General features: G+C 63.1%; 63 protein-coding genes and 1 tRNA gene (1 of these 64 cut by a window edge). 21 read left to right on the top strand and 43 right to left on the bottom strand.

All coding sequences use genetic code 11. From position 1 onward, the window contains the following. On the bottom strand, positions 1–385 hold the 5' end (the start) of the coding sequence (locus NZ993_02120) for a HAMP domain-containing histidine kinase (GenBank protein ID MCS7154594.1). 1055 nt of this gene lie to the left of the window's left edge; the window shows 385 of its 1440 coding nt (coding positions 1–385); its start codon is at positions 383–385; the stop codon falls past the left edge of the window. A gap of 288 nt (positions 386–673) precedes the next feature. On the opposite strand from NZ993_02120, the gene NZ993_02115 reads away from it, so the two are divergent. The 19 genes from NZ993_02115 (at position 674) to NZ993_02025 (ending at position 24595) form a co-directional block, all read left to right on the top strand. After that, positions 674–1237 (top strand): UpxY family transcription antiterminator, encoded by a 564-nt coding sequence (locus tag NZ993_02115; protein ID MCS7154593.1) that lies wholly within the window; start codon positions 674–676, stop codon positions 1235–1237. Positions 1238–1313: 76 nt separating this feature from the next. Next, positions 1314–2183, top strand: a complete 870-nt coding sequence (locus NZ993_02110) for a YfiM family protein (protein MCS7154592.1) — start codon at positions 1314–1316, stop codon at positions 2181–2183. Positions 2184–2216: 33 nt separating this feature from the next. Next, positions 2217–3407 (top strand): class I SAM-dependent rRNA methyltransferase, encoded by a 1191-nt coding sequence (locus tag NZ993_02105; GenBank protein MCS7154591.1) that lies wholly within the window; start codon positions 2217–2219, stop codon positions 3405–3407. An 8-nt stretch (positions 3408–3415) separates the two neighbouring features. After that, positions 3416–5617 (top strand): UvrD-helicase domain-containing protein, encoded by a 2202-nt coding sequence (locus tag NZ993_02100; GenBank protein MCS7154590.1) that lies wholly within the window; start codon positions 3416–3418, stop codon positions 5615–5617. 11 nt (positions 5618–5628) lie between these two features. Continuing rightward, positions 5629–7737: a BatA domain-containing protein gene (locus NZ993_02095; protein MCS7154589.1), complete on the top strand. Its 2109-nt coding sequence runs from the start codon at positions 5629–5631 to the stop codon at positions 7735–7737. Positions 7738–7770: 33 nt separating this feature from the next. Next, positions 7771–8370, top strand: coding sequence for a hypothetical protein (locus NZ993_02090; protein MCS7154588.1), 600 nt, complete (start codon positions 7771–7773; stop codon positions 8368–8370). Positions 8371–8406: 36 nt separating this feature from the next. Then, positions 8407–9753, top strand: a complete 1347-nt coding sequence (gene hflX, locus NZ993_02085) for a GTPase HflX (GenBank protein ID MCS7154587.1) — start codon at positions 8407–8409, stop codon at positions 9751–9753. Between the two features lie 26 nt (positions 9754–9779). Further along, on the top strand, positions 9780–10499 hold the full coding sequence (locus tag NZ993_02080) for a hypothetical protein (protein ID MCS7154586.1): 720 nt from the start codon (positions 9780–9782) through the stop codon (positions 10497–10499). 76 nt (positions 10500–10575) lie between these two features. Beyond that, entirely contained in the window at positions 10576–12345 is a 1770-nt protein-coding gene (dnaX, locus tag NZ993_02075) for a DNA polymerase III subunit gamma/tau (GenBank protein ID MCS7154585.1), read from the top strand. 11 nt (positions 12346–12356) lie between these two features. After that, positions 12357–12680: a YbaB/EbfC family nucleoid-associated protein gene (locus tag NZ993_02070; protein MCS7154584.1), complete on the top strand. Its 324-nt coding sequence runs from the start codon at positions 12357–12359 to the stop codon at positions 12678–12680. After that, positions 12680–13297: a recombination mediator RecR gene (gene recR, locus NZ993_02065; protein MCS7154583.1), complete on the top strand. Its 618-nt coding sequence runs from the start codon at positions 12680–12682 to the stop codon at positions 13295–13297. The genes NZ993_02070 and recR overlap by 1 nt, the downstream gene beginning before the upstream one ends. 76 nt (positions 13298–13373) lie before the next feature. Further along, positions 13374–13447: transfer RNA gene (locus NZ993_02060), tRNA-Ala, on the top strand. Between the two features lie 150 nt (positions 13448–13597). Next, complete coding sequence (locus NZ993_02055) at positions 13598–16075, top strand: PP2C family protein-serine/threonine phosphatase (protein MCS7154582.1); 2478 nt, start codon at positions 13598–13600, stop codon at positions 16073–16075. Next, a complete protein-coding gene (locus NZ993_02050; protein ID MCS7154581.1) occupies positions 16072–16983 on the top strand; it encodes a tetratricopeptide repeat protein in 912 nt (303 codons plus the stop codon). The genes NZ993_02055 and NZ993_02050 overlap by 4 nt, the downstream gene beginning before the upstream one ends. Then, entirely contained in the window at positions 16968–19442 is a 2475-nt protein-coding gene (locus tag NZ993_02045; GenBank protein ID MCS7154580.1) for a penicillin acylase family protein, read from the top strand. The genes NZ993_02050 and NZ993_02045 overlap by 16 nt, the downstream gene beginning before the upstream one ends. Further along, entirely contained in the window at positions 19439–20338 is a 900-nt protein-coding gene (locus NZ993_02040; protein ID MCS7154579.1) for a hypothetical protein, read from the top strand. The genes NZ993_02045 and NZ993_02040 overlap by 4 nt, the downstream gene beginning before the upstream one ends. Beyond that, entirely contained in the window at positions 20335–23178 is a 2844-nt protein-coding gene (locus NZ993_02035) for a serine hydrolase (protein ID MCS7154578.1), read from the top strand. Before NZ993_02040 ends, NZ993_02035 begins: the two co-directional genes overlap by 4 nt. Beyond that, positions 23178–23642, top strand: coding sequence for a D-aminoacyl-tRNA deacylase (gene dtd, locus NZ993_02030; GenBank protein MCS7154577.1), 465 nt, complete (start codon positions 23178–23180; stop codon positions 23640–23642). Before NZ993_02035 ends, dtd begins: the two co-directional genes overlap by 1 nt. Positions 23643–23653: 11 nt before the next feature. After that, on the top strand, positions 23654–24595 hold the full coding sequence (locus NZ993_02025) for a peptidase (protein MCS7154576.1): 942 nt from the start codon (positions 23654–23656) through the stop codon (positions 24593–24595). Here the strand turns inward: NZ993_02025 and serA are convergent. From serA to rpsL, 38 genes are all read right to left on the bottom strand, one after another. After that, positions 24554–26137, bottom strand: a complete 1584-nt coding sequence (gene serA, locus NZ993_02020) for a phosphoglycerate dehydrogenase (protein ID MCS7154575.1) — start codon at positions 26135–26137, stop codon at positions 24554–24556. The genes NZ993_02025 and serA overlap by 42 nt on opposite strands. A 3-nt stretch (positions 26138–26140) precedes the next feature. Continuing rightward, positions 26141–27292, bottom strand: coding sequence for an alanine--glyoxylate aminotransferase family protein (locus NZ993_02015; GenBank protein MCS7154574.1), 1152 nt, complete (start codon positions 27290–27292; stop codon positions 26141–26143). 3 nt (positions 27293–27295) lie between these two features. Further along, positions 27296–27886 (bottom strand): ribosome biogenesis GTP-binding protein YihA/YsxC, encoded by a 591-nt coding sequence (yihA, locus tag NZ993_02010; protein MCS7154573.1) that lies wholly within the window; start codon positions 27884–27886, stop codon positions 27296–27298. 71 nt (positions 27887–27957) lie between these two features. Beyond that, positions 27958–28464, bottom strand: a complete 507-nt coding sequence (gene rplQ / locus NZ993_02005) for a 50S ribosomal protein L17 (GenBank protein MCS7154572.1) — start codon at positions 28462–28464, stop codon at positions 27958–27960. A gap of 15 nt (positions 28465–28479) precedes the next feature. Then, positions 28480–29508, bottom strand: coding sequence for a DNA-directed RNA polymerase subunit alpha (locus NZ993_02000; GenBank protein ID MCS7154571.1), 1029 nt, complete (start codon positions 29506–29508; stop codon positions 28480–28482). A 68-nt stretch (positions 29509–29576) separates the two neighbouring features. Then, positions 29577–30179: a 30S ribosomal protein S4 gene (rpsD, locus tag NZ993_01995; GenBank protein ID MCS7154570.1), complete on the bottom strand. Its 603-nt coding sequence runs from the start codon at positions 30177–30179 to the stop codon at positions 29577–29579. A 21-nt stretch (positions 30180–30200) separates the two neighbouring features. Further along, entirely contained in the window at positions 30201–30596 is a 396-nt protein-coding gene (gene rpsK, locus NZ993_01990) for a 30S ribosomal protein S11 (protein MCS7154569.1), read from the bottom strand. Positions 30597–30609: 13 nt separating this feature from the next. Further along, a complete protein-coding gene (gene rpsM / locus NZ993_01985) occupies positions 30610–30990 on the bottom strand; it encodes a 30S ribosomal protein S13 (GenBank protein MCS7154568.1) in 381 nt (126 codons plus the stop codon). A gap of 3 nt (positions 30991–30993) precedes the next feature. Continuing rightward, positions 30994–31110: a 50S ribosomal protein L36 gene (rpmJ, locus tag NZ993_01980; protein ID MCS7154567.1), complete on the bottom strand. Its 117-nt coding sequence runs from the start codon at positions 31108–31110 to the stop codon at positions 30994–30996. 10 nt (positions 31111–31120) lie between these two features. Beyond that, on the bottom strand, positions 31121–31339 hold the full coding sequence (gene infA / locus NZ993_01975) for a translation initiation factor IF-1 (protein ID MCS7154566.1): 219 nt from the start codon (positions 31337–31339) through the stop codon (positions 31121–31123). After that, positions 31317–32135 carry a type I methionyl aminopeptidase gene (map, locus tag NZ993_01970; GenBank protein MCS7154565.1) on the bottom strand — a complete coding sequence of 273 codons (819 nt, stop codon included), beginning with the start codon at positions 32133–32135 and terminating at the stop codon, positions 31317–31319. The genes infA and map overlap by 23 nt, the downstream gene beginning before the upstream one ends. 7 nt (positions 32136–32142) lie before the next feature. Further along, positions 32143–33459, bottom strand: coding sequence for a preprotein translocase subunit SecY (gene secY / locus NZ993_01965; GenBank protein MCS7154564.1), 1317 nt, complete (start codon positions 33457–33459; stop codon positions 32143–32145). A 15-nt stretch (positions 33460–33474) separates the two neighbouring features. Further along, positions 33475–33936 (bottom strand): 50S ribosomal protein L15, encoded by a 462-nt coding sequence (rplO, locus tag NZ993_01960; GenBank protein MCS7154563.1) that lies wholly within the window; start codon positions 33934–33936, stop codon positions 33475–33477. Further along, positions 33923–34135, bottom strand: a complete 213-nt coding sequence (gene rpmD, locus NZ993_01955) for a 50S ribosomal protein L30 (GenBank protein ID MCS7154562.1) — start codon at positions 34133–34135, stop codon at positions 33923–33925. Before rpmD ends, rplO begins: the two co-directional genes overlap by 14 nt. Before the next feature lie 16 nt (positions 34136–34151). Continuing rightward, the gene (gene rpsE / locus NZ993_01950) at positions 34152–34670 is read right to left on the bottom strand and encodes a 30S ribosomal protein S5 (protein MCS7154561.1); all 519 of its coding nucleotides are present in this window, start codon (positions 34668–34670) and stop codon (positions 34152–34154) included. A gap of 43 nt (positions 34671–34713) precedes the next feature. After that, positions 34714–35082, bottom strand: a complete 369-nt coding sequence (rplR, locus tag NZ993_01945) for a 50S ribosomal protein L18 (protein MCS7154560.1) — start codon at positions 35080–35082, stop codon at positions 34714–34716. A gap of 48 nt (positions 35083–35130) precedes the next feature. Next, complete coding sequence (rplF, locus tag NZ993_01940) at positions 35131–35685, bottom strand: 50S ribosomal protein L6 (protein MCS7154559.1); 555 nt, start codon at positions 35683–35685, stop codon at positions 35131–35133. 46 nt (positions 35686–35731) lie between these two features. After that, the gene (gene rpsH / locus NZ993_01935) at positions 35732–36124 is read right to left on the bottom strand and encodes a 30S ribosomal protein S8 (GenBank protein MCS7154558.1); all 393 of its coding nucleotides are present in this window, start codon (positions 36122–36124) and stop codon (positions 35732–35734) included. A 38-nt stretch (positions 36125–36162) separates the two neighbouring features. Continuing rightward, positions 36163–36348, bottom strand: a complete 186-nt coding sequence (locus NZ993_01930) for a type Z 30S ribosomal protein S14 (protein MCS7154557.1) — start codon at positions 36346–36348, stop codon at positions 36163–36165. 28 nt (positions 36349–36376) lie between these two features. Next, positions 36377–36949, bottom strand: coding sequence for a 50S ribosomal protein L5 (gene rplE, locus NZ993_01925; GenBank protein ID MCS7154556.1), 573 nt, complete (start codon positions 36947–36949; stop codon positions 36377–36379). Between the two features lie 6 nt (positions 36950–36955). Next, positions 36956–37309 carry a 50S ribosomal protein L24 gene (gene rplX, locus NZ993_01920; GenBank protein ID MCS7154555.1) on the bottom strand — a complete coding sequence of 118 codons (354 nt, stop codon included), beginning with the start codon at positions 37307–37309 and terminating at the stop codon, positions 36956–36958. Positions 37310–37325: 16 nt separating this feature from the next. After that, the gene (gene rplN, locus NZ993_01915) at positions 37326–37694 is read right to left on the bottom strand and encodes a 50S ribosomal protein L14 (protein ID MCS7154554.1); all 369 of its coding nucleotides are present in this window, start codon (positions 37692–37694) and stop codon (positions 37326–37328) included. A 27-nt stretch (positions 37695–37721) separates the two neighbouring features. Beyond that, positions 37722–37982 (bottom strand): 30S ribosomal protein S17, encoded by a 261-nt coding sequence (rpsQ, locus tag NZ993_01910; protein ID MCS7154553.1) that lies wholly within the window; start codon positions 37980–37982, stop codon positions 37722–37724. A gap of 3 nt (positions 37983–37985) precedes the next feature. Next, positions 37986–38204, bottom strand: a complete 219-nt coding sequence (gene rpmC / locus NZ993_01905; protein MCS7154552.1) for a 50S ribosomal protein L29 — start codon at positions 38202–38204, stop codon at positions 37986–37988. Between the two features lie 3 nt (positions 38205–38207). After that, positions 38208–38630, bottom strand: coding sequence for a 50S ribosomal protein L16 (gene rplP, locus NZ993_01900; GenBank protein MCS7154551.1), 423 nt, complete (start codon positions 38628–38630; stop codon positions 38208–38210). Between the two features lie 13 nt (positions 38631–38643). Beyond that, positions 38644–39438, bottom strand: coding sequence for a 30S ribosomal protein S3 (rpsC, locus tag NZ993_01895; GenBank protein MCS7154550.1), 795 nt, complete (start codon positions 39436–39438; stop codon positions 38644–38646). 13 nt (positions 39439–39451) lie between these two features. Continuing rightward, positions 39452–39811 (bottom strand): 50S ribosomal protein L22, encoded by a 360-nt coding sequence (gene rplV / locus NZ993_01890; protein MCS7154549.1) that lies wholly within the window; start codon positions 39809–39811, stop codon positions 39452–39454. 9 nt (positions 39812–39820) lie between these two features. Beyond that, complete coding sequence (rpsS, locus tag NZ993_01885; GenBank protein MCS7154548.1) at positions 39821–40108, bottom strand: 30S ribosomal protein S19; 288 nt, start codon at positions 40106–40108, stop codon at positions 39821–39823. A gap of 12 nt (positions 40109–40120) precedes the next feature. Next, on the bottom strand, positions 40121–40960 hold the full coding sequence (gene rplB / locus NZ993_01880; protein ID MCS7154547.1) for a 50S ribosomal protein L2: 840 nt from the start codon (positions 40958–40960) through the stop codon (positions 40121–40123). Positions 40961–40972: 12 nt separating this feature from the next. Beyond that, on the bottom strand, positions 40973–41278 hold the full coding sequence (gene rplW, locus NZ993_01875; GenBank protein MCS7154546.1) for a 50S ribosomal protein L23: 306 nt from the start codon (positions 41276–41278) through the stop codon (positions 40973–40975). An 11-nt stretch (positions 41279–41289) separates the two neighbouring features. Next, a complete protein-coding gene (rplD, locus tag NZ993_01870) occupies positions 41290–41949 on the bottom strand; it encodes a 50S ribosomal protein L4 (protein ID MCS7154545.1) in 660 nt (219 codons plus the stop codon). Between the two features lie 12 nt (positions 41950–41961). Continuing rightward, positions 41962–42585, bottom strand: coding sequence for a 50S ribosomal protein L3 (gene rplC, locus NZ993_01865; protein ID MCS7154544.1), 624 nt, complete (start codon positions 42583–42585; stop codon positions 41962–41964). A gap of 14 nt (positions 42586–42599) precedes the next feature. Next, positions 42600–43037 carry a hypothetical protein gene (locus tag NZ993_01860; protein MCS7154543.1) on the bottom strand — a complete coding sequence of 146 codons (438 nt, stop codon included), beginning with the start codon at positions 43035–43037 and terminating at the stop codon, positions 42600–42602. Then, complete coding sequence (rpsJ, locus tag NZ993_01855; GenBank protein ID MCS7154542.1) at positions 43037–43345, bottom strand: 30S ribosomal protein S10; 309 nt, start codon at positions 43343–43345, stop codon at positions 43037–43039. The genes NZ993_01860 and rpsJ overlap by 1 nt, the downstream gene beginning before the upstream one ends. A gap of 81 nt (positions 43346–43426) precedes the next feature. Beyond that, on the bottom strand, positions 43427–44617 hold the full coding sequence (gene tuf, locus NZ993_01850; GenBank protein MCS7154541.1) for an elongation factor Tu: 1191 nt from the start codon (positions 44615–44617) through the stop codon (positions 43427–43429). A gap of 24 nt (positions 44618–44641) precedes the next feature. Beyond that, on the bottom strand, positions 44642–46771 hold the full coding sequence (fusA, locus tag NZ993_01845) for an elongation factor G (GenBank protein ID MCS7154540.1): 2130 nt from the start codon (positions 46769–46771) through the stop codon (positions 44642–44644). 47 nt (positions 46772–46818) lie between these two features. Beyond that, positions 46819–47289: a 30S ribosomal protein S7 gene (rpsG, locus tag NZ993_01840; protein ID MCS7154539.1), complete on the bottom strand. Its 471-nt coding sequence runs from the start codon at positions 47287–47289 to the stop codon at positions 46819–46821. A gap of 18 nt (positions 47290–47307) precedes the next feature. Next, positions 47308–47682, bottom strand: a complete 375-nt coding sequence (gene rpsL, locus NZ993_01835) for a 30S ribosomal protein S12 (protein MCS7154538.1) — start codon at positions 47680–47682, stop codon at positions 47308–47310. A gap of 168 nt (positions 47683–47850) precedes the next feature. Between rpsL and NZ993_01830 the strand changes: the two genes are divergently transcribed. Continuing rightward, positions 47851–48741, top strand: a complete 891-nt coding sequence (locus NZ993_01830; GenBank protein MCS7154537.1) for a GntR family transcriptional regulator — start codon at positions 47851–47853, stop codon at positions 48739–48741. Here NZ993_01830 and rseP read toward each other — a convergent pair. The 4 genes from rseP to NZ993_01810 all read right to left on the bottom strand — a co-directional run bounded on the left by rseP (position 48738) and on the right by NZ993_01810 (position 53979). Further along, positions 48738–50066: an RIP metalloprotease RseP gene (gene rseP / locus NZ993_01825; GenBank protein MCS7154536.1), complete on the bottom strand. Its 1329-nt coding sequence runs from the start codon at positions 50064–50066 to the stop codon at positions 48738–48740. The two genes, NZ993_01830 and rseP, sit on opposite strands and share 4 nt — an antisense overlap. 21 nt (positions 50067–50087) lie before the next feature. Next, positions 50088–51260 (bottom strand): 1-deoxy-D-xylulose-5-phosphate reductoisomerase, encoded by a 1173-nt coding sequence (locus tag NZ993_01820; protein ID MCS7154535.1) that lies wholly within the window; start codon positions 51258–51260, stop codon positions 50088–50090. 188 nt (positions 51261–51448) lie between these two features. Further along, a complete protein-coding gene (locus NZ993_01815; protein ID MCS7154534.1) occupies positions 51449–52732 on the bottom strand; it encodes an SGNH/GDSL hydrolase family protein in 1284 nt (427 codons plus the stop codon). Positions 52733–52746: 14 nt separating this feature from the next. After that, complete coding sequence (locus NZ993_01810) at positions 52747–53979, bottom strand: outer membrane protein transport protein (protein MCS7154533.1); 1233 nt, start codon at positions 53977–53979, stop codon at positions 52747–52749. Positions 53980–54486: 507 nt separating this feature from the next. On the opposite strand from NZ993_01810, the gene NZ993_01805 reads away from it, so the two are divergent. Next, positions 54487–55663 (top strand): site-specific DNA-methyltransferase (locus NZ993_01805; GenBank protein MCS7154532.1); only part of this gene is annotated, 1177 nt, incomplete at its 3' end.

The raw sequence follows: 55663 nt of genomic DNA, 5'->3' as shown, positions 1-55663 counted from the left end.
TGAACAACCCCAACCCGCATAGCCCATCCCAGGCCCCTAGAAACCATCGTGCGCGTACGGGTCGATAGGCTAGCCGTATCTTGCGCCAAAGCCCCCACAACCCAGCTACATAGATCAGCGCAAGCGCCCACAAGAAGACCCCCTCTGGCCAGGTCAAAATTCCGCCTATGCTCAGTCCGCCCAGCCCCCCCAAAGCGCGCACCCGAAGCATCCGGCGCTCCAAACGTTTTAGACGCCCCGAAAGAAACAGATCCACATCGAAGCCGAGGCCCGGCTTGGGGGTGTTCAAGAAGAATCGTCGCGCATACTCCAAGGTCAGGCGGACAGGGTGGACCCGCGGCAGCTCCGCGTACCATTGCCGTATGGACCTGAGAGGTGCTCTCATACACGAGCCCGCTCTGTAAAAAGCATGCCCGGGGTCGTCTCCCCATTAAGCTCGAACTGTGTGACGAGTATTGTTTACGAGATCGACCTCTCAATGACGGGGTATTCCACCCTGAGGGTTCGTTTTTGCCGCCCTAGCGCATTCCGCAGCGCGCATCTTGCCTCATGGGCACGACTTAAAGCCGTAGGTCTTAGGCTTGCTAGTAAGTCCTTGAGGAAAACCGAAGCAAAGGGCGGCATGTAACCCAGTGCCCGCTTAAGGCGTCTTTAGGATGTCCATCGCATTATTGTGGAGGAGGTGTTGTCGGGCTCGGGCTCATCACTTCGGTGGTATGCCATCTACACACGAGCTAACGCGGAGAAGTGCGTTTTTGCGCGGCTCGTGGAGCGGCGTATTGAAGCCTATCTACCGCTGTTGCGGCAGCGACGCCAATGGAAAGACCGGAAGAAATGGGTAGACGTACCTGTCTTTCGCAACTACGTCTTTGTCCGCATCACGCTTCGGGAATGTCTGGCTGTGCTACAGGTAGAGGGGGTGGTGCAGTTTGTGCGCTTCGGAGGGGAGCCTACGCCGATTCCGGATCACGAAATCGAGGCCGTGCGCCGCATACTCACCTACGAACCCGAACGGGTTGAGGTACTCGGCGAGACCCTGGTTCCGGGGGATCCGGTCCGCGTCGTAGCCGGTCCCCTCAGAGGCATAGTGGGACGATACGTGATGCGCAAAGGTGGGGGCCGTCTGGTGGTCTACATCGAGCACCTCTGCCAGGGCTTGGCGATCGAAGTGCCGGCCGCACAGGTGGAGCGGTTGCCGATGGGTGCCCCCCTGTGCGCAGCAGGCGGCGTGCGTTAGCTTAGCCCATAAGCCGCCTCGTGTGCCCCAGCTGGCGAGCAAGATCCAAGGCTCTAGCCGATCGCCTACATTCTTGATGCGCATACGAATCGCTCTTGCGCTGGGCCTGCTGCTGGCGGGCATGCAAGCGAAAGCGGCCGCGCCGGATTCCAATCACCGGGCCACGCAGGTGCGCTTTGAGCGGCGCGCCCTATTGGGCCTCGGCACGGGTGTGGCCTTCCTGCTTAGCCACTTGTGGCATACGCAAGTTTGGTGGCCGGACTCCCTGCGCGGACCTTGGCAGATCCGCATCGAGGGCCCCTATGCCTTGCACCTGGACAAACTGGGGCATTTCTACGCGGCCTCGGTGCTCTCGGATACCTACTGGAGGGCGCTGCAATGGGCGGGGTTTTCGGCTGACCGTTCGGCCCTTTACAGCGCCGTTTTGGTTACGCTCTTTGCCGCCTACATCGAATTTTTCGATGGCTATGGGCGGACTTACGGGGCGGATCCCATAGACTGGCTCTTTGGCGCGCTCGGGGCGTGGTGGGCTGCGTTAAGGTCCCGTCATCCCGGCCTTCAGGCGGTGGCCCTGAAGTGGAGCTACTGGCCCTCAGCGGGATTTAAACACGCTTTCGTGGATGACTACGAGGGGCATAACTATTGGCTCGTCTTTTACCCGCATCGACTTGGGCTGGGCCCACCCTGGCCGCGGTGGCTCGGGATCGCCCTGGGCGTGGGAGGAAAGCATCTGCGCTCTGGGGACCGTCCGACACCGGAGGACCGCAGGCGCCGTTACCTGGAATGGATGTTCGCCCTGGACTATGATTTGGCTCATTTAGCTCGATCCCCATGGGGTTTTCTTTTGCGGCTTTTGGAGCCGATACACGGGCCCGCGCCAACCCTTCGCCTTCGGCCGGGGTTCCGACCTTGGGTGGGGCTGTTGTGGGTCTCGACGCGCCGATGAGCTTTAAAGCGCCCGAAGGCGTACTTTTGCGGCATGGCGCTAGCCCGTATCCGCCTCAAAAAGGGCGCCGAGTGGCGTCTGCTGCGAGGTCACTATTGGGTCTTTTCGAACGAGGTCGAATCCTGCGAGGGCCCACCGCCTCAGGCGGGCGCCGTAGTCGAGGTTCGGCGCGCCGACGGGCTTTACTTAGGTTGGGGCCTGTATAATCCGCACTCTCTTATCACGGTTCGCCTGCTTGGTCGGGGTAAACCAGAGCCAATCGATAAAAATTTCTTTCTCAAGCGACTTGAGACGGCCTGGAGCCTGCGACGTGCGCTGTTGGAGCCCCGCACAAACGCTTACCGGGTTTGTTTCGGGGAGAGCGACGGGCTACCCGGCCTGATCGTGGACCGTTTCGCCGATGTGCTGGCCGTGCAGACGCTCTCTATCGGCATGGCCCAGCGCGAGGCGGCTCTTTTGGACGCGCTGGAGGAACTGTTCTGCCCCCAGGCCATCGTATTGCGCAACGATTCCCCCCTGCGTCGCCATGAGGGGCTTTCGGAGCATCGCGCGGTGGCACGGGGTCGTCTGCCCCAGTCGATAGAGATCGAGGAGCACGGCTTGCGCTATGAGCTCGACGTGCTCCATGGACAGAAAACGGGCTTTTTTCTGGACCAACGCGACCATCGCCTGGCGGTCCGCCCCTTCGCCCGGGGCCGCAAGGTGCTCGACGTGTTCTGTAACGAGGGGGGCTTTACGCTCAACGCCCTGGCGGGAGGGGCAGACTCGGTATGGGCCGTGGACATATCCGCGTCGGCTCTGGAGCGCCTTCATCGGAACCTAGCCCGCAACGGCTTTGCCGCCTCCTCCGTGGAGCTTATGCGGGCCGAGGCGCTGGATTTTCTGGCCGGCCCCATGCCCGAGTACGGCCCCTTTGGGCTGATCATCCTTGATCCTCCAAGCTTTACGCGCAGCCGCAAAACCCTCGGGTCCGCCCGACGCGCTTATCGGCACTTGAACATGCGCGCCCTGCAGTGGTTGGAGCCCGGTGGCTTTCTGGCTACCGCCTCCTGTTCGCATCACCTTTACGAGGAGACGTTTCTGGAGATCCTACAGGAAAGCGCCATCGCGGTGGGCCGCACACTGCGCGTGCTGTATCGGGGTTATCAACCCGCGGATCACCCCGTGCTTTTGGCTATGCCGGAGACGCGTTACCTTAAGTTTTACATCCTACAGGCCTCATAGGAGCTCCCATGCATCGGCTCTGGCTATCCCGTGCCTCAGAGAGGCTGCTTTTCCTGGATGAACTCAACGACGCGCAGCGCCAAGCTGTCGAACATACCGAGGGGCCCGTGCTCATCATCGCGGGGCCGGGGTCGGGTAAAACGCGCGTGATTACATACCGGATCGCTTACCTGCTGGCTACGGGCCGAGCCTATCCGGAACAAATCCTGGCCTTGACTTTCACCAACAAGGCTGCTCGGGAGATGCAAGAGCGCATTGAGGCTTTGATCGGGCCCGAGGCGCGTGCGTTGTGGGTGGGCACCTTTCACGCCCTCTTTGCCCGCCTGCTGCGCCTGGAAATCGAGCACCTGGGCATCTGGACCCGCCAGTTTACGATCTACGACACCGAGGACCAAGAGCGCCTCCTACTGGGTCTGCTCCGGGAGGCGGGTTGGGATCCTAAGCTGCTTTCCCCCCGCGCGCTGCGGCATCGGATCAGCTTCTGGAAAAACCAGCTTATAGACCCAGAGGAGGCCCTTCGGCGAGCGGAAAACATCTTTGAAGAACGCGCAGCCGAATTGTACGCGATTTACCGGGAGCGGCTACAGCGCGCCAACGCGTTGGATTTCGACGATTTGTTGCTGGTGCCGCTATGGCTCTTTGATCGGTTTCCGGGGGTTTTGGCGCGGTATCAGGAACGGTTTCGGTACATCCTGATCGATGAATATCAAGACACCAATCGAGCCCAATACTTCGTCGCGCGCCTACTCGCCTCCGGACACCGCAACCTGTGCGCAGTAGGCGATGACGCGCAGGCAATCTATGCCTTCCGAGGGGCGGATATACGCAACATGCTGAGCTTTCAACGGGACTACCCAGAGGCGGCGATATTTCGGCTAGAACAAAACTACCGTTCCACGAAGGCCATCCTGCGCGCGGCGGACGCCGTGATCCGCTACAACCGGAATCAATTCCCCAAACGGCTCTGGACGGCTAATCCGGATGGGGAACCGGTCATGCTAGTACGTTGCGAATCCGAGCGCGAGGAGGGTCAGAAGATCGCCCAAAGCCTTAGCCTCTTGCGCCGGGAGGGTTATCGATATCGGGATATGGCCGTTTTGTATCGCACCAACGCCCAATCGCGCGCTATCGAAGACGGCCTGCGCACGTTCGCCATTCCGTACCAACTCGTAGGAGGGCTTTCCTTTTACAAGCGGCGGGAGATCAAGGACGTCCTGGCCTACCTTAGATTGCTTATCAACCCGCATGATGAAGAGGCCCTGTTGCGCGCCCTAAGCGTACCGCCGCGGGGCATCGGCGAGCGCACCATAGAGCGCTTGCGTCAGATGGCGGCCGAGCGCCATGAGTCGCTTTGGCAGGCTATCGAGCGAGCGCACGCATCGGGGCTTTCAGGCCGCGCCGTTGGCGTGCTGGATGCGTTTCGAACGCTTCTTGACCGCTATCGCGAGCTCGCCTTCAAAAGACCGCCCGCGGAATGGGTGCGGGATTACATCGCGGCCACGGGGCTTTTGGAGGCGCTGCTAGCCGAGCGCACCCCGGAGGCCGAGGCCCGTTGGGAGAACGTACAGGAACTGCTGAACGCCATTGCGGAGTACCAGAGTCTGCATCCAGAGGCCATGCTGGAAGCGTTCCTGCAGGAGGTTTCGTTGCTTACAGACGCCGACACCTACGAACCGCACGCCGACCGGGTGGTGCTCATGACCGTGCACGCGGCCAAGGGTCTTGAGTTTCCCGTGGTCTGGATTGCGGGACTAGAGGAGGGGCTTTTCCCGATTTTAGCCTCGGATACCGATCTGGAGGAGGAGCGTCGGCTTTTCTACGTGGGCCTTACCAGAGCCAAGGAACGGCTCTTTTTGTCCTACAGCCGGAGTCGATATCGGTTCGGGACGCTGCAGTACATGAAGCGCTCTCGGTTTCTGGAGGAGATCGATCCGGAAGTGTTAGTGGATGAGCAGGGACACCCGTTGGCCAGCACCCTGAGCCGCCCCCCCCTTGTGCCGCGTGCAGGGGATCGGGAGGCCATGTTGCAGGAGGAGCCCCTGGACTGGCGCGCGCTGCGTCCCGGCATGCGCGTAGAACATCCGCAGTTTGGAGAGGGTCGGGTGCTTGAGGTGCAAGGATCCGGTCCACAGGCGCGCGTGGTGGTGGATTTTGAGGCCTATGGACAAAAGAAGCTCGTCGTGCAGTACGCGCGGCTGCGGCGGGCTTGAGGTGAAGGGATATGTCGTTTCTCAACCCCTGGATGCTCTTGGCTTTGGCGGCAACGGCGATCCCACTGCTGATCCACTTATTGCACCTGCGACGCCCCAAGCGCATAGCTTTTAGCTCACTGCGGTTTCTTCGGGCCCTAGAGGCCTCGGCCATCCGTCGGTTTCGTGTGCAGCAATGGTGGCTGCTTCTGGTGCGCACGCTGGCCGTCGCTGCGCTGGTTTTGGCCTTCGCACAGCCGGTTCTCCGGGGGCCGCTAGCTCAGTGGGCTGGGGCTTCCGAGCGCGTCTCGGTGGCCCTTGTGGTGGACAACTCCCTGAGCATGACGCTTGCCGATGAGCGCGGCACCTACTGGCGACAAGCCCAAGAGGCGGCTCGGGCCTTGCTGCAGACCCTTCGGGGCGGAGACTGGATCTACGTGATCCCCACCGCGGGGTCTTGGCCGGAGAAGCCGGAAGCGCTTACCTCCCCCGAAGCGGCCCGCCAAAGGCTTGAAAGGCTTGGCCCTGAGGCTGCATCGCATTCGCTTGCGGAGGCCATCAAGGCTGCGGCCGAAGCTCTGCAGGAAAGCCCTTCGGGTGCGCGCGAGATCGTGATCCTGTCCGATTTTCAGCGCACCGCATTCGGCTCCGACACCCTGCCCCGCTTGCCCGGATCGGGCCTACTGCGAGCCCTAACTATCGGCCCCCGACCGCCGCACAACGTGGGGATCGTTTCAGCGGAACTTCCCAGCGTCCTCCTAGCAGCTGGACAACCGGCGCGGATACGGGCTGTAGTGGCCAACTACAGTCGAGCTCCGGTAGAGGGGGCGCTTCTTTCGGTGCACATCGAAGGACAGCGACTCGGGCAGAGCACCTTCTCGCTTCCCCCCGAGGGCCGCACAGAGGTTGAGGTGCTCTTCACGCCACCCCGAGCCGGATGGCTTTCGGGTGTGCTCGCGCTCGAGGAGGACCCCTTCCCTTATGACAATCAGCTGCTTTTCAGCCTGCATGTTCCGGACCGCTTCCGGGTGCTGCTGGTAAAGGGTCCGGGGGCGGACGCGGGATGGCTAGAGCTCGCCTTGAGCCCGGAGGTGCTGGGATCGGGCCAGATCGTCTGGAGCTCCGCTAGCCCGGATGGGTTAGAGGACATGGACCTGTCCGGCTTTGAGGCGATATGGCTTGTAGGGCTGGAGGCCCTCAGCCCGACCGCGCAGGAACGGCTGGTGCGTTTCGTGGAGCGGGGAGGCGGCATGTGCTTGTTTCCGGCTGAACGATCGGCCGAGCCGTATGGCCGGCTCGTGGCCGCGCTGGGTGGGGGATCCTGGGGACCGATGCGGCGCTTCGAACGCCCCGTGGGCTTAGGGGCGATTGAGCTGGATCATCCGCTCTTAAACGGTCTTTTTTTGCGCACCGCCGAACAAGCAACGCGGCCCGAATCCCCGGAGGTCTTTCGGCTGCTTCCGTACCAGGTGGGCCCCTCAGGGCGCGATCAGGTGATTATGAGCTTAGCCACGGGCGAGGCCTTCTTAAGCGAACTGCGCTCCTCGGGCGGCCCTGTACTGCTTTTCGGGCTAAGCCCCGATCCGGCTTGGTCGGATTGGCCGTTCCGAGGGCTTTTCGCCCCGTTGTTGTATCGGGCTCTGCTCTATACGGCCACACCAGACTGGAACCGCCCCATGGCCTTTTGGGTGGGGCAGAGCGCTTGGATACGGCTACCTGGCCCGCTTGCCGGTCCGGTGCGCTTGATCGGACCTGATGGGATTCCGCAACCGCTAGAGCCGACCTTTTTAGCCCATCAGATCGGGATCTCGTATACGGCCCAAGAGGCGGGCCTATACGAGATACGCAGCGAAGAAACGTTCCTGCGCTATGCGGCGTTTAATCTCTCGCCTCTGGAGGGCGATGTGCGCCGCATACCGCTGGGGGAGTTGGAACGGCGTTTGCGAGCATTCGGCTGGACCGTGCAGCTGCATCCCCTAGAGCAGCCCCCCACGCCGGAACGCGTTCGGGCGTGGCGATACGGGGCGGAAGCATGGGCTTATTTTCTGCTTGTGGCGATCCTGCTGCTGGTTGTGGAAGGGTGGCTAAGTCGCCGACCCCTGATCGCTACAGACGCCGTCCCAGCAAGCCACGCAGCTTGACAAGGTGCAACGCGGAGACCTTTTATTAAGTCGATGCCGGCACAGACGGTGCACACCGTGATCGCCTTCGCCCAGAGCTTCAGCCTCTGGATTCTGGTCGGATTATCGGCACTACTGGCCGTTCTGACCCTTTGGAACCGCCTGCGGATACGGCGCGTCCTGTTGTACTGGTCCGAAGGCCGGTTGATGGGCTATCCGCTGGCCCCCACGGTGTACCTGGGATCTGTGCTGGCCTGGGGGGTCTGGACCCTCTGGGAGGGCCGTTGGGATTATCTGGGAGAGCTCATACCGGCTCTGCTGCTGGGCGGGTTCTGGTTTGTGAGCGCCTACCTGCTCTGTCAACGCCTGGTAACGGACCACGGGCTTGTGCCGCACGTAAATGCCCCGCATCGGGCTATACCCTGGGAGGCAATTGTCGACTACTTCACCACCGAAACCCCTCGGTACGTATGCTACACCTTCCTCTACAGCCAAACCGGCTGGTCTAGCTGTTCTTGCCGACAACGAATCCGATTGCGGGTGCCCCGAACGCTCTTGCCCGCCTTTCGGCGAATTGTGCAGCTCAAAGTGGACCGCCGCTTCCAGTATCCGCTTGAGCGCGTCTATGGCCGCGAAGCGCTTAATAACGAATAAGCCGTCTCCTTTTCTTATTCGCCCTCTCGATCGCCCATGAGGCAGACTTGGCACACAGCCCCCCACCAGGCCGCGGGCTTAGAACCCTCGAGGCCGACTCGGGAGCGCGCCCTCCTGGTGGGCATCGTTACCCCTCAAGTGCCCCGACAGAAGGCACAAGAATACCTAGATGAGCTGGCCCTCTTGGCCGACACGGCCGGAGCTGAGGTCGTAGGGCGCCTCTGGCAGGAACGCCGCACGATAGATCCCGCCTTCTTTATTGGGCGCGGCAAAGTCGCACAGCTTCGGCAGTGGGTCTTGGAGTCCGGGGCCCATCTGGTGATCTTCGATGAGGATCTGTCTCCGGTTCAGAGCCGCAACCTGGAGCGGGAAATAGGCGTGAAGGTAATCGACCGCACGGGGCTTATTCTGGATATTTTCGCTTCGCGCGCCCGTACGGCCGAAGCCAAATTGCAGGTGGAGTTAGCGCAACTGGAGTACTTGTTACCGCGCCTTACCGGACAGTGGACGCACCTGGAGCGGCAAGCCGGCGGCATCGGCACTCGAGGCCCGGGGGAGACGCAGCTAGAGACCGACCGTCGGCTGGTCAAGCGGCGCATCGCCACACTGCGCCGCAAGCTAGCGGAAATCGAACAACAACGGCGCACCCAACGCAAGGGCCGATCCGAAGAGATTCGGATCTCGCTAGTAGGCTACACAAACGCGGGTAAGTCCACCCTCATGAACCTGCTCTCCGGCGCCCGCGTGTTGACGGAGGATCGGCTTTTCGCCACATTGGACACCACGGTGCGTCAGGTGTACTTGGCCCCTAATCGGCGCATCCTGCTCTCCGACACCGTTGGGTTTATCCGTAAACTGCCAGCCCATCTTGTGGCCTCCTTTAAGAGCACGTTGGACGAAGTCCGCGAGGCGGACATGCTGCTTCATGTGGCCGACGCTAGCCACCCGCAACTCGAAGAGCAGATTCGCGTCGTGGAAAAAACGCTCCAAGAGATCGGAGCCGCCGGTAAGCCTGTGGTGCTCGTGCTCAACAAGATCGACCGTATCGAGGATCGCAGCCGGGTGCTGGCCTTGCGCCGCGAGTTTCCAGACGCTGTCCTGCTTTCAGCCCTGCGGGGGATCGGCCTGATGGAGCTCCGCGGCCGGCTTCTAGGGCTGGTGGAATCCGGTTATGAGGAGCGGGAGGTGCGCATACCGGCCTCCGAGGCCCGCACGCTGGCGTACTTGCACAGAACAGCCGAGATATTAGAACAAAACGTAGAGGGACCCGATTGGATTCGGCTGCGGCTGCGCGTAGATCCCAAGCGAGCGGGCGCGCTTGAGCGCGCGCTGCGCTCCTGGAACGGTCGTGAGCCTATTTCTGTTGATTTTCTGCAGGCATAAAGTTTGTGTCCGGACGCTAAAAAGCCATGACGATCCAGGACGTCCTGAACCCCAACACGCCGGTCGCGTACTTAGAAGAACCCGTTCAGAGCGCCCTGGAACGCCTCCGCACGGCTGATCATCGGCAAGTGCCCGTCTTGGATGCCCAAGGACACTGGGTGGGGGCTTTGGAGCTGGAAGCTCTCCGAACGGCTTCACCGGATCAGCCGGTGGCCTCGGTATCCGGACCTCCCCCGGGAGAACCCGTAACGCTGGCGGACCACCCGTTCGAAGCCGCCCGACGTATGCAGAGCCATGGGTGGACACTCTGGCCCGTCGTAGACGCCACAGGACGCTACGTAGGCGCCGTCGAACGGGAAGCGCTCTACAGCCGGTTTGCCCACATGCTCTCCACTCACGAATACGGGGCGGTGTTGACCGTCGAGCTCGCCCCTCGGGACTATATGCTCTCGGAGATCGTGCGTCTGATCGAATCGCACGGGGTTAAGATCTTAAGCATCTCCACTGAACTTGTGCCCTTTAGCAGCCCACCGGTCGCACAAAAAGAGGGGTTCGAAACGGAGACGGAAACCCTCCAAGAGAACCGGCACCGCGTTACGATCAAACTCAATACGCTGAACGCCGAACCGATCGCCCGCACGCTGGAGCGCTTCGGCTACCCCACCACTGTATCAGCTCAAGGGCGACTTTCGGAGGAAGATCTGCAACACCGGCTTCGGGAGCTGCTGCGCTACCTGGAGGTGTAAAACCCCGGTCCCGGATGGGTTGTACCGGCCGCCCGATTCCGCGTACCTTAACAAACCCTGGCTAGCTCATAGCGCTATGAGCGCATATCAAGTCGCAGCCCGCAAGTATCGCCCTCAGCGGTTCCAGGAAGTCGTAGGGCAACCCCATGTGACCGCAATCCTTCGGAAAGCCGTCCAAAGCGGCCGTGTGGCGCACGCCTATCTGTTCAGCGGACCGCGTGGGGTGGGGAAAACAAGCGTGGCCCGCATCCTGGCCAAGGCCGTCAACTGCTCTCATCGGAGCCCGGAGGGGGAACCCTGCAACGCATGCCCTTCCTGCCTGGATGTAGTCTCGGGACGCAGCCTGAACATTATCGAAATCGATGCGGCCTCCAATAACTCCGTAGAAGACGTGCGCCTGTTGCGCGAACAAGTGCGCATCCCCCCCCAATACGGTCCCTACAAGGTTTACATCGTCGATGAAGTGCACATGCTTTCGAATGCGGCCTTTAACGCGCTGCTCAAAACGCTAGAAGAGCCGCCTCCGTATGTGCTGTTCATATTTGCGACAACCGAACCGCAGAAAGTGCTGCCCACGATTCTGTCGCGCTGTCAGCGCTTTGGTTTTCGCCGCATCGGCACGGCCGACATCGTGGACCATCTCAGGGCGGTATGCGCGCAAGAAGGCGTTGAGGCGGACGACAAAGTCCTGCACCTGATCGCACGCCGCAGCGAAGGCTCTCTGCGCGACGCTTTAAGTTTGCTCGATCAATCCATAAGCCTCTGCGGAGCCCAGTTGCAATACGACGAGCTAGTCCAGGCTCTGGGGGTGGTGCATGCGGAATACTTTTTCCGGGCCACCGATCTAGTGCGAAAGCGGGACGTGGCCGAGGCCTTTGGCCTGGTGGATGAGCTGTTTCAGCACGGTGTAGATCCGACGGAGTTCCTGCAGGGGCTAGCTGAACACCTGCGGCATGTGCTCGTAGCCCGCATAATGGGGGGAGATACGAGGCTTATTGAGGCCTCTGAGGCGGACCGGGCCCGTTATGCGGAGCTAGCCCGCGAGCTACGGGAGGCCGATCTATACCGGATGCTCCGCATCGTATCCGATACGGAGCAAACCCTCAAGGGCCATCCGCAGCCCCGGCTTAAACTGGAGTGGGCCCTGGTGCGGCTGGCCTCCCTAGAACGTACGGTGGAACTAGAAGAGCTCATCGCGCGCATAGACAAACTGGAACGGCGCCTAACCGGAACGCCGCGCGGAGCAGCCCCTTCTTCCTCGGATGCCTCTTCCCCCCTCCCTGCGCCGGAACCTCGCTCTACTCCTAAACCATCCGCTACGGCCCCGGATCCGGCGACGCCAGAACCCATTCGCCCTCCCTTCGGCCCTCCCGCCCTAGGTGCCAAGGCCTTTCCCTCCCCCCCTGATCCGCCCCCACCCATGGAGGGTAACGCAGCCCGCAAAATCGAGGCCCCAGCGACGCCGGCGCAGCCGAACGTGGAGGCGCTCCAGCAGGCCTGGAGTGATTTTGTGCGCCACGTGCGTTCGCATTCCGTGCGACTGGCCGCGTTACTGAGCGCCTGTCGCCCTTATCGTATCACAGAGCGACATTTGGAGGTGCTCACCCCAGATCCCTTTCATCAGAAAACGCTCTCCGAACAGCGCTTGTCGCTGCGCCGACATCTGGAGGCCTTTTTCGGATTGGCGTATGGCCTGCACTTTATTCTTCCTGAAAACGCCGAGACCGTTGACGTGCATCCGAGCGTTGTGCCGCCGGACCCCCTAGAGGAGTTTCGTCGACTGCAGGAACAATATCCCGCCCTGAGGCGCTTGCTAGAACGCTTCGGGGCGGAACCCATTTGGTAAAACGGAGGCTTATGCTGAACCTCGCTGACCTGTTCGGCAAACTCCAGGAGCTGCAACAACGCGTTGCCACGCTGGAGGCGGAATTAGAACGCAAAACCACCTCTGTCGAAGTCGGAGGTGGGCTTGTGCAGATCACGGCCTCCGCTTCGGGTCGGATCGTGCGCATCCAGATTGAGCCCAGCGCCCTGAACCTTGAAGAGCGAGAGGTGCTAGAGGACCTGCTCGTTGCCGGCGTAAACAAGGCCCTAGAGGAGGCCCGCCGGCTAGCACAAGAGGAAATGAGCCGGATTACGGCCGGCTTGTTGCCCCCTGGATTTAGGCTTCCTGGCTGGTGATGCAGTACACCGCAGCAGCCGTAGAACGGTTGATTCTGGAGCTAAGCCGTCTGCCCTCGATCGGCCGCAAAACGGCCCAGCGGCTCACCATGTATCTGCTCAGGCGCCCCCGGGAGGAGGTGGCGCGCCTGGCGGAAGCCCTGCTGGCCTTGAAAGACGAGGTCCGCTTCTGTCGAATCTGCCACAACGTAACCGATGAGGATCCGTGCGCGATCTGCACCCATCCCCGCCGCGATCGGCGCACGATCTGCGTCGTGGAAGAACCCAACGACGTGCTGGCGATCGAACGCACAAACGAATACCGGGGCTTGTATCACGTATTAGGAGGGGTGATCTCCCCCCTGCAGGGCGTAGGACCCGATGATCTCAAGATCCGACAACTGGTGGCGCGTATCCAGGAGGCCGCCTCTCAAGGGGAGCCCGTGCAGGAGGTCATTCTAGCCCTTAATCCCAACACCGAAGGCGATGCGACGGCCTATTATCTGGCGCAGCTACTCCGCCCGCTGGGGGTTCGGATCAGCCGAATTGCGCGCGGCCTGCCGATTGGCGGCGATCTGGAGTTCGCCGATGAGGCCACGCTGCTGCGCGCCCTAGAGGGTCGCATAGCCCTTCAGTAGGGCTGCGCCCGCCAAGAAGATGCCGAGCGCGTCTTGACTTGCCCTTCTTGATGCGGTTATCTTTGCCATCCCCAATGGGCCCGTAGCTCAGTTGGCTAGAGCGCGTGAATGGCATTCACGAGGTCAGGGGTTCGACTCCCCTCGGGTCCACAGCTGCTAGAAGTCCCCATCCGCTCTTGAGGCGGATGGGGTTTTTCGTTCCCTAAAGTCGGCTACAGTCTATCGCTCGTCCGCGTTAAGCCTAACGGGCTTCCCTTTTTTTGCACCCGTTGTATCTTGTCAACGTAAATCGGCGACCCTATGCGCCTCGTATCCCGAAGAGAGCTGGTTCTATGGCTAGCCGCCTGCCTGGGAGCGGTGGCGTTTTTTGTGTTTTTGCCCTATCAACATCCCGATCAGGCGGTGCGCTTTTACCTCGACAGAACGTCGGCTGTGCGGCTAGCGGAGCGTTTCGTGCGGGCTCAAGGCTATGACGTGGGGGGATTGACGGCACAGGCCGTATTCCGGCGCACCCCGGAACTGCTGGAGCTGCTCGGTCAGCAACACGGCCGCATGGGCCTTACGCGGCGTTTGCGTGAACACGGTGCGCACCTCCCGGCTTACTATTGGGAGGTCTCCTGGGAGCCTCAGGAGCGCGACACAAACTCGGCCCCGATGTCCCGGGCAGAGGGAGCTCGCGGATCGGCTTCCCTGCGCGTACGCCTGAACCCGGCCGGACTTCCGTGGTACTTAGAGCGGCACGGCCCCCCTCCGATCGAGCAAAGCGCTGACGGAGCGCTTGCGCGTGATTCCGCTTGGGCGCTAGCGCGCCTCCGGCTGGGGACCACATTGTGGGGCAGGCTGGGTTGGAGGCCCGACTCCGTTCGCCTCCTTCCGGCCCTGGGCTATGAGGTCTCGGGTATGGCGCAGCTGCCCCTGCTGGAGCGCCCCGTTCGGGTCGTAGCGCACATCGGATCGGACGGACGGCTATTGGCGTTGCGACCGCGCTGGGAGCCCCTCAAAAGGGCCGCGTTTGGGTCCGAGCTCGGCGACTTCATGCTGCGCTTAGGCACCTACCTACTCGTGGGTGTAGCCCTGCTGGTGGTGTTCCTAAGACGCCTGCACGCTCGTCTTGTTGACGTACCCTTCGCTTTATCTATAGCGGTAGGGGGAGCGGTACTAGCTACGATAGCGCTTGTTTTGCCCGTATCGAATCTGTCCGCACAAGATCCTCCGCAAGGGGATTTTTGGCTAGCCGTAATCCCGGTGGTCTTCACCTTTCTATTGGCTCTTCTGGGCGGGGCGGGGGTCTTTTTTGTATTGGGCGCCACGGCGGAGTCGCTAGCGCGACAGATCAGCCCGGATCGCTTTCGGGCCCTGGCCGCCCTTGCGCGGGGGGATCTACGCTCTCGCGCGCTGGCCCAGGCCTTACGGCGCGGAGGGCTGGGCGCGCTGGCCTTGGCGGGGCTTACGGCGCTTTTGATCGCGCTTATCCCTGAGGCTCCAGCCTCCTTCGACCAGCGGAGCCAAGACTGGACGCCTATGCTCATTCGGCCGTACGCCCTGTTTGTACTGGGGGCTTCGGGGTGGCTAGGAGGATTCCTTGTGCTTATGGGTCTGCTGGGAGGGGTGGCGCTCGTGTATCGGCGCTGGCCTCGGCCCTGGGTGTTCGGGCTGGGGCCTGCCCTGCTGTGGGTGGGCTTAGCGGGGGATCCGATGGGGTTTTCGCTGCACCCCTGGACGGCGCAAGCCCTTCCACAGGCCGCCTCGGGCCTGGTCATGGGCTGGTTGTTTTGGCGCTACGACGCGCTCACGGCTTGGCTCGCCTACTGGGGCGCAAGCGCCTGGTGGGGGCTGCGGGAGTTGGGGTCACCCCTGACGGGCTCGCTTACGGGCGATGGCGTGGCCCTGCTGGCGTTTCCGCTCCTGCTGCTTGCGGCCGGTTACGCGCTCGGCCTGCTTAAACCGAGCTCAGAGGAAGAGGGCCCGTATCTACCCGCCTACCTACAGGAGCTGACCCGCCGGCAGCGCTTGGAGCGGGAGCTTGAGATCGCCCGGCAAGTGCAGCTTTCCTTTCTGCCCCGGCGCACGCCCCAGCGGCCTGGACTGGAGATCGCCGCCCGCTGCGAACCGGCTCTGGAGGTCGGAGGCGACTACTACGACTTCTGCGAGCTCGACGCGCATCGGATTGGGGTGCTCATCGGAGACGTGAGCGGCAAGGGCATCCCCGCGGCCTTTTACATGACCCTGGTTAAAGGTCTTGTGCAACCCCTCAGCGAACAGGGGCTGCCGCCGGCTGAGGTGCTGTGCCGGCTCAACCGACTCTTTCATCGACACGCCCAGCGCGGGCTTTTCCTGTCTATGCTCTACGGTATCCTGGACCTCCGGGATCGAAGCTTTACCTTCGCCCGCGCCGGACACACTCCGCTGCTGCTGTGGCACCGCGGCCAAAAAGCGGTTGAGTCGCTGCGCCCTCCGGGCATGGCGATCGGCTTGGTGGCCGACTCTCGCTTCGAGGCCCATCTCGTTGAGGAGCGTATTCATCTGGAGCCCGGCGACGTGCTCGTGCTCTACACCGACGGCCTAAGCGAGGCCCGCAACGCCCAGCGGGAGCTTTTGGAGGAAAAAGTGCTCCTTACGCTGATCCAAGAACACGCCCACCAACCCGCTGAGGGCATTCTGGAGGAGCTGCTGCGGGCCGTGGAGCGGTTTGAAAACGGCGCCTCGCGAACGGATGATCGCACCTTGGTCGTGATCCGCCTGCATCCGCAAACCCATGAGCCAGGAGCAGATCCATGAGGCGATGGCTGTTTGCGCTTCTCTTGGGAGCCCCGGCCGCCTACGCTCAAGAGCCGGAGGCGCTTTCGCTTCTTGGTCGCCCTCTGTATCGCCCTCAGCTCGCCCCGGAAACCCGGGCCCGCTATGAGGCGCAATGGCAAGAGGCGCACACGCGGCTGCGGGCCGATTCGGGTAACGTCGAAAACTGGATCTGGCTGGGCCGCCGCACGGCCTATCTGGGCCGCTACCGGGAGGCCGTGGCCCTATACACGGAGGCGATAGCCCGCTTTCCGCAAGACCCCCGCCTGTATCGGCACCGAGGGCATCGGTATATCACGCTGCGCCAGTTTGACCGGGCCATCGAAGACCTGGAGCGGGCCGCTAGACTCACCCGCGGAAAGCCCGACGAAGTCGAACCCGACGGCCTGCCCAATCCGCACGGGATCCCCACGAGCACCCTGCAGGGTAACATCTACTACCATCTCGGGCTGGCCTATTACCTTAAAGGCGACTTCGCGCGCGCCCTTGCGGCCTACCGGGCTGCCCTGGAGCGGGCCACCACAGACGATATGCGCGTGGCCACTTTGGACTGGCTCTACATGAGCCTGCGCCGGCTTGGCCGTCATCAGGAGGCCCAAAGACTGCTCGATACCCTGCGCCTGGATCGGATGCGCATCCTGGAGAACCACGCCTACCTGAACCGGCTGCGCTTCTATCGCGGAGAGCTTTCGGCCGAGGCGTTGCTCGGTCCAGACGCCGATGAGCTGACTTATCTTACGCAAGGCTATGGGGTGGGCAACTATTACCTCTACACGGGCCATCCGGAGCGCGCACGCGCGCTCTTTGAGCGCTTGATCCAAAGCGCCAATTGGGCCGCCTTCGGATACATCGCTGCTGAAGCGGAGCTAGCCCGATGGCCCCGGCGATAGGAGGGCCGCTAAGGCGCTGGCTTTGGGGCCTGTTTTTCGCCCTGATAGGCTTTGCCGCCTTTGCAGGCCTTGTGGTCTGGTTTCTGGTCTACCGTCCCCTGCCCGAGTATCGAGGCCAAATCCGGCTCGATGGCCTCAGCAGGCCCGTTTTGATCCAATGGGACTCAAGCCGAGTGCCGCACATCTATGCGGAAACGGAAGAGGACCTGTTCTTCGCCTTGGGCTACGTGCACGCCTATGAACGCCGATGGCAGATGACGTTGCTGCAGCTTGCCACAGAGGGCCGGTTTGCCGAGTTCTTCGGCCCCGAGCTTGTGCCCTTGGATCGTCTGCTGCGCACGATCGGCATCTGGCAGATGGCCCAGGCGCTCTGGCGGGAGCTCACCCCGCAGGAGCGGGCTCGGCTTGAAGCCTATAGCGCCGGGGTGAACGCGGCCAGCCGTCGGCGTCCGCGTCCGGTAGAGCATGCCCTCGTCGGCTTCGATCCGCTTCCTTGGAGCCCCCTGCATTCGCTGGGACTGGTGCGGCTGATGGCTTGGGAGCTCAACTTCGCCTGGCGGATCGAGACCACTTTGGGGGTGCTGGCCGAGCGGCTGGATTCCGCGCGCTTTCGCGCCCTCTGGCCCATACCGTATCCAGAGCAGCAGGTCGCGCCCTCCAGCATAAGCAAAACCCTGCAGGCGCTTCAGCGCGTGCACGAGCTGCTAGCGGATTGGTTTGGCTCCCCTTCAGCGGCCGGGTCGAACGCATGGGTTGTCTCCGGCTTGCGCACGCGCTCCGGCAAACCCCTGCTGGCTAACGATCCGCACCTCATGTTGCAGGTTCCGCCCCGCTGGTACGAGGTCGCGCTACATGGGCCGGGCTGGCGCCTAGTGGGCGCCACACTACCCGGAGGTCCGGCCGTGGTGCTGGGGCACAACGAACGAATCGCCTGGGGTGTGACGAACGCCATGCTCGATGACTGCGACTTTTACCTAGAAGCCGTTGACCCCCGAAGACCGGGCTGGTACGTGCTTAGCGCCGAGCGCACGGATTCTGCAGGACGTCCCGCCGGGGCGATCACATACGCGCGTTTTCAGACCCGTACGGAGCGCATCCGCATCAAGGGCCGACCGGATAGCCTCATTGTGATCCGCTACACGGAGCGGGGGCCCGTCGTAACGGACCTTCTACCGGATTCGGCTCAGATCCGGGACCGGCTGATCGCGATGCGCTGGACAGGTCTGGAGCGCAGTCATGAGCTACGCGCCCTCTGGGGCGTCAACCGAGCCCGCAATTGGGGGGAGTTTCAAGAGGCCCTGCGCGACTTCGGTGTCCCGGCGCAGAACTTCGTGTACGCGGACGTAACGGGCCGTATCGGCTACCTGCTTGCGGGCCGCATCCCGATTCGACAAGGGGGTCGGCCGCAACCCCTGGCCCGAGGATGGGAGACGCGAGGGCGCTGGATCGGGTACGTGCCCTTTGAGGCCCAACCGCAGCTGTTTGATCCGCCATCGGGGTTCATCGCAACGGCCAACAATCCGCCTGCGCCGCCGGACTATCCCTACTACCTATCCGAGCTCTGGGAGCCCTCGGCTCGCATCGAACGCATCCGAGAGCTGCTGGAAAACCGAACAGACCTTACGGTGGCCGACATGATGCGCGCGCAGACGGACCTGCTCAGCCCCTTTGCGCGGCGCCTTGTGCCCTACATCCTGCGCGCCTTCGAAGGTCAAGGATCGCCCTCAGGACCTGTTCGAGAGGCTCTGGCGTATCTGCGCGCCTGGGATTACGGATACGGCCCGGAAAGCATAGCGGCCTCGATTTTTGAGTCCTGGTTTCTGGCCTTCTGCCGCCTGCTGTTTGCCGAGGCTATGGGGCCATCTTACGCGCACTGGCTCTTTATCGCCCTGGCCCCTGTGCGTACGGTGGAGGCGCTTATAGCGCAACCCGAAAGTCCCTGGTACGACGATCCCCGCACCGCCGAAATCGAGGGGCGCGAGCTGCGAATTCGGCAGGCCCTCGAAGAGGCCGTCCGGGACCTATCGGCCCGCCTGGGGCCAGAGAGCCATAATTGGCGCTGGGAGCATTTGCACACCCTGACCCTTGAGCCCCCGCTGCTGGGCGAGGCGGCCCGCCGCCCGAACGCGCATGGGCTGCTGCGCCTGCTCGTACGCGGCCTTTTCTGTCTGGGCCCCTACGGGGCTGCGGGAAGCTATACGACCATCCCCCAGGCCCAATATTGGCTCACCGAGCCGTATGCGATGCGCGTAGGGGCCTCGATCCGGCGCATCGTAGACCTGGCCGATCCCACAAGCAGCTACTCCAGCCTTCCGGGGGGGCAATCCGGACATCCCGTAAGCCGCCACTACGGCGATCAGCTGGCCGATTGGCTTGCGGGGCGCTACAAGCGCTTGCTTTGGGATAGCACGGGCGCCCGCATTCGGGGCCCTTCACTGCGCCTGGAGCCGTTGCGATGAAGATGTGGCGAGCCGGTCTAGACGCGGGGGCCACGAAGACGGAACTGCTCGTACTGGACCCGGAGGACCGTCTCGTTTTTGCGGCTGAGGCCCCGGGATCGTCCCTGAGCTTGCTGTCGGCGCAAGAGGTACTGGCCCGCTGGGAGGACCTACTGGAGCGCGCCCAAGCTGCCCTCGGGCGGATTCCGGATCGCCTGGCCGTCGGCGCCGCGGGGGCAAGCGATCCGACTCTGCAACGAACGCTGCGCTATGCGCTGGAGGCGCGTTTTCCGGGGCTAGATGTGCGCATCGGCCACGATGGGCTCATCGCCCATCTGGGAGCCCTGGGAGGTCAGCCGGGGTTGCTTGTGCTCTGCGGCACGGGGTCTCTTGTGCTCGGGCGCTCCGGACAAAACGCCTGGATACGCGCCGGCGGATGGGGATATCTGCTCGGCGATGAGGCCGGCGCCTATCGGATCGGGCTTGAGGCGCTGCGCCGGTTGGCGCGGGCCTTGGACGACCCCAAACGGCATACGGAGCTGACGCGCGCGCTCATGCAGCACTGGGGCGTTCGCGATAGAGCGGACCTGATCCGAATCCTGTACCGATCCGGGCGCTCCCCGGCGGAACTGGCTCCCTGGATCGCGGACCGTCTGCTTGCCGGAGATGTTCAAGCTCGACGTCTGGTCGAAGCGCAGCTGCGCGCTTTGGCGCAACAGGCGCGCCTGGTGGCCCAAGCCCTGGACAGGAGCGCGCGCCAGATTAGCTACAGCGGAGGCCTCACCCATCTGCCGGCCTTCCGAGAGGCGTTGGTGCGGACGCTTGCGCAAGCCCTCCCCGGGTGGCCTATCTTTCCACCTCGAAACCGCCCCGCCCTAGGGGCAGCCTTGTACGCAGACGAGGTGCCCAAGCCGTGAGCCCTAGGTCCTTTGTCCTGCTAGCCTGTGTGCTGTTATCTGCTCCGGAAGCCTCAGGCCAGCGCGGCTGGGCTGAGCGCGTATTGGACACGCTGTCGCTGCGCGATAAGGTGGCGCAGCTTATCATCCCCGCGGCTACGGCCACCTACCGAAGCGAAGACGATCCGGGCTACCGACGCCTGGTGCGCCTGGTACGCGATGAGCGCGTGGGCGGGATCATCTTCTTTCGGGGCAATCTCTACGATCAGGCGCTGCTTACAAACCGGCTGCAGGCTCTAGCCCCCTTGCCGCTGTGGATCGCGCAAGATATGGAATGGGGCTTGGCTATGCGCCTGGAGGGGGGCACGGAGTTCCCCAAGGCGATGGCCCTGGGGGCCACGCGCAATCCGGAGCTGGCTTATCGGATGGGGTATGCCATCGCGCGTGAGGCCCGGGCTATTGGCGTGCACCAAAACTTCGCCCCCGTGGTGGACGTCAACAACAACCCGCGCAATCCGATCATCAACGTGCGCTCCTTCGGCGAAGACCCGCGCCTGGTGGCCGATCTGGCGCGCGCCATGATTCGCGGCATGCAGGAGGGCGGGCTAGTGGCCACGGCTAAGCACTTCCCCGGACACGGGGATACGGATGTGGATTCGCACTTGGATTTGCCCATCATCCGGCACTCCCTGACGCGTCTGGATAGCGTGGAGCTGGCCCCGTTTCGGGCGGCTATCGAAAGCGGCGTGCTGGCGATCATGACCGCCCACATCGCCTTTCCGGCCCTGGAGCCGGATGCGCGGGTGCCCGCTACGCTGTCGGCTGCCGTCTTGGACTCGCTGCTCCGCAAGGGGCTCGGCTTTCAGGGCCTGCTTGTAAGCGATGCCATGGACATGCGGGGCGTGACCAAGCACTTCGGTCTGAAGCGCGCCAGCATCCTGGCTCTTAAGGCCGGCGTCGATCTGCTGCTCATGCCCCCCGATGAGGCCGGGGTGATCGACGCCATTGTCGAGGCCGTGCAGCGCGGGGAGCTCTCAGAGGAGCGCATCGACCGATCCGTGCTGCGCCTGCTGCGCTTAAAGGAGCTCATGGGTCTGCACACGAACCGATTCGTAGACATCGAGCAGATCTCCCAGCGGGTAGGCGTGCAGGAGCATCAAGAGCTGGCGCGCGAAATCGCCCGGCAAGCGTTGACGTTGGTCAAAGACGACCGGGCCGTTTTGCCCCTGACGCGTCTGAACGGAGAGCGCATTCTGCTCATTTCCCTTTCCGATAGCGACGACCCCGCCGTGGGCCGCAGCTTTTTTGCCCACCTGCGCGCCCGTTACCCCGAAGTAGAACATGTGCGCCTGGACACCCGCAGCACAAAGCGGGATTACCGGGACGCCCTCAGCCGAGCTAAAAAGGCCGACTACCTTGTTGTGGCCTCCTACGTCTACATCCGCTCCTATAGCAACCGGCTGGGACTGCCCAAGGAGCACGTAGAGCTGCTTCGGCGCCTGGCCCGACGCTACCGGCAGCCCACGATCCTTATAGCCTTCGGCAACCCGTACATCCTGCGAGAGGTGCCCGAGGTGGATGCCTGTGTCATTACGTTCTCCTGGGGGGAGACGACTTACGCCGTCACGGCCGACGCGCTGCTGGGCATGGCCCCGATTCGGGGCAAACTGCCCATTACCATATCCCCGGACTTTCCCTATGGCCTCGGCATAGAGTGGCCTCAGATAACCCTGCGCTATGGCACCCCCGAGGAGGCGGGCTTCGACGCCGAACGCCTGGAGCGCTTAGACGGGATCATACGGCGGGCCATCCGGGAGCGCGTCTTCCCGGGCGCGGCTTTGGCTGTAGTACGCCGCGGGGTGTTGGCTTATCTAAAGGGCTTTGGCGCGCTCACCTACGAATCGGAGACCCCGGTCACGCCGCAGACGCTGTTCGATCTGGCTTCGCTGACCAAAGTCGTGGGCACCACCTCAGCCGTAATGAAGCTTTACGAGGAGGGTCGCCTGCGTCTGGATGATCCCGTATCCCGGTATCTGCCCGAGTTTCGCGGTCCGAGCAAGGAGCGGATCACGATCCGTCAGCTTCTTCTGCACACCGGCGGGCTGCGGGCTTACAAGCCGTTCTATCAGGACTCCGCTTTTCGCAAGCTATCCCCATCGGAGCAAGCGGACTTCGTCTGGCGCTTCATCCTGGAAGACACACTCCAATACGAGCCCGGAACGCGCACGCTTTACAGCGACTTCGGCTTTATTGTGCTGGGCAAACTCGTGGAGCGCATCACGGCCAAGAGCCTGGATCGGTACCTGGAGGAGACCTTCTGGCGGCCCCTGGGCATGCGGCGCACGGTCTTTCGTCCGCTAGAGCACGGGTTTTCTCCGGAGGAGATCGCCCCTACGGAACAAGACCGGTACTGGCGCAACCGGCTCATACACGGCACCGTGCACGATGAGACGGCAGCCGCCTTAGGCGGCGTGGCTGGGCATGCCGGGCTATTTAGCACGGCGCGCGACCTGGCCGTCTTCGCCCAGATGCTCCTCAACGGCGGCTGGTACGGAGGGCAGGCGCTGCTGCGGCCCGAGACGATCCAGCTTTTTCGAAGCCGGGCCTCCGAAGGCAGCACACGGGCGCTGGGATGGGATACGCGCAACACGCAGGGATACTCCGCGGCGGGCAAGCGTATGTCGGTCCGGGCTTTCGGGCATACGGGCTTTACGGGCACCTCGATGTGGATCGATCCGGATCACGAGCTAGCTGTGATCCTGCTCACAAACCGCGTGCATCCGACACGGGAGAACCCGCGCATCGCCGAAGTGCGCGCGGCCGTAGCGGATACCGTCCTGGAAGCGCTGCGGGAGCGCTGATGCGCGCGCTGCTTCAACGCGTACGCTGCGCCCGGGTGCGGGTCGAGGGCCGCGAGGTCGCGCATATCGGGACCGGACTGTTGATTTTCCTTGCCGTGCACGCACAAGACGGACCTGAAGAGGCCGACTGGCTGGCCCGCAAGTGCGCCGGGCTGCGCATCTTTCCCGATGCGCAGGGCCGCATGAACCGGTCCCTGCGCGACGTGGGCGGCGAGGCGCTCGTCGTGTCCCAGTTTACGCTCTACGGAGAGCTCCGCAAGGGTTTTCGGCCTAGCTTCACAGAGGCGGCCCCTCCCGAACGGGCCATCCCGCTCTATGAGCGCTTCATAGCCCAGCTGGAGGCGATCCTGCAACGGCGCGTGCCGACGGGCGTCTTCGGGGCCATGATGGAGGTCGAACTGCTAAACGACGGACCGGTTACGATCTGGCTGGAGAAGGCTCCGCGCTTCCCCTCTGCCCCGTAAAGCACGTATACGTGCTTTTTGTGGACGGTTTGGGCCTGGGCGAGCCTGGCCCCCGTAATCCGCTTGATGCCGACTACCCGGCTTTGAGATGGCTCGCCGGGGGACAGCGCTGGACGAGCGCGGCCACCTCTGTGCGCGCGGATCGGGTCGTGTTCACGGCCTTGGATGCGACGCTCGGCCTACCGGGGCTACCGCAGAGCGGCACCGGCCAAGTGGCGTTGCTAACGGGCTACAACGCCGCCCGGCTGATGGGCCGGCACTTCGGGCCCTGGGCCCCACGGGCCCTGTGGCCCCTGCTAGACCGGGAAAACCTCTTCAGCCGGGTGCGCGCTCTTGGACTGCGCGCCCAATTGGCCAACGCCTATCCTCCTGTCTTTTTTGAAGCCCTCCGTCGCAGCGGGCGCTGGAGTGTGATGAGCCGGGCCGCCTGGGCCGCAGGGCTGCGCCTGCAAGGGGTGGCCGATGTCCTGGGATGTCGGGCCCTTACGGCCGACATGACCGGAGCGGCCTGGCGCGAACGCCTGAAGCTGCCCGTGCCCGAGCTCCGGCCCGAAGAGGCCGGCCGCCGGTGGCACGCTCTGGGCCGCGGCGCGCACGTTTGCCTATTCGAGTACCCGCTTCCGGACCAGGCCGGACATGAACAGGACCCGGCTCGCGCCCGCCTGGCACTGGAGCGCCTAGATCGATTTCTGATGGGCTACCTGAGCGCCTGCGACCCCGAAAGCGATCTGCTGCTGCTCTGCAGCGACCACGGCAACGTAGAGGACCTAAGCTGGCGCGGCCATACGCGCAACCTTGTGCCGCTAGTCGCCTTCGGAGCCGCGGCAGGGCGCTGGGACTCTATAGGCTCCATCGCGGAGGTCGTGCCCGTTTTGTGCGCCGTGCTACGGGAGGGGCTTGGCTTTGGCCAGCTACGCCATCGTCACCACGCGCACATCCCAGACCCCCTCTAAGCCTCGCAACCGCTCTTGGACGGCTTCGGATATGGGCTGATCGGTCACGATCACGGTCAGGGCCGCCGATCCGGGGGCAAGCCGGCCCAAGGAGAGGGCCGCGATGTTAATGCCCGCCTCGGCCAGCATCGCCCCCACCCGGGCCAACATCCCCGGTCGATCCAGGTTATGGTAGAAGAGCAGATGCCCCTCGGGGCGCAGCTCAAGGGGGTATTCGTCGACGCGCACGATGCGCACGTCCTTGCCGAAGACGGTTCCGGCCAGCAGGCGCCTTTCCTGCGTGCTCTCGTAGAGGAGTTCGAGCAAGTTCGTGTAGTTGTCGACCGCCGAATCAAGCTCCTGACGAACCCCCAGCCCCATCTGTTCGGCCAGCACGGGAGCGTTGATGTAGTTTACGGGCTCCGACAGCCATTCGCTTAAAAGCCCCTTCAGCAGGGCCACGGTCAGCACCTCCGGGAAGCGCCGGATCCGCTCTCCGACGTAGCGCACGTGCACCCGACGCAGCTGTCCGCGCAGAAAGCCCGCTAGCAGCCTGCCCATCTGCTCCGCCAGCCGCAGGTAGGGTTGCACCTCTTCGTTCATGGCCAGTTGAATGGCCATCCCGTTTACGGCGTTGCGCACCGCGCGCCCCAACAGGGCGTCGGCTACGGCCTCGGCGATCTGTCGCGCCACCTTGTGCTGCGCCTCCTCGGTAGAGGCCCCTATATGAGGGGTGGTGATCACGCGGGGATGACGGATGAGCGCGCCCAATGCCTCCCCCGGGGGCTCTTGGCTGAAGACGTCCAACGCGGCCCCCGCCACATGACCCGACTCCAGGGCCTCCAGCAGGTCCTCCTCTCGCACAATACCCCCTCGGGCGCAGTTGATGATCCGCACCCCGGGCTTGGTCTGCGCCAGACGGGCGCGGTTAAGCAGGTTGCGGGTCTGTTCCGTAAGAGGCGTGTGCAGGGTCAAAAAGTCCGCCTGCGCCAATACGGTCTCCAAATCTGCAAGCTCCACTCCTATGGAGGCCGCCACCTCTGGGGCGAGCATCGGATCGTAGCCAAGCAGGCGCATGCCGAAAGCGCGCATGCGGCTTGCCACCTCTCGGCCGATTTTGCCCAGTCCGATGATGCCCAGCGTTTTGCCGTAAAGCTCTACGCCCAAAAAGGCCCTGCGGTCCCACCGGCCGGCCTTCATCGAGGCGTCCGCCTGGGGGATGTGGCGGGCCAAAGCCAGAATGAGCGCGCAGGTGTGCTCCGCGGCCGAGATCGTGTTCGCATCCGGTGCGTTCAGGACCAGAATCCCCTGTCGCGTGGCGGCCTCCAGGTCGATGTTGTCGACCCCGACGCCGGCACGGCCGATCACCTTAAGCCGCGGCGCAGCGCGCATGAGCTCCGCCGTAACCTGAACGGCGGAGCGCACGATCAGCGCGTCGGCTTCCACCAGGAGCTCTCGCCAAGCCTCCGGGCCGGCTTCGGCAAGCTCCCGGACCTCAAACCCTCGATCCCGCAACACCTGAGCGCAGACCGGATCGACGTGATCGGCAAGCAATACGCGCATGATCTAAGCTTCCTGCTCGGTCTCTAACAGAGCCCGCTGTAGCGCTACAACCCCCGATCCGGGCTCGAAGGGGTAGTCCAGCTCCTGCAGGGCTTCCTCTATGGCGGCCATAGCGGCCAGCATGTCGAAGGCGTCGTAATAGCCTAGATGCGAGACCCGAAATACGCGCCCCCTCCAGGGCCCCTGCCCCTCGGCGACCGTAAGGCCGCGGCGCTTGAGGGCTTGATTCAAGGCCTCCCAGGAAACGCCGTCCGGCAGCCAAAGGGCCGTGAGGGCATTTGAGGGCTGAGCCGAAGCAAGCCGCAAGCCGATGGCCTGTGCGCCGGCTCGAAACGCTCGCGCCAGCCGGGCATGCCGACTCCAGACGTTTTCTAGCCCTTCCTCGGCGATGCGCCGCAGCGCCTCACAGGCCGCCACGATCAGGCTCACGGCCGGCGTCCAGGGGGTGTCCCCTTGCTCGTAGGCCTGGCGTGCGGCGAGCAGATCAAAATAGTAGCGGGGCAGGTCGCTTTCGCGGGCCCGTTCCCAGGCTCGCGCGCTTAAAGCGATGTACGCCAGCCCAGGCGGCACCATAACGCCCTTCTGAGAGCCCGTGATGACTACGTCCAGATCCCACAGATCCATGCGCAGCTCATGGGCGCCCACGGCCGTGATGCCGTCGACTATGACGAGCGCCTCCGGGACCGTGCGGCGCACGGACTCCGCCAGCGCGCGCACGTCCATCCAGGTGCCCGTGGAGGTCTCGCTGTGCGTAAGGAAGACGGCCCGCACGTCGGGATGCCGCCGTAGGGCCTCCTCGAGCTGCTCCGGCGCGGGCGCCTGCCCCCAGGGTATCGCCAAGGGCACAGCTCTTAACCCGTAGGCCCTTAGGATCTCGCCCCATCGTTCCCCGAACTTGCCCGCCGCCACATACAGGGCCTTGGCCCCCTGGCGCATGGCGTGCACCACGGCCGCCTCCATGGCCCCTGTTCCGGAGCAGGTCAGACTCAGCACGGGCTGTTCGGTTTGAAACAGGTAGCCAAGCAGGCGGTTGTGTTCCGCGAACAACGCGCGAAACTCCGCATGCCGATGATGCAGCACCGGCCGCGCCAGGGCTAGCAGCACCGACTCGGGCACCGGCGTGGGGCCCGGCGTAAAAAGACGCATTTTATACATAGGCTATGCCCCCTGATTAAGCATCGCCTCTATGTGTCGCCACAACTCCCGCAGGCCCAACCCGCGAAGGGCAGAGGTGACGAATATCGGCACCCGATCCGAGCCCAGCAGCGCGCGCCAGGTGGCCTCTTGGCGGCGAAGCGCCTCTCGGGAGAGCTTATCCGTCTTCGTAAGCACCAGCGCGTAAGCGAAGCGCTGCTGGGGCGCCCACGCCGCGATGGCCTGATCGATGCGTTGAGGCGACAAGCGGCTATCGACTAGATGCAGTAGTCCTCGCAGACCGGTGCGTTCCAGGACGTAACGTTCCAGGAGAGCATTCCATTGGGCGCGCTCTTGCTGCGATACACGCGCGTAACCTAAGCCGGGCAAATCCACGAAGTAAAAGGCCCGGTTGATGAGGTAGAAGTTAAGCGTGCGCGTCTTGCCCGGCTGCGAAGACGTGCGCGCCAGACCCGGGCGCCCCAGCAGAGCGTTGATCAGTGAGGATTTGCCCACGTTGGAGCGACCTAGAAACGCCACCTCAGGCAGCCCTTCCCGGGGGAGATCCTCCCACCGGAGGGCGCTGCGGGCCAATTCGGCCGATTGAATGCGCATAAGAGGGCGCATAGGGGAAACGAAAAGGGTCCGCCGAGGCGGACCCTCCTCCCAGCTATCCTGGGCTGAGGTTACGCCTCCGGCTGGACCGGCTCAGAGGGGCTAGAGGAGCCCGTCGGACTGGCGGCCTCAGGGGGCTTGCCTGCCCCACCGCTTCGGGACTTACCGCCTCCGCGGCGCGTACGCTTGCGGCGTGTTCCCGGCTGAGTGGGCTTGACGTCGTTAAAGTCCACCAGCTCGATTACGGCCATCTCCGCCCCGTCGCCCTGGCGTCGGCCCAGACGAACGACACGCGTATAGCCCCCTGGCCGCTCCTTGGCTTTCGGAGCCACCGAGCCAAAGAGCTCCTGAATCGCCCTTTTGTCTTGTAGAAAAGCGAAGGCGATGCGCCGGTTGTGCGTGCTGTCAAGTTTGGCGCGCGTGATGATGGGCTCGATCACCCGCCGCAGCTCCTTGGCCTTGGCCAGGGTGGTGATAATGCGCTTATGCTGGATGAGCGCACGCGAAAGCGCCGCCAAGGTGGCGCGCCGATGCTCGGCTGTGCGCCCCAGTTTCCGTCCTTTTACCCCGTGTCGCATAGCCAGATGCCCCTCTTATTTCGACTCCGGCTCTAGATACCGCCGCACATCCATGCCGAAACTCAGGCCGCGTTCCCGTAGGGCTTCTACGATTTCGGCCAGGGATTTTTTGCCGAAGTTGCGAAAGCTTAGCATGCGTTTTTCGTCGTACTGCACCAGGTCCGCTATGGTGCGGATATTGGCTGCTTTGAGGCAATTTTGCGCCCGCACGGAGAGCTCCAGCTCATCGACGCTCATCCGAAGCAGATTGCGAATGCGCTGGACCTCGGCTTCGTCCTCCTGCCCCCCAGAGGCCGAAGCGGCGGCCGAACTAGAACCAGGGCCCTCGGCCGCCTTGTTGAGCACGGGCGCTTTGTCAAAATGGATGAACATCTCCAGATGCTCGCGCAGAATCTGCGCGGCGTAGCTCAGGGCCATATCGGGCCGGATGGAGCCGTCGGTGGTCACCTCCAAGATAAGCTTTTCGTAGTCCGTGCGCTGCCCCACGCGGGTATTCTCCACCACGTAGCGAACATTTTTGATGGGGGTGAAGATAGCGTCCATGGCGATGAGCCCGATGGGGTGATCCGGCAATTTGTTGTCCTCGGCCGGTACGTATCCTTTGCCCTCCCCCACGAGGAGCTCCAGCTCCAGCTCTCCATCCCGGTCCAGGGTCGCGATCGGCTGCTCGGGGTTGAGGATTTCGTACTCCCGAGTTGCGAAGGCGATATCCCCGGCTCGGAAATGCTTGGGGCCCTTAACTTTTAGCTGAATGCGACCCGAGGGTTGGTCCACGAGCTTGCGCAGCCGCACCGCCTTAAGGTTGAGCACGATATCGGCCACATCTTCGATGACCCCCGGAACGGTGGCGAACTCATGTAAGACGCCTGCGATGCGAACCCCTATGAAGGCCACGCCCGGCAAAGAGGACAGGAGCACGCGCCGCAACGCGTTGCCGATCGTTACCCCGTAACCGCGCTCCAACGGTTGCATGATGAAGCGCCCGAACGTGGGGCTCGACTCCTCCAAGCGCACACTATTCGGCATCTGGATATGGTAGCTCATAGATTCCCTGCCTTGCGCTAAGGTTCTCCCCGTCGTCACACACCCAAAGCCCGGGCACGCGGCCCGTCTTACTTGGAGTAGAGCTCGACGATGAGCGATTCCTTGAGGTTTTCTGGAATATCCTCCCGGGACGGCAGCTCCAGGAACTTGCCGGTGAGCGTTTTGCGGTCCACCTCCAACCAGGGGAACTGCCGCCGGGTGCGCTGGAGCGCTTCCCGGATCACCTGCAGCTGTTGGCTCTTGGGGCGCACCTGCACGATGTCGCCGGGTTTGAGGGTGTAAGAGGGAATATTGACCACCTGGCCGTTCACCATGATATGTCGGTGCACGACCAGCTGTCGGGCCTGCGCCCGCGTGCGGGCAAACCCCAGACGATAGACCGTGTTGTCCAGCCGCGCCTCTAGCAGCTGCAGCAGATTTTCGCCCGTGTTGCCCTTGCGGCGCTGGGCTTTTTCGAAGAGGTTGCGGAACTGCCGTTCCAGAAGCCCGTAGATGAATTTGGCCTTTTGTTTTTCGGCCAACTGCACGGCGTACTCGGATACCTTACCCCTTCGGTTGGGCCCGTGCTGCCCTGGCGGGTAGGGCTTGCGCTCCAAGGCCTTATTGGGGCCGAAGAGCGGCTCCCGATACCGTCGCGCGATCTTCTGCTTGGGACCTCGATAACGTGCCATGGTGCTTCGCCTATGTTGCGGTTAGACCCGACGCCGTTTGGGGGGACGGCACCCGTTGTGGGGAATCGGCGTCACATCCCGAATCGTGGCGATCTCCAGACCGGCCGTGTGCAGGGCGCGAATCGCGGCCTCCCGGCCCGAGCCGGGGCCTTTAACGAAGACGTCCACTTTGCGCAATCCCGCCTCATAGGCCTCCCGAGCCGCGGCCTGCGCGGCCATCTGGGCGGCATAGGGGGTGCTTTTGCGCGACCCCTTAAACCCTACGCGTCCGGCTGAGGACCACGCGATCGTGTTGCCGTAATTGTCCGTGATCGTCACGATGGTGTTGTTGAAGGTGGCCTGAACATGGGCCTGACCATGGGGCTCCACATGCAACTTCTTTTTCCGGGTGCTCCCCCTACTCTGTTGCTTGGCCATTGGGGTTCATCCTTTACTTCTTGGGCGCTTTCTTCTTTCCGGCCACGGTCTTGCGTTTGCCTTTGCGCGTGCGGGCGTTGGTGCGCGTGCGCTGGCCCCGAACGGGCAGCCCTTTGCGGTGACGCAGGCCTCGATAGCAGCCGATGTCCATGAGCCGTTTGATGTTCATCTGGACTTCGGTCCGCAACGGGCCCTCGACCTTGTACTCGTTGTTGATGATCTCCCGGATCCGGGCCAGTTCCTCGTCCGTCCAGTCTTTGACGCGCTTATGGGGATCAACCTGGGCCTTGGCCAAGATCTTTTCGGCGCTGGAGCGGCCTATCCCATAGATGTAGGTCAGACTGATCACCCCGCGCTTATCCCGCGGGATCTCCACACCAGCAATCCGCGCCATCGTTTACCCCTGCCGCTGCTTGTGTTTGGGGTTCTTCTTGTTGATCACATAGATGCGGCCTTTACGGCGCACAATCTTATCGTCCGAGCTGCGCTTCTTTACCGAAGCCCGCACCTTCATGACGCTCTCCTTATTTATAGCGATACACGATACGTCCTCGGCTCAAGTCATACGGGCTGAGCTCGACGGTCACCTTGTCCCCGGGCAGGATCCGGATAAAATGCATGCGCATCTTGCCGGAGATATGAGCCAAAACCTCATGACCGCTCTCTAGACGCACCCGAAACTGGGCGTTTGGCAGGGCTTCCAGGATTGTCCCATCCTGTTTAATGACCGGCTGCTTGCCCATGGGGGAGGCTTTCCGAAGCTAAAAGCTGTCCAATATACGAAAATGTCGTCAAAATTTCCGCCCCTTGATCGCGCACAACGATTACATGTTCAAAATGCGCCGACGGGCTGCCGTCAGCGGTCGCGATCGTCCAGCCGTCCTTGCGTGTTTTGACTTTCCAGGTGCCGCGGTTGACCATCGGCTCGATCGCCAAGGTCATGCCCGCAACCAGGCGCGGCCCCTCACCGGGGCGTCCGTAGTTGGGCACAGGGGGCTCTTCATGCAGGTGTCGACCGATGCCGTGGCCAACCAAGTCGCGCACCACATGAAAGCCGTGCGCCTCCACGTGGGCCTGTATGGCCGCCCCGATATGGCCCACCGTGTGGCCCGGAACGGCTTGCGCGATGCCCTTGTAGAGGGCCTCGTAGGTGACGCGCAACAGCCGCTCATTTTCAGGACTCGTTTCCCCCACCACGAACGTGTAAGCCGAGTCTCCGTAATAACCCTCCAGCAGGACCCCGCAGTCCACGGAGACTATATCTCCATAGACGAGCACCCGATCCCCCGGGATGCCGTGCACGACCTCGTCGTTTACGGATATGCAGAGCGCAGCCGGGAAGCGCCGGCCTCCGACTCGATAGCCCTTAAAGGCCGGAATTCCCCCGTGATCGCGGATATAGGCCTCGGCGATTGCGTCCAGATCGCGTGTGCGCACCCCCGGGACGATGCGTTGCGCCACCTCGGCCAAGGTGCGCCCCACAAGCTCGCAGGCGGCCCGTATGCGCTCGATCTCACGCTCGCTTTTGATCGCGATCATCGCGCCCCTAAAAGCCCGTCCGCCCGCGGATGCGTCCAGCCCGGCTGAAGCCCTCGTAGTGCCGCATAAGCAGGTGGCTTTCGATCTGCCGCAGGGTATCCAGGGCCACGCCCACGATGATCAACAGGCTCGTGCCCCCGTAAAACTGCGCAAAGCCCGGTGTAATCCCCACCCGCACGGCAACGGCGGGCAAAATCGCCACCAAAGCCAAAAAGATCGAGCCCGGCAGCGTGATCCGGGTCAGGATGTTGTCGATGAAATCCGCCGTCTGCTTGCCCGGCCGAATGCCGGGTATAAACCCCCCCTGACGCTTCATGGTGTCGGCCATATCCTTGGGGTTGACGGCGATGGCCGTGTAGAAATACGTGAAGAACACGATCAACACGGCGAACAGCAGCGAATAGCCCACCCCCGTGTGGTCGGCAAACCAGGCGCCCACGGTTTGCATGGCCTCGCTGTTGGGGAAGAAGGTGGCAATGGTGCTCGGGATAAACATGATGGACTGCGCAAAGATGATCGGCATCACCCCCGCGGCGTTCACCCGAAGGGGCAGATACTGGGTAGTACCCCCGTAGACTTTGCGGCCCACTACGCGCTTGGCGTATTGCACCGGAATGCGCCGGGTGCCTTGGGTTACGAGCACGACCGCGGCCACGATCAGGACCAAAACGGCAAGCTCGCTTAAGAAGATGATCAAGTTCGCTCGTGTGATGAGCTCGTTGTACAGATTCACGGGCAGCCGAGCCACGATCCCGACCATGATGAGCAGCGAAATCCCGTTGCCGATCCCGCGGTCGGTGATCCGTTCCCCGAGCCACATGACGAAGATCGTGCCCGCTGTGAGCACCACCATCGTGGTGAACGTAAACAGCCCGGGGCTGACCACGATGGCGCCCGGGAAGCGGCTGCGCAAATAGACGGCGTAGCCGATCGACTGCATGGCCGTGATCAGCACGGTTCCGTATCGGGTCATCTGGATGATCCGGCGGCGTCCCTCTTCTCCTTCGCGCTGCAGCTTCTGCAGGTATGGCACCACGGCGCCCATCAGCTGGATGATGATCGAGGCCGTGATATAAGGCATGATCCCCAGGGCGAAGACGCCGGCCTGACTGAAGGCCCCACCCACGAAAAGATCGAACATACCGAAGAGGTCGCTTGTGCGCTGCCCGCTGACTTCGTCGACAAGCCGGGCCGCGTCCACGCCGGGCAGGGTGATGTGGGCCCCGATCCGGTATACGATCAGGATCCCGAGCGTGTACAGGATGCGCTGCCGCAGCTCTTCGATCTTAAAAATGTTGCGCAGCGTCTCGGCGAACGTGCTCATGGCTTAGCCCCTGCTCTATGAGGCGATGGGCACAAATTGCCCACCGGCCGCTTCGATCTTCCGCCGGGCCGAAGCGCTGGCCGCATGGGCTTCAACACGGAGGGCCCGCGTGAGCTCGCCATCCCCCAGGATCTTGATCCGGTCCCGCTTTCGGGCCAGTCCATGCTGCATGAGCACTTCCGGGGTGATGCGGTCGGCCTGCAAACGGCCTGAGGCCAGCAGCGCTTCCAACTGCCCCACCGAGATCACGCGATAGACGACCCGAAAGGGACTGCGAAAACCCACCTTGGGCACACGACGCCCCAGGGGCATCTGGCCGCCCTCGAAGTGGGCGGGCATGGCTCGATCTCCGCTGCGGGATCGCTGCCCTTTGGTGCCCCGGCCAGCGGTCTTGCCATGTCCAGAACTCTCTCCGCGCCCGACGCGCTTGCGCTTACGGCGCGATCCGGGCGCATAGCGCAGGTTATGCAACTCCATGGCCGCTTGTTCCTTCCTCGATTGGGTGCACCTCGACCAAGTGCGCCACCCGTGCGATCATCCCTCGGATCGTGGGGGTGTCGGCGTGCACCACCTGCCAGTTGGGCCGACCCAGGCCTAAGGCGCGGATCGTGCGCTTCTGTCGCTCGGGCTCGCCGATGATGCTGCGCTTTTGGCGAATGAGCAGCTTCTTGGTCATCGCCTCTCCCCTCAGACTAACCATGAAACACCTTGTGCAGCGGTATGCTCCGACGTTGCGCCACAGAAACCGGGTCTTCTATCTGCTCCAAGGCCTTCAGGGTGGCCTTGACCACGTTGTGCGGATTGCGAGAACCCAGCGATTTCGTCAGGATGTCCGTATAGCCGGCGCTCTCCAGGACCGCGCGCACAGGGCCGCTTGCGATCACTCCCGTACCAGGCAGAGCCGGCTTAAGCAGGACTTTGGCCGCGCCGAATTTGCCTATGGCCTCATGCGGAACGGTCCCCCGCAAGATAGGGACGCGCACGATGTGCTTTTTGGCGTTCTCGACGGCCTTGGCCACGGCGTCGTTGACTTCGCGCGCCTTGCCCTTGCCGATCCCCACATGGCCCTGCCCGTCTCCTACAACCACAAGAGCGCTAAAGGAGAACCGACGACCGCCCTGCACGACCTTGGCCACCCGCTTGACGGTCACCAGGCGATCCCGCAGGTTAAGCTCGCCGGGTTTGATGAATTGGCTGCGTTTGGCTGACATAGCTAGGCTTCCACGTTAACGTTTCCGTCCTCGGCAGCGCTTTTCAGAAGCGCAGCCCCCCTTCGCGCGCGCCTTCGGCCAAAGCCTTCACCCGACCGTGATAGAGGTAGCCGTTGCGATCGAAAACCACTTTGCTGATCCCCTTGGCCAGGGCGCGCTCGGCTAAGCGACGGCCCACCTCGAAGGCGATCTGGGTGGGCGTTTTGCCCTCGCGCACAGCGCGCACCTCCGGCTCTAGCGAGGAGGCCGCCGCAAGCGTGTACCCCCGATCGTCATCTATGAGCTGCGCGTAGATGTAGCGATTGCTTCGGAAAACCGATAGACGAGGCCGTGCGGCCGTGCCGCGAACGCGGGCCCGCACGCGCATGCGCACCTTCTCGCGCCGCAGCCGTTTCTTCTTCAACCGATCCATTGCACACACACTCCTTTCCGCTTCCGGGGATTGCCGACCCACCGGAATTTATTTGCCCGCGGTCTTGCCCGCCTTGCGCCGGATGTATTCGCCTAGATAGCGAATCCCCTTGCCTTTATAGGGCTCTGGAGGGCGCAGGGAACGGATCTTGGCCGCCACCTGCCCAACTAACTGCTTATCGATGCCGGAGACCCGGATCAAGGGGTTCTTATCCGGGCTCGTGCCCACTTCCAACGTCACCCCCTCTGGGGGGATGAAGTACACCGGATGCGAATAGCCCAGGGCCAGCTCCAACATCGGCCCCTTCAGCGCAGCCCGGTACCCGATGCCGACGATTTCAAGCTCGCGGCTATAGCCTTCGGAAACCCCGCGCACCATGTTGGCCAGGAGGGCCCGATAAAGACCATGCAGGGCTTTATGCCGCTTCTGATCCGTGGGGCGCTCCAGGCGCACCTGCTGCTCTTCGAGCACCACCCGAATATCAGGGTCTACGGCCAACTCCAGGCTTCCCTTCGGCCCCTTGACTGTCACCACGTTGCGCGGGGATACCGAGACCGTCACCCCCTTGGGTAGGCTGATGGGTTTTCTGCCGATCCGTGACATAGCGCGTCCCCTATGGCAATCGGCCCGATAGGCCGAGGACCCGTGTTCAGTAGACGTAGCAGATGACCTCGCCCCCGACGTTTTGCTTTCGGGCCTCCTTGTCGGTCATGATGCCCCGCGAGGTCGACAGAATAGCGATCCCCTGCCCGTTGGCGACGCGGGGCATATCCCGAATCCCCCGGTAGACCCGACGCCCGGGTCTGCTTACGCGCTCCAGCCGCCGGATGGCCGGCTGGCCCGCGTAGGTGTACTTCAGATACAGCCGCAAGATGCCCTGCTTGCCGTCGTCGATGACGAGGTAGTTCTGGATATAACCCTGATCCAAGAGGATCTCCGCAATAGCCTGTTTGAGTTTGGCGTTGGGCGCATCTACATATCGGAGGCGCGCCCGATAAGCGTTGCGGATGCGCGTCAAAAAGTCCGCGATCGGATCCGTCATCATAGCGTTTCCATCCCCGTCGTTTGCGCCACGTCCCGTTACCAGCTGGCCTTGCGCACGCCCGGAATGAGCCCCTGCAGGGCCATTTCGCGGAAGCAGATCCGGCACAAGCCGAACTTGCGCAGGTATGCACGCGGGCGCCCACATCGCTGACAGCGGTTGCGTTGGCGCACCTTGAACTTGGGCTTCCTTTTAGCTTTGACGATAAGCGCCAGTCGCGCCAAGGCCTTTCCTCCTTACCCTTTTGTGTGTTTAGGCCGCGGCCGCCGCTTGCCCTTCGCGGCGCCGGAACGGCATCCCGAGTTCCTTTAGCAACTCATAGGCCTCTTCATCGGTTCGGGCCGTGGTCACGAACGTGATGTCCATGCCCAGGATGCGGCTTACCTTGTCGATGTCGACCTCGGGGAAGACTATCTGCTCCCGGATCCCCAGGGAGTAGTTGCCCCGGCCATCGAAGCTGCGGTCGGAGACGCCGCGAAAATCGCGCACCCGCGGCAGGGCCAGCGTCACGAGGCGATCGAAGAACTCGTACATCCGGGCCCCGCGCAGCGTCACCTTGCAGCCGATAGGCATGCCCTCGCGCAACTTGAAGTTCGAAATCGAACGCTTGGCGCGCGTGATCACGGGCCGTTGCCCCGTGATGAGCGCCAGTTGCTCGACGGCCTCATCGAGCACCTTGCGGTCGGCCACGGCCTCGCCCACACCCATGTTGACGACGATCTTCTCCAGCCGAGGCACCTGCATGATGGACTTGTACCCAAAGCGCTGCATCAGGGCAGGACGCACAAGCTCCTCATAGCGTTGTTGCAAACGCGGTTTTTCCATGGCCGTTTAGTCCAGTTCTACACCGCTTTTCTTGGCATACCGCACCCATCGACCCCGACCCGTGTTCGGGTCCACGACCCACTTACGCCCGATGCGGGTGGGCCGGCCTGTCTGGGGGTCGATGACCATCACGTTCGAAACGTGGATGGGCATCTCCCGAAGCAAACGCCCGCCTTGGGGATACTTGGGGCTAGGGCGCACATGCCGGATGCGCATGTTGACGCCTTCCACAAGCACCCGCTCCTTTTCTGGGAAAACGCGCAGGACCTTGCCCTGCTTGCCCTTGTCGTTGCCGGCGATAACGCGCACCAGATCGCCTTTCTTGATCGGGAGCTTCTTCTGCTTGTTGAACTTGCGCATACGTTCGATCCTTGCCTCAGAGCACCTCGGGAGCCAGCGAGACGATCTTCATAAACTGCTTCTCGCGCAGCTCGCGGGCCACAGGGCCGAAAATGCGCGTGCCGCGCGGCTCTAGCTGGTTGTTCAAAAGCACGGCCGCGTTGTCGTCAAAGCGGATATAGGAGCCGTCCTTGCGGCGGTATTCTTTCTTGGTTCGCACCACAACGGCTTTGGAAACGTCGCCTTTCTTGACAGCCCCTCCGGGAATGGCGCTTTTAACGGAGACCACGATGATGTCCCCGACTCGGGCGTAGCGACGTTTGGATCCTCCCAGGACGCGTATGCAGAGCACCTCCCGGGCCCCGGAGTTATCGGCCACCTTGAGTCGGCTCTCCTGCTGAATCATGGCACGTTCTCCTGCTGCGAAGCCCCGTTATTGGGCGCGCTCGATGATCTCCACCAGACGCCAGCGCTTCCGTTTGCTTAAGGGGCGGGTCTCCATGATGCGGACCAGGTCCCCCACCCGAGCCTCGTTGCGCTCGTCGTGCGCCATAAGCTTGGTGGTGCGCTTGACGGTCTTACCGTAAAGCGGATGGGGCACCTGCCGCTCCACGGCCACGACGATGGACTTCTGCATCCGATCGGATACGACCCGACCTATGCGCTCTTTACGGCGTCCCCGTGCTGCGTGCATACCTTATCCCTTCGCGCTCTTGCCTGGGCTGAGGTTCAACTGCCGCTCTCGCAGAATCGTGCGCAGGCGGGCGATCAGGCGCCGCTTGGTGCGCAGAATCGCGGGGTTTTCCAACTGCGCCACGGCGTGCCGAAAACGAAGCTGCTGTAGCTCCGTTTCCTCTTCCCGAATGCGCTGACGGATCTCTTCTGTAGAGAGCTCCCGAATCTCTCGGGCCTTCATCCCTTAAGCCCCCTCGTAATCGCGTCGGATGACGAACTTGGTCTTGATCGGAAGCTTGGCTTGGGCCAAACGCATGGCCTCCTCAGCCAGCTCCCGGGCCACCCCCGAAGCCTCGAACAGGATCCGCCCCGGCTCAACCGGAGCCACCCAATACTCGGGCAACCCCTTACCCTTACCCATGCGGACCTCTTGCGGCTTGCGCGTAATGGACCGATCCGGAAAAATACGAATCCAGATCTTGGCATCGCGACGCATCTTGCGCGTCATGGCCACACGGGCCGCCTCGATCTGCCGGCTGGTGATCCACCCCCCCTCGAGGGCCTTGAGGGCGAAGTCCCCGAAAGCGAACTCCGTACCCCGCTTGGCCACCCGGCGCACTTTGGGTCGGTGCATGCGCCGGAATTTGGTGCGCTTCGGCATCAACATGGCCGACTACTCCTTACGCTTCCGTTTCCGCATCCGCAGCCCGTCCGCCTCGCCTACGGGCCCTGCCCGCGCCTGCCGCCGCGCGCCGGGTGCGCCGTTCACCAACCGAGGATACCACCGGGGCGCCGGCAACCGGCCCCGCCAGGCGGGCGCTCATGCCCTGGGGCGTCAGGTCGACTTTTCCGATGATCTCGCCCCGGCAGATCCAGACCTTAACCCCAATCGTACCGTACACGGTTCTGGCCGTCTCCTGAGCGTAGTCGATATCGGCCCGCAGCGTGTGCAAGGGCACGCGCCCCTCCAAGTACTGCTCGGAGCGCGCGATCTCGGCCCCGCCCAGGCGGCCGGACACCTTGATACGAACCCCCTCGGCGCCCATGCGCATAGCCGAGGCGACGGCCGCCTTCATGGCACGCCGGTAGGAGATACGCCCCTCGATCTGCCGGGCGATGTTCTGGGCCACCAGGCTCGCATCCAGCTCCGGTCGCTTGATCTCGTTGATGTTGAGCTGGATCTCCTTGTTGGTCAGCTTGCGCAGCTCTTCCCGAAGCTTTTCCACCTCCTGGCCCCCCCGGCCGATGACCACACCAGGCCGCGAGGTGTGGATCGTCAGGATGATCCGTTTCGGCGTGCGCTCTATGGTCACGCGCGACAGGCCGGCGTTTTTTAGGCGCGTGCGCAGGTACTTGCGCAGCGCCTCATCTTCGATGAGGGCTTCGGCGAAACGATGCTTCTCCGGATACCAGCTGGCGTCCCAGGCCCGGATGATGCCCAACCGGAGCCCAATCGGATGCGTTTTCTGCCCCATAGCTCGCCTCGGCTCACTGGGCTTGGTGTTTCGGCTTACGCGCCACCACAACGGTCAGGTGGCTGTTGCGTTTCCGTATCCGGAAAGCCCGCCCCATAGGGGCCGGACGAATGCGCTTGAGCATAGGCCCCCCGTCGACCATGATGGCCTTGATATACAACTGGCCCTCATCGAAGCGGACGTCCGGATGTCGCTGCATAAGGTTATTCACCGCATCGTGCACGGTGCGCTCGATGTCCCGCGCGGCCGCCTGCGGGCTAAGGCGGAGTAGTCGCAAGGCCTGGTCCACGTCCAGCCCCCGAACCAGATCCGCCACCAGGCGCATCTTACGCGGAGAACGGCGAATATACCGACGAATCGCGCGTGCTTCCATCGCACCCCCTCACTTCTTACGGGCCGCCTTTTCCGCCTTCGTGCCCGGATGCCCCCGGAAGGTCCGGGTCGGGGCAAACTCCCCAAGCTTGTGCCCCACCATGTTTTCCGTAATGTAAACCGGGATGAACTGCTTGCCGTTGTGCACCGCAATGGTGTGCCCCACGAACTCCGGGGTGATCGTGGAGCGGCGGGACCAGGTCTTGAGGACGCGCTTTTTGCCCGTCTGGTTCATCTCGCGGATCTTCTTGAGCAGATGCTCGTCAACAAAGGGCCCTTTCTTGAGCGATCGCGCCATAGCGGGTGCGCCTCACTTTTGGTTGCGCCGACGAAGGATGTATTTATCCGACGGATTGCGCTTCTTGCGCGTCTTAAAACCTTTGGCCAACTGCCCCCATGGAGAGCGCGGATGATGCCAGCCGCCGCCGCTTTTGGATTTGCCCTTGCCGCCCCCCTGGGGGTGATCGACGGCGTTCATGGCCACACCGCGCACATGCGGCCTGCGACCCAGCCACCGACTCCGACCCGCCTTGCCCAAGGTCACGTTCATGTGATCCGGATTGGAGACCGCGCCGATCGTGGCCATGCAGTCCAGCGGAACCAGGCGCATCTCCCCAGAGGGCAGCTTGAGCGTGGCGTAGCGCCCCTCCTTGGCCAGAAGCTGCGCGTAGGTGCCGGCGCTGCGGGCCAGCTGCCCGCCCTTTCCGGGCTTGAGCTCGACATTGTGCACAAAGCTGCCCAATGGGATGTTCCGCAGCGGCAGCGCGTTGCCTACCTCCGGGGGCGCATCGGGACCGGAGAGCACCTTCTGGCCTACCCGCAGCGCGTCCGGAGCTAGGATGTAGCGCTTTTCGCCGTCCGCATACGCTATAAGCGCAATCCGAGCCGAACGGTTGGGATCGTACTCTATGGTCTTGACCACCCCGGGTATGCCGATTTTGTCGCGCTTGAAATCGATGCGGCGATACAGGCGCTTGTGCCCGCCCCCGCGATGCCGCATCGTCACGCGCCCCAGGTTGTTGCGCCCCCCGGTCCTCTTCAGGGGTTCCAGCAGGGCCTTCTCCGGCTTATCGGTCGTAATGTCCTCAAACGCGTCGAAGGTCATAAAGCGCGTCGAGGGCGTTACGGGCTTGAGCTTGCGTATCGGCATCGTCGTCCCCTCTTAGATCGCCTCAAAAAGCTCAATCTTATCGCCTGGCCGAAGCGTCACGATGGCTTTCTTCCAGGAGGGGCGCCGACCCTCAAGCAGCCCTCGACGGGTGAACTGCCGCTTGCGCTTGCCGCGCACGACGATCGTGCGCACCTCCAGCACCCGCACACCGGGATAGAGGGCCTCGATGGCCTGACGGATCTGGATCTTATTGGCCCGGCGGTCGACTTCGAAGGCGTACTGATTGTAACGCTCCCGCAGTTCGGTATACTTCTCCGTGATCACCGGCCGCTTAATGATCTTTTTGAGCTCCTCCATGGCCCCTCCGTTTAGGCGCTTTCTTCGGCAAGACGGGCCTGCGCGCGGGTCAAGCTCTCCGAGAGGCGCCGCACGGCGCTTTCCTCGAAAAGCAGGACCTGGGCGCGCAGCACCTCGTAGGTGGTCACCTTCTGCGCCTCCAGCACCTGCACCCGCTCCAGGTTGCGGCCCGACTTGTAGACATTGGGCTGCACGCCAGGGGTGAGCAGAAGCACCCGCTGCTCCGCCAGACCCAGATTGCGCAGCACCTCAAGCAGGCGCTTCGTCTTGGGCGCCTCAAAGTCGAAGTCCTCCACGACCCGAATCGCCCCAGCTTGGGCCTTTTGGCTCAGGGCCGAAAGCCGGGCCAGGCGTTTGACTTTGCGGTTGAGCTCCTGGCGGTAATCGCGCGGAACCGGCCCAAAGACCCGGCCTCCACCCACCCAGTGCGGGGCCCGGATCGAGCCCTGCCGGGCGCGACCTGTGCCCTTCTGCCGCCAAGGCTTGCGGCCGCCTCCGCGCACCTCGCCGCGCTTTTTGGTCTTATGCGTGCCCTGACGCTGATTGGCCAGGTAAGCCTTGACGTCCAAATAGATGGCATGCTCGTGAACGGGAACCCCGAAGATCGACTCCGGCAGCTCCACGCTTCGGCCCGTCTCGGTGCCGTCTATGCGGTATACAGGCACGCGCATCGCCCTGCATCCTTACTTGCGGATTTCCACCAAACCGTTCTTGGGCCCCGGCACAGCGCCTTTGAGCAGCAAAAGGTTGTGCTCCGGCAGCACGCGCACGACCTCTAGGTTGCGGATCGTGACGCGATCCCCGCCCGTGCGACCGGCCATGCGGCGCCCCTTGGGCACCTTGGCCGGGAAGGTCGAGCCGGACAGCGAGCCCGGGGCGCGCTCCCGGTTGTGCTGACCGTGCGTGCGCGTGCCCACGCCCGCAAAGCCATGCCGCTTGACCACACCCTGAAAACCCTTGCCCTTGGAGATCCCCGTTACGCGCACCCGGTCTCCTTCTCGGAACACCTGCTCTACGCGGATCTCCTGGCCCGGCTGGAGCTCCTCGATCCGGAACCCCGCGAACTCGGCCAGCTTGCGCTTGGGCGTCGTGCCGACCTTCTGGAAATGCCCCAGCAGGGGCTTAGGGGTCCGACGGGGCCGACGCTCTCCAAAACCCAGCTGCACGGCCTCGTAGCCGTCGCGTTCGCGCGTGCGGATCTGCGTGACCACGCAAGGCCCCGCTTCGATCACCGTGCAGACTATCTGATTGCCCTGGGGATCGAAAACGGTGGTCATGCCCACCTTACGGCCGATCAACCCGCTCATGATCTTTCTCCGATTCAGCTCTGCCGCTCCAGCAGAATCGCCACCCGGTTATTCTGCTGCGTGTATTCGAGCACCAGCTGCGCCCCCGTCACGGACCAGGTGACCGTGAGCGTGTTGCGCCCATCGTTAAGCCGGATCTGATTCGGCGCCACCTGCTGCCAAGCCCCCTGGCTGTCGACCGCCCCGCCAACGCGGATCACGAACCGACCCGAGGGGACTTGGCCGGGATCGTTATCCTGCGTAAAGGTCCACGTGGCCGATTGCCCCCGATAGAGGTCCACCGGCGCGCCGTTGACCTGAGCGGCCCGATAGCGCCACGTGCCCACGAGCGCCAACGGAACGTCGCTGCCCAAGAGCGCGTCGCAGCCAGCCAGGAGCGCCATCCCCCACCCGCACAGCAGGGACCCCAGACACTTGGGGAGCCAATCCGATACGGTTCTGCCCATCCCCATCAGGTCTTGATCTCCACGTCGACGCCGGAGGGAAGCTCAAGCTTCATCAGGGCGTCGATCGTCTTCTGCCCGGCCCCCACGATGTCGATCAAGCGCCGATGATTGCGGATCTCAAACTGCTCCCGGCTCTCCTTGTCGATGTGCGGGGAGCGGTTGACCGTGATCACCGTGCGCTCCGTCGGCAGCGGGATCGGACCCCGCACGATCGCACCTGTGGCTTTGACGCTCCGGATGATTTTATCCGTGGCCTTATCCACCAGCGTATGATCGTACGACTTCAGCTTGATGCGAATCTTGTTGCCCGCCACGATCGCTGCATCCCTTCTTGGCCTTGCCAATTAAAAGGCCGGGGCCCGGCAGGCGCCCGACCCCGGCCCCTGTAGCCTGGATCACTCAAGGATCTTCGTGACCACCCCCGCGCCCACCGTGCGACCGCCTTCGCGGATGGCGAAGCGCAGCCCTTCTTCCAGGGCCACGGGTTGGATGAGCTCTATGGTCATCTGCACATTGTCCCCCGGCATGACCATCTCAACCCCTTGCGGCAACCGCACCACGCCCGTCACGTCCGTGGTTCGGAAGTAAAACTGGGGTCGATAGCCAGCAAAGAACGGGGTATGCCGACCGCCCTCTTCCTTGGAGAGCACATAGACCTGCGCCTCAAACTTGGTGTGCGGGGTGATGGAGCCGGGCTTGGCGATAACCATGCCGCGTTCGACCTCGTCCTTATCGACACCGCGCAGCAACAGCCCGACGTTATCGCCGGCGATGCCCTCCTTGAGCTCCTTGCGGAACATCTCGATGCCCGTGACCACGGTCTTTTTCTTCTCCGGACGCAGGCCCACGATCTCCACCTCTTCGCCCAGCCGGATCACGCCGCGCTCGATGCGGCCCGTGGCCACCGTGCCGCGACCCGTGATGGAGAACACATCCTCCACGGCCAGCAGGAAGGGCTTATCTACCTCGCGCTGCGGTGTGGGGATGTACGTGTCAACAGCCTGCATGAGCTCCAGGATCGTCTGCTCCCACTTCGGATCCCCGTTGAGAGCGCCCAAGGCACTACCCCGAATGACCGGCACCTCATCGCCGGGGAATTCGTATTTGTTGAGCAGCTCCCGGACCTCCAGCTCGACCAGGTCCAGAATCTCGGGGTCATCTACCATGTCGACCTTGTTCATGAAGACCACGATGTAGGGCACCCCAACCTGGCGGGCCAAGAGAATATGCTCTCGGGTCTGCGGCATGACCCCGTCGGTGGCGGCCACCACCAAAATGGCCCCGTCCATCTGCGCGGCCCCGGTGATCATGTTCTTGATGTAGTCCGCGTGCCCGGGGCAGTCGACGTGCGCGTAGTGCCGATTCTCCGTTTCGTATTCCACGTGCGAGGTGTTGATCGTAATGCCGCGCTCGCGCTCTTCGGGGGCGTTATCGATGGATTCGAAGCTGCGCTCCTCCACATTTGGATTGAGCTTGTGGAGCACCTTCGTGATCGCCGCCGTCAGGGTCGTCTTGCCATGGTCGATGTGGCCGATCGTCCCGATGTTGACGTGGGGCTTGGTGCGCTCGAATACGCCTTTGGCCATAAGCCGAACCTCCTTCTTGGGTGTCTATGCGTGAACAGCCTTGCCCTTGTATGCCGAGATGATCTCCTCGGCGATGTGCCGGGGCACCTCCTGATAGTGATGGAACTGCATCGTGTACAGGGCGCGGCCCTGGCTTAACGAGCGCAGCTGGGTCGCGTAGCCGAACATCTCAGCCAGCGGAACCAGGGCCCGGATCACCTGCGCGTCGGGCCGGGCCTGGATGCCCTCGATGCGGCCCCGACGGGCGTTGAGATCGCCCAGGATGTCCCCCATGTATTCTTCCGGAGTGATCACCTCCACAAGCATAATCGGCTCTAGCAACACCGGATCGGCCATCTGCGAGGCCTCCCGGAAACACATGCGCGCGGCGATCTCAAAGGAAAGGGCATCGGAGTCCACCTCATGGTAGGAGCCGTCCACAAGCCGCGCCCGGAGCCCTTCTACGGGGTAGCCGGCCAAGGGCCCATTCAGCATGGCCTCCCGAAGCCCCTTCTCCACGGCGGGGACGAACTCCTTGGGCACCACCCCACCCACGATGGCGTTCTCGAACACGAGCCCCTGCTGACCCGATTCCAGCGGGCTGAACTCGATCACCACGTCGGCGTATTTCCCCCGCCCACCGGTCTGCTTCTTGAAGAGCGTGCGGTGCCGCACGGGCTTCGTGATGGCCTCTCGATAGGCCACCTGGGGCTTGCCCACGTTGGCCTCGACCCGAAACTCGCGTCGAAGCCGATCGACGATGATCTCCAGGTGCAGCTCCCCCATGCCGCTGATGAGAGTCTGCCCCGTTTCGGGATCGACCTTGACGCGGAAGGTCGGATCTTCTTCGGCCAGCTTGGAAAGGGCCATGCCCAGCTTGTCGCTGTCGGCCTTCGTCTTGGGCTCGATGGCGATCTGGATGACCGGCTCCGGAAAGTCCATCGCCTCCAGCTGGATCGGGTGCGCCAGATCGCAGATCGTATCCCCCGTGCGCACCTCCTTTAGCCCCACCGCAGCGAAGATCTCCCCGGCCTGCACGGCCTGGATGTCCTCGCGATGGTTGGCGTGCATGAGCAGCAGCCGGCCGATGCGCTCCTCCTTGCCGGTTGTGCTGTTGAGCACCTTCATGCCCGGCTCAAGCCGGCCCGAATAGACCCGAATAAAGGTCAGCTTGCCCACGTACGGGTCGGTCATGATCTTGAAGGCCAGACCCGCAAAGGGAGCCTTGGGGTCCGGCGGGCGCTCCTCCTCCTGGCCCGTGACGGGGTTGCGGCCCCGAACCGGCGGCAGGTCCAGCGGGCTGGGCAAGTAGTCGATGACAGCGTCCAGCAGCCGCTGTACGCCCTTGTTCTTGAAGGCCGAACCGCAGAGGACCGGGGTGATGCGCATCTCGATGGTGGCCCGGCGGATGATCGCCTTCAGTTCGGCCTCGGAGATCTCCTGCCCCTCTAGGTACTTAAGCAAGAGCGTGTCGTCCAAATCGGCCAGGGCCTCCAGCATGAGGATCCGCCAATGCCGAGCCTCCGGCATGAGATCGGCCGGGACGTCGATCTCATCCCAGGTCTCCCCGAGCGTCTCGTCGTGCCAGACGATGCCCTTCATCGTGATCAGGTCTACGACCCCGCGGAAGAGCTCGCCCTGACCGATGGGCATCTGAACCGGAACGGGAGTGGCCTTGAGGCGGTCCTTCATCATCTGGATGACGTTGGCGAAGTTGGCCCCCACCCGGTCCATCTTATTGATGAAGGCGATGCGGGGCACGCGGTACTTGTCGGCCTGGCGCCAGACGGTCTCCGATTGCGGTTCCACCCCGCCTACGGCGCAGAAGAGCGCCACGGCCCCGTCGAGCACGCGCAGGGAGCGCTCGACCTCCACGGTGAAATCCACGTGTCCGGGCGTGTCGATAAGATTGATCCGATGCTCCGGCCGATCCTTGGCCGAGCCGCTCCAGAAGCAGGTCGTGGCCGCGGCCGTGATCGTGATGCCCCGCTCCCGCTCCTGCTCCATAAAGTCCATCGTGGCCGCGCCCTCATGGACCTCGCCCATGCGGTGCACGAGGCCCGTGTAAAAAAGAATGCGCTCGGTCGTGGTGGTCTTGCCGGCATCGATGTGCGCCATGATGCCGATGTTGCGCACCCGCTCCAGCGGAATCTGTCTCGGTTTCAGGATCCCCATTGCTTTTGCCTATCCGATTGCCCGGTTAGCTAATCCACGTCAGCGCCTCAGAACCGGAAATGCGCAAACGCCTTGTTCGCCTCCGCCATCCTGTGGGTGTCGTCACGCTTTTTGACCGCGCTGCCCTGCCCCTTGGCCGCATCCAAAAGCTCCGAGGCCAAGCGCAGCTCCATGGTCTTCTGAGCGCGCCGCTGCTTGGCGTACTCGATGATCCAGCGCATGGCCAGCGAAATCCGACGCTCCGGACGCACCTCGACGGGCACCTGATAGGTGGCACCGCCCACGCGGCGGCTGCGCACCTCAACCACCGGAGCCACGTTGTCGAGCGCCCGCCGGAAGACGTCCAGCGGGTTTTCCCCGGTGCGCTCGGCGATGATGTCAAAGGCCCCGTAAACGATACGCCGGGCCAGGTTCTTTTTTCCCTTCCGCATGACGTGGTTGATGAACTTGGCCACCAACACGTCGTTGTACCGCAGATCCGGAGCGATTGGCCTTCTTTCCGCCCGTTTTCTCCGCATGGCCCGTTTCGCCCTTTGTTATTTCTTCGGACGCTTGGCTCCGTACTTGGAGCGCCCCTGCCTGCGCCCGTCCACGCCGGCCGCGTCCAAGGTGCCCCGAATAATATGATAGCGCACCCCAGGCAGGTCCTTTACACGCCCTCCCCGGACGAGCACGATCGAGTGCTCCTGTAGGTTATGCCCCTCTCCGGGAATGTAGGCGATCACCTCGATCCCATTGGTCAGGCGCACCTTGGCCACTTTGCGCAGCGCGGAGTTGGGCTTCTTGGGCGTCGTGGTGTAGACACGCACGCATACGCCCCGCTTCTGCGGGCAGCCCTGCAAGGCCGGGGACTTGCTCTTTTCCACCTTCTGCACCCGGCCTTTGCGGATGAGTTGCTGAATCGTCGGCAAGGCGCGGCTTCCTTACGTTTGTCAGGCCCGTTTTTTTAAGAGCCGCCAAAATTACGATGGGGCCTCCCAAAAGGCAAGCGTTGGGCCCAAAATAGCGCGTTTTTCGCTATTTTGGCCGTCCGGGACGTTTCGTATTGTTATCTTGTACAAAACAAGGCTACATGTAGCATGCACGCCCAACGCCTCGCCCAGGAACTGCGCTACGAGATCGCCCGAGGAGCCTACAAGCCGGGAGAACGCCTGCCGGCAATCCGGGATCTGGCGCGCCGGCTCGGGGTAAGCCCCCGGATCGTGCACCAGGCTTATCGCGAATTGGCCCAAGAGGGCTGGATCGCGCTGCGGGTCGGACGCGGAGCCGTAGTGCTGCAACAACAGCCTACGCTATCTAAAGCCGAACGCCTAGAACGCGGGGCGGCCGTTCTGGAGCAGACCCTGCGCCAGCTCATCCCCCTGGGCCTGAGCGCCCGCGAAATCCTGCACCTGCTCGAGGAGCAGCTCACCTACGAGGCCCCTGAGGAGCCCACACCCAAAGTGCTCTACGCCGCACCCGGCCAGGAGGAGGCCCAACTGGGGGCGGAAGCGCTGCTGCTGAGCTCCGGCTCGCTGCACCCGATCCTGCCCGTGCGACTGGAGGAGCTTTCGATGCACCCGGATGCCGAGCGCGTCTTCTGCGCTCTTGCAGACCTGCATCTATTGCGCGCCCAAGGGGTGGGGCGGGCCACAGGCCTTCTAGTAGGCTTTGCGCGCCCTGTCCTGGAGGCGGTCGCCGAGCTAGGGCCGCAGGCCACGTTAGGGCTGGTGGCCCAGGAGCGCGAAACGCTGGCCCGCTACGCAGATTGGCTGCGCACCTGGACGGGCTTTAGAGGAGCTATCGTAGGGCTGTTGCGCGATCACGAAGACCCGGCACCGGTGCTGGCGCGCTGCGATCTGGTGCTGTACACGCCCGCCTGCTTGCGCCCGCTGCGGCCTTATCTAGACCGACGCCCGGCGATTTTGCTTCGGCCGCAGCTCCTGGGTTGGAGCCCGGGGGAGCTACAGGCCCTTCTGGGCGGCCTTTAAAAGAGCTTGGACAGGTCGTTGAAGACGACAAAGATCATCAGGCCCAGCAATAGGGCCATGCCGATCTGTTGTGTTACGAGCCGAACCCGCACCGAAGGCTCCCGGCGCGCGATGGCCTCGTAGAGCAAAAACACCACATGCCCGCCGTCCAGGGCCGGAATGGGCAGGATGTTGATGAAGGCCAACGTCAGGCTCAGCAGGGCCACGATGTACCAAAAGCCCGTGGCCCCGCCCTGCACGGCCGCATCGCGGGTTATGCGCGCGATCTGGATCGGCCCTCCGATGGACTCGCGCAGGGACTCTTGCCCCGTGAGGATGCGCCCAAAGCCCTGTATGATGCCCCGCAGAGAAGCCACCGTCTGCTGAGCGCCGGCCCAGATAGCACCCCCCAGGTCGTAGCGCACGGAGACCACCCCGAAGTAGCGCTCAAGCTGGGCGCTCGTGGGCCCGGCGATGCCGATGCGGCCGTCTTGCTCGCGCGGAGTTAGGACGGCCTCATAGAAGCGGCCTTGGCGCTCCCAGCGCAGCAGGATCGGCTTTCCGCGGTGCGCGGAGACAAGCTCCCGCAGCTCGGCGAAGAAGCGCACCGGCCTTCCGGCCACCTCCGTGATGCGGTCCCCGACCTGAAGCCCCGCCCGGGCCGCCGGCCCCCCGGGCTCAAGGCCCCCCACAAGCGGAGGCAGGATGTCGATGCCCAAAGGCTCTCGGCTAAGACGCGACAAAAACTGCGGCGGGGCCTCGAAGATGAGCGTATCGCGCTCGGCGCGCACAACCGTAAAGGTCACCCGGCTGCGCGTCAGCATCTCGATAAGCTGGTTATCTAGCAGCGCCCGCTCCAGGGGCCGGCCGTTTACGGCGATGAGCCTATCGCCTGTGCGCAGGCCCATCTCATGGGCGATCGAACCGGGGGCCACGTAGATGGCCCTTACGTTCTGGGCCGGGATATAGCGCTCCCCCATGTAGTATTTGAAGGCGGAGAAGATCGCCCAAGCCAACAGCACGTTGAAGCTCACCCCGGCCACGATCACGACGAAGCGCTGCCAGAGGGGCTTGGCCCGAAACTCCCACGGCTCCGGAGGGCGGCCCGCCGTGCTCGCGTCCAGGCTTTCGTCGATCATGCCCGCGATCTTGACGTAGCCCCCAAAGGGGAGGGCCGATATGCAGTAGTCCGTCTCCCCGATCTTGACCCCGAAGAGCCGAGGGGGAAAGCCGATCGAAAAGCGCTCCACGCGCATCCGAAAAAGCTTTGCGGTCAGGAAGTGCCCCAGCTCATGCACGAGCACGAGGATGAAAATGGCCAACAACAGATACAGGACGTAACTCAAGACAGCCCTCTCCTGAAGCGATTATGATTCCACGGGAACCGAAACGCCCGCCGCGCCCAAAGTCCACTGGCGAGTTTCCCGGTCGATCTCCTCAAGCGCCTGTAGGTCCGGATCCGCTTCCCACGGCAGGGCCTCCAAGGCGGCCTCCACAAGAGCGGCTATCCGGGTAAAGCCGATACGGCCCGACAAAAATAAGTTCACGGCCACCTCGTTGGCCGCGTTCAACACGGCCGGAGCGCTGCCGCCCCGCCTGAGCGCCGCGTAGGCGAGCCCGAGGGCCGGAAAACGCACCAGATCCGGGGGCTCAAAGTCCAGCTGCTGAATCTGGCTCCAGTCCAGCCGCGGATACAAAGTCGGCAACCGATCTGGATACGTGAGCGCGTACTGAATGGGCAGGCGCATATCCGGCTGGCCCAGCTGGGCCTTGACGGAGCCGTCGACAAACTGGATCATGGAGTGCACGATGGACTGCGGATGTACGAGCACTTGGATGCGCTCCGCCGGCAGACCGAAAAGCCAATACGCCTCGATCACCTCCAGGCCCTTGTTCATGAGTGTGGCCGAGTCGATCGTGATCTTAGCGCCCATGGCCCAATTCGGATGCCGCAGGGCCTGCTCTGGGGTGACGCGCTCCAGCTGCGCCGCAGAATACGTGCGAAACGGTCCGCCTGAGGCCGTAAGAATGAGCTTCTCAACGGACTCAGGCCGTTCGCCGGCTAGACACTGCAGGATGGCGCTGTGCTCGCTGTCGATGGGTATGAGCGAAGCGCCCGTGCGCTGTTGTAGGTGCTTGATCAGATGTCCGGCTACGACGAGGGACTCCTTGTTGGCCAGCGCCACCCGCTTGCCTGAGCGCAGCGCAGCTAGCGTGGGCCGCAGGCCGGCAAATCCGACCAGGGCGCTGATCACCACATCGGCAGCCGGATCCGCAGCGGCCTCCTCAGCGGCCTCCATGCCCGCGGTCACGCGGATCGGCAAACCGCGCAGGGCCTCTCGGAGCGCCTCCTGGCCGGCGGGATTGAGCAAGATTACCTGATCGGGCAAAAACCGACGCGCCTGCTCGGCCAGGCGCTCCACTTGGCTATGGGCCACTAGAGCCCGCACCCGAAACCGATCCGGAAACAAGGCGATCACCTCCAGGGCTTGCGTGCCGATGGAGCCCGTGGAGCCGAGCAAGACGAGTTCCCGCCTCATGCGCAATTCCCTGGGACTGACCCGTCAACCACCGGCAAAACCGGAGAGTTCCCGCACGCCGGGCCGGGGAGGGGCTGATGCCGGCGCATCCCCCCAGCGGCCCCGCGGCCCGAGGGCCCGGTGGTCCATCAGACCACCAAGCCCTCAAGACGACGGGGCTGGAGCGTGTGTCGCACCTCCACGATGTATTACCTAGCCCCGATGGCTACGGGGATGCCCCGCGGAATGGTCTGCAGGTGCACTCGGGGGATCTGGGCGCCAAAGGCCGCGTTGATGGCCGCAATAAAGCGGTTGGCAAGCAGCCCATGGCCCAGGTTCGACGGATGCACCCCGTCAAAGCTAAACAGCTCCCCGGGTATGGGGCGCAACAAGATACCGTCCTCCGTGATCCCGGCCCTGCCGCCGCTTGAGGAAAATTGCTGCACGATGCGCTCAAACTCCGAGAAGACGTCCACGAGCACAAAGCCGTTGGCCCGCGCCTCGCGCGCGATGGTCTGGTTGTAGGCCGCCACGAGCCCGGCGGCCGTCTGAAGCTCCGCCGCATCCAGCACAAATTGCGTCGGGATGGGCCGCTGGGGGGTGACGGCATCCCCGCGCGCCAGATCCAGGCCCGCCAGGTAGGCTTGAGCCGAAAGCAGCAGGTAATCCCCCGTGGTCATGGGCCGAACGCCCTGAGCGGTCTGGATGAAGAGGGGTAGGTTCCCTTGCGGGGTGCGCAGCCGGTAGCTTGTCCCGTCGCGCACAAGCTGGCCCGCCTGCTCCAGGCTCAGGTTCAGGTACGTCACAAAGGGGATCGCGGTCACGCTCGGGATGTTGGCCACGACGACGCTAGCGCCCGTCTGTTTGAGGGCGGCCGCGGTCTGGCGGTACAGGGCGTCGAAGGCGGCCGCGGGCACAAACGGGCGCAGCCCGCCGCTCGTGACGTAGCCCAGCACGTCGTTATTGCCGAGCCAAAACGTAAGCAGCGTGGGGCGCAGCTGGCTTACGAGCGCGTGCATCGAGCTAGCCCCGCGCAGCACGAGCGCATAATACGGGTTCTGCTGCGATCGGCTCGAGATGCCGCCGTCGGCGTTCAGGTAATCGGCCAGCACGGCGCCCGGGATACCCAGGTTGTCGTAGGGCCGGGCTAGCCCGGCGTTCTTGGGTTGGCCTTGGGAGGCGTTTACGGTGAGCGTGATGGGGTCGAAGCGGCTGACTTCGAGGCGGTTGCCCAAGCCGGGACTGGAAACAAGAGGCATCTCGAATTCCCGCACGCGCATCTGGCGCGCGAGCAGGGCCGCATACGAGTAACGCTGCGCCTCCTCATAGAGGGCTCCATGCTGCACGCCGGCCGTGAGGCTATTGCCCACGGCCACGTACTTGTCGAAGCGCGCCGAGCCCGACGGCACGGGCTCCAGTTCGGCCTCGTGAAACTCCATGCAGCCCGAGGCCAGTAGCGCCCAAAACCCCAAAAGCCGCCCATATGCGCGCATGGCTCCGCTCCTCCCTATAGCGATAGGCTAAGGCCGAAGCTCAGCAGATCGCCTCGCGCGTTGTAGATGCCCCAAAAGCCGTTTTGGGCCGCGCTATTGCGCCGCTCCCGAAAGCGCGCAAACCGGTAAGAGGTCTCTAGGCTCAGCTGCTTGCTGAGGGCGTAACTCAGCCCGCCGGCGAAGATCCATCGGTCCGCATCCGGTAGCGTCGGATCCAAGGTCTCGTCCGGAACGGGGTTTTTGTCGAAGGCCAGCCCCAGACGCAGCGTAAGCCGAGGCAGCGGGCCCTCGTACTCAAGGCCGGCGCGAACCTGGTAGCTATTCCGATACAGTCGCGCAAGCGCCCAATCCCTCAGAAGCGCGCCCTCTTTGCTAAAGTCCACCCGCAGCGTATCGAAATACGACCAGCCCCACCAGACGTAGTCGGCTAGCAGCGTAAGGCCCTTCCGGGGGCTTAGCCTCAGGCCCAAGGACCAACTGTCGGGAAAGCGCCAGCGCAGGCGCGCTCGGTTGTCCGCCGGAAAGGCCGAGCCGGGAAGGTTCTGCGTGCTTACGGGGCCGGCTAGCTCCGCCGACATGCGGCTTCGGTAGGCTAGGCCCACCCCTAGCGTGGGGCTCGGCTCATAGAGCAGCCCGGCGCTCCAGCCCCAAACAGGCCCGTCCAGATCCGCCTGGATTTGGAGCGCGCCCTCAGGCAGGAGGTCCACTACGGCGCGCTCGAGCCGGAACTGGGCCGCAAGGCCGTACATGAGCCCTGCGCCCAGGGAAAGACGCCCCACGGGAAGATCCGGCAGGCTATAGGCCGCAGCAAGCTGGGCAAACAGGGTCCGCAGCGCTCCGTCTGTGGCGATGCCGCGGCCGGGCCAATCCCGGGGCCAGCGGATCGCAAAGCCGTACGGACTATGGAGGCCGGCTCCGAAGACGATTCCCCTTCCGTAGGCGGCAAACACGGTAGGCCACGCTAAAGCCGGGCTTGTCGTCCGATATACGGCGAGCGCATACGGAAGCGGGCCCCGGAATCGACCTTGGCTAAAGAGGGCGCTTGTGCCCGCATAAAACTGCCACCCTATAAGCCGAGCCAGTCCGGCCGGGTTGTAGTAGAGCGTCGACACGTGACGGCCGTGGGCCGTGTAGGCCCCCGCAAGGCCGCCCGCTCGAGCGCTTTGTTCGTAGAGGGAGTAGCCGCCCCCGCGGACCTCGTAGGCTAGATGGAAAAGAAGCAGAAGCGCTAGCGATCGCCTGCCCACGTCGGTTTCCGACCGTTTTGGTTCCGAAGACCCCAAAAAGATTTACGCGCCCGCTCCCAACAGATGCAAGCCTTTAGGGCTTCCGCTTGATTTCCGAAAAGCGGGACGCTAAAATAACCCGTAGCCGATCCAGGAGGGCCCGGAGGGCAAGGCGCAGATGATCTGCGGCATGAGCGGACTAAAGGCGCGCCATCTCATAGGAGCTCGATCTTGCGGTGCATCCGCAAGCCCGTCTTCTTGCCCAAGAAGCCCACTGCCTTTGTCCTCGGCAGCGTGCCAAATACGGATGCGACAGAGCAGCGAGCATGCTCTCGCAGGATCGCTGCCCTTCCTGAGGGCCAACGGCGCCATTTGAGAATCGAGAAAAACAACCATGCCGCGAAGAAAAGGGGCAAAAGCGATCGACCCCGAGGAAAAGATCGTGGACTTCATGGGCATAGCTAAGAAAGTCGGCCACTTTAGAGCGGCGCGCCGTGGCGATCGATCCCCACGAATCCAGTCGAGGGCATGATCATGCAAGAAGAAATTCGAGACAAGTTTCTAGACCTTCTCCGCGAGCTGTTTGAGTTTGACTGCGCGGACTTAGACTTCGGCATCTACCGTATCATGAACTACAAGCGCGCGGTCATTGAACGCTTTATTACCGAAGACCTGCCTAAAACTATCGCCGAGGAACTCCAACGCGACGCTCTGGGGCAGCAGGGGCAGGCGCAGAAAGCGCTGGAGGAAGCACGCCAAAAGGTGCTCAATGCATTGGGCGAAGACGCACTGAATGCTGATGGCAACCTAAACGAAAAATACCGAGACACGAAAGCAGGGAGGGAGTATCTCGAAGCGTTGGCTAAAGCGCAGGGCGCACGCTCAACCGAATCGCTGGAAACCGCCGTCTACAATCACCTCTACACTTTCTTTAGCCGCTACTGGCAGGATGGCGACTTTATCTCTAAGCGCCGCTACTCTAAGAAAGAACGCTACGCCATCCCTTACAACGGCGAGGAAGTGTATCTGTACTGGGCTAACCACGACCAGTACTACATCAAGACCGGCGAATACTTCACCGACTACTCCTGGAAAGCGCCCAACGGCGTGACCGTCCACTTCAAGCTTCAGAAAGCTGATGTGGAGCAGAATAACATCAAAGGCGAAAAGCGCTTTTTCTTGCCCATGCTGGACGGTATTGCTTGGGACGGGGAAACCTGCACCCTCACTATTCCTTTTCATTTTCGTCCTCTTACCGAGGACGAAACTAAATGTTATGGAGAAAAGAAGCAGCAGGAAGCTATCATTGCACAGGCGGTAGCGGAGATTCCCAAGTATATCAAAGCTACGGAAGCACTGACTGCCCTTACAGTCGAGCGGTACAAAACAGAAAAAGGGGGATCCGTTTCATGGTTTGAACACCACCTACGTCAATACACCCGTCGTAATACTAGTGATTTTTTCATCCACAAGGACCTCAAGGGCTTTCTCTCCCGCGAACTGGACTTCTACCTCAAGAACGAGGTGCTCAACCTGGACGAGATAGAAGTTACAGGTGAACGCTTAGCCGAAGGCTGGTTTCAGCTCATGCGCCTCATCAAGCGTGTGGGACTCAAGATCATTGAATTCTTAGCGCAAATTGAAAACTTTCAGAAAATGCTCTGGGAGAAGAAGAAGTTTATCACTGAGACGTTCTACGTCATCA

The organism is Bacteroidota bacterium, from assembly GCA_025059945.1.
In the GTDB taxonomy this organism is placed as follows: Bacteria; Bacteroidota; Rhodothermia; order JANXDC01; family JANXDC01; genus JANXDC01.
This window is presented reverse-complemented; position numbering and strand designations above follow the sequence as displayed.

What these genes read in the sequence shown, in the direction of transcription:
- NZ993_02110 (MCS7154592.1), top strand. Translation starts at nt 1,314, where the DNA reads ATGCGCATACGAATCGCTCTTGCGCTGGGCCTGCTGCTGGCGGGCATG.
- NZ993_02105 (MCS7154591.1), top strand. Translation starts at nt 2,217, where the DNA reads ATGGCGCTAGCCCGTATCCGCCTCAAAAAGGGCGCCGAGTGGCGTCTG.
- NZ993_02100 (MCS7154590.1), top strand. Translation starts at nt 3,416, where the DNA reads ATGCATCGGCTCTGGCTATCCCGTGCCTCAGAGAGGCTGCTTTTCCTG.
- NZ993_02095 (MCS7154589.1), top strand. Translation starts at nt 5,629, where the DNA reads ATGTCGTTTCTCAACCCCTGGATGCTCTTGGCTTTGGCGGCAACGGCG.
- NZ993_02090 (MCS7154588.1), top strand. Translation starts at nt 7,771, where the DNA reads ATGCCGGCACAGACGGTGCACACCGTGATCGCCTTCGCCCAGAGCTTC.
- hflX (MCS7154587.1), top strand. Translation starts at nt 8,407, where the DNA reads ATGAGGCAGACTTGGCACACAGCCCCCCACCAGGCCGCGGGCTTAGAA.
- NZ993_02080 (MCS7154586.1), top strand. Translation starts at nt 9,780, where the DNA reads ATGACGATCCAGGACGTCCTGAACCCCAACACGCCGGTCGCGTACTTA.
- dnaX (MCS7154585.1), top strand. Translation starts at nt 10,576, where the DNA reads ATGAGCGCATATCAAGTCGCAGCCCGCAAGTATCGCCCTCAGCGGTTC.
- NZ993_02070 (MCS7154584.1), top strand. Translation starts at nt 12,357, where the DNA reads ATGCTGAACCTCGCTGACCTGTTCGGCAAACTCCAGGAGCTGCAACAA.
- recR (MCS7154583.1), top strand. Translation starts at nt 12,680, where the DNA reads ATGCAGTACACCGCAGCAGCCGTAGAACGGTTGATTCTGGAGCTAAGC.
- NZ993_02055 (MCS7154582.1), top strand. Translation starts at nt 13,598, where the DNA reads ATGCGCCTCGTATCCCGAAGAGAGCTGGTTCTATGGCTAGCCGCCTGC.
- NZ993_02050 (MCS7154581.1), top strand. Translation starts at nt 16,072, where the DNA reads ATGAGGCGATGGCTGTTTGCGCTTCTCTTGGGAGCCCCGGCCGCCTAC.
- NZ993_02045 (MCS7154580.1), top strand. Translation starts at nt 16,968, where the DNA reads ATGGCCCCGGCGATAGGAGGGCCGCTAAGGCGCTGGCTTTGGGGCCTG.
- NZ993_02040 (MCS7154579.1), top strand. Translation starts at nt 19,439, where the DNA reads ATGAAGATGTGGCGAGCCGGTCTAGACGCGGGGGCCACGAAGACGGAA.
- dtd (MCS7154577.1), top strand. Translation starts at nt 23,178, where the DNA reads ATGCGCGCGCTGCTTCAACGCGTACGCTGCGCCCGGGTGCGGGTCGAG.
- serA (MCS7154575.1), bottom strand. Translation starts at nt 26,137, where the DNA reads ATGCGCGTATTGCTTGCCGATCACGTCGATCCGGTCTGCGCTCAGGTG.
- NZ993_02015 (MCS7154574.1), bottom strand. Translation starts at nt 27,292, where the DNA reads ATGTATAAAATGCGTCTTTTTACGCCGGGCCCCACGCCGGTGCCCGAG.
- yihA (MCS7154573.1), bottom strand. Translation starts at nt 27,886, where the DNA reads ATGCGCATTCAATCGGCCGAATTGGCCCGCAGCGCCCTCCGGTGGGAG.
- rplQ (MCS7154572.1), bottom strand. Translation starts at nt 28,464, where the DNA reads ATGCGACACGGGGTAAAAGGACGGAAACTGGGGCGCACAGCCGAGCAT.
- NZ993_02000 (MCS7154571.1), bottom strand. Translation starts at nt 29,508, where the DNA reads ATGAGCTACCATATCCAGATGCCGAATAGTGTGCGCTTGGAGGAGTCG.
- rpsD (MCS7154570.1), bottom strand. Translation starts at nt 30,179, where the DNA reads ATGGCACGTTATCGAGGTCCCAAGCAGAAGATCGCGCGACGGTATCGG.
- rpsK (MCS7154569.1), bottom strand. Translation starts at nt 30,596, where the DNA reads ATGGCCAAGCAACAGAGTAGGGGGAGCACCCGGAAAAAGAAGTTGCAT.
- rpsM (MCS7154568.1), bottom strand. Translation starts at nt 30,990, where the DNA reads ATGGCGCGGATTGCTGGTGTGGAGATCCCGCGGGATAAGCGCGGGGTG.
- rpmJ (MCS7154567.1), bottom strand. Translation starts at nt 31,110, where the DNA reads ATGAAGGTGCGGGCTTCGGTAAAGAAGCGCAGCTCGGACGATAAGATT.
- infA (MCS7154566.1), bottom strand. Translation starts at nt 31,339, where the DNA reads ATGGGCAAGCAGCCGGTCATTAAACAGGATGGGACAATCCTGGAAGCC.
- map (MCS7154565.1), bottom strand. Translation starts at nt 32,135, where the DNA reads ATGATCGCGATCAAAAGCGAGCGTGAGATCGAGCGCATACGGGCCGCC.
- secY (MCS7154564.1), bottom strand. Translation starts at nt 33,459, where the DNA reads ATGAGCACGTTCGCCGAGACGCTGCGCAACATTTTTAAGATCGAAGAG.
- rplO (MCS7154563.1), bottom strand. Translation starts at nt 33,936, where the DNA reads ATGGAGTTGCATAACCTGCGCTATGCGCCCGGATCGCGCCGTAAGCGC.
- rpmD (MCS7154562.1), bottom strand. Translation starts at nt 34,135, where the DNA reads ATGACCAAGAAGCTGCTCATTCGCCAAAAGCGCAGCATCATCGGCGAG.
- rpsE (MCS7154561.1), bottom strand. Translation starts at nt 34,670, where the DNA reads ATGTCAGCCAAACGCAGCCAATTCATCAAACCCGGCGAGCTTAACCTG.
- rplR (MCS7154560.1), bottom strand. Translation starts at nt 35,082, where the DNA reads ATGGATCGGTTGAAGAAGAAACGGCTGCGGCGCGAGAAGGTGCGCATG.
- rplF (MCS7154559.1), bottom strand. Translation starts at nt 35,685, where the DNA reads ATGTCACGGATCGGCAGAAAACCCATCAGCCTACCCAAGGGGGTGACG.
- rpsH (MCS7154558.1), bottom strand. Translation starts at nt 36,124, where the DNA reads ATGACGGATCCGATCGCGGACTTTTTGACGCGCATCCGCAACGCTTAT.
- rplE (MCS7154556.1), bottom strand. Translation starts at nt 36,949, where the DNA reads ATGGAAAAACCGCGTTTGCAACAACGCTATGAGGAGCTTGTGCGTCCT.
- rplX (MCS7154555.1), bottom strand. Translation starts at nt 37,309, where the DNA reads ATGCGCAAGTTCAACAAGCAGAAGAAGCTCCCGATCAAGAAAGGCGAT.
- rplN (MCS7154554.1), bottom strand. Translation starts at nt 37,694, where the DNA reads ATGATTCAGCAGGAGAGCCGACTCAAGGTGGCCGATAACTCCGGGGCC.
- rpsQ (MCS7154553.1), bottom strand. Translation starts at nt 37,982, where the DNA reads ATGCACGCAGCACGGGGACGCCGTAAAGAGCGCATAGGTCGGGTCGTA.
- rpmC (MCS7154552.1), bottom strand. Translation starts at nt 38,204, where the DNA reads ATGAAGGCCCGAGAGATTCGGGAGCTCTCTACAGAAGAGATCCGTCAG.
- rplP (MCS7154551.1), bottom strand. Translation starts at nt 38,630, where the DNA reads ATGTTGATGCCGAAGCGCACCAAATTCCGGCGCATGCACCGACCCAAA.
- rpsC (MCS7154550.1), bottom strand. Translation starts at nt 39,438, where the DNA reads ATGGGGCAGAAAACGCATCCGATTGGGCTCCGGTTGGGCATCATCCGG.
- rplV (MCS7154549.1), bottom strand. Translation starts at nt 39,811, where the DNA reads ATGGAAGCACGCGCGATTCGTCGGTATATTCGCCGTTCTCCGCGTAAG.
- rpsS (MCS7154548.1), bottom strand. Translation starts at nt 40,108, where the DNA reads ATGGCGCGATCGCTCAAGAAAGGGCCCTTTGTTGACGAGCATCTGCTC.
- rplB (MCS7154547.1), bottom strand. Translation starts at nt 40,960, where the DNA reads ATGCCGATACGCAAGCTCAAGCCCGTAACGCCCTCGACGCGCTTTATG.
- rplW (MCS7154546.1), bottom strand. Translation starts at nt 41,278, where the DNA reads ATGGAGGAGCTCAAAAAGATCATTAAGCGGCCGGTGATCACGGAGAAG.
- rplD (MCS7154545.1), bottom strand. Translation starts at nt 41,949, where the DNA reads ATGCGCGTGCCTGTATACCGCATAGACGGCACCGAGACGGGCCGAAGC.
- rplC (MCS7154544.1), bottom strand. Translation starts at nt 42,585, where the DNA reads ATGAGCGGGTTGATCGGCCGTAAGGTGGGCATGACCACCGTTTTCGAT.
- NZ993_01860 (MCS7154543.1), bottom strand. Translation starts at nt 43,037, where the DNA reads ATGGGGATGGGCAGAACCGTATCGGATTGGCTCCCCAAGTGTCTGGGG.
- tuf (MCS7154541.1), bottom strand. Translation starts at nt 44,617, where the DNA reads ATGGCCAAAGGCGTATTCGAGCGCACCAAGCCCCACGTCAACATCGGG.
- fusA (MCS7154540.1), bottom strand. Translation starts at nt 46,771, where the DNA reads ATGGGGATCCTGAAACCGAGACAGATTCCGCTGGAGCGGGTGCGCAAC.
- rpsG (MCS7154539.1), bottom strand. Translation starts at nt 47,289, where the DNA reads ATGCGGAGAAAACGGGCGGAAAGAAGGCCAATCGCTCCGGATCTGCGG.
- NZ993_01830 (MCS7154537.1), top strand. Translation starts at nt 47,851, where the DNA reads ATGCACGCCCAACGCCTCGCCCAGGAACTGCGCTACGAGATCGCCCGA.
- NZ993_01820 (MCS7154535.1), bottom strand. Translation starts at nt 51,260, where the DNA reads ATGAGGCGGGAACTCGTCTTGCTCGGCTCCACGGGCTCCATCGGCACG.
- NZ993_01815 (MCS7154534.1), bottom strand. Translation starts at nt 52,732, where the DNA reads ATGCGCGCATATGGGCGGCTTTTGGGGTTTTGGGCGCTACTGGCCTCG.